The 50,461-nt window shown below is 70.6% G+C and carries 37 protein-coding genes and 1 pseudogene (1 of these 38 running past the window's edge); 13 read left to right on the top strand and 25 right to left on the bottom strand.

Annotated features, from left to right (window positions below; genetic code table 11):
* Positions 1-315: 315 nt before the first annotated feature.
* From HW837_RS28430 to thyX, 3 genes are all read right to left on the bottom strand, one after another.
* Positions 316-2,001, bottom strand: coding sequence for a ribonuclease J (locus HW837_RS28430; protein WP_045561361.1), 1,686 nt, complete (start codon positions 1,999-2,001; stop codon positions 316-318).
* Between the two features lie 150 nt (positions 2,002-2,151).
* The gene (gene dapA / locus HW837_RS28425; protein WP_045561362.1) at positions 2,152-3,051 is read right to left on the bottom strand and encodes a 4-hydroxy-tetrahydrodipicolinate synthase; all 900 of its coding nucleotides are present in this window, start codon (positions 3,049-3,051) and stop codon (positions 2,152-2,154) included.
* Positions 3,052-3,262: 211 nt separating this feature from the next.
* On the bottom strand, positions 3,263-4,003 hold the full coding sequence (gene thyX, locus HW837_RS28420) for an FAD-dependent thymidylate synthase (RefSeq protein WP_193382138.1): 741 nt from the start codon (positions 4,001-4,003) through the stop codon (positions 3,263-3,265).
* A gap of 190 nt (positions 4,004-4,193) precedes the next feature.
* On the opposite strand from thyX, the gene HW837_RS28415 reads away from it, so the two are divergent.
* Positions 4,194-4,751: a hypothetical protein gene (locus HW837_RS28415; RefSeq protein WP_045561364.1), complete on the top strand. Its 558-nt coding sequence runs from the start codon at positions 4,194-4,196 to the stop codon at positions 4,749-4,751.
* A 96-nt stretch (positions 4,752-4,847) separates the two neighbouring features.
* On the opposite strand, the gene HW837_RS28410 is transcribed toward HW837_RS28415, so the two are convergent.
* The 6 genes from HW837_RS28410 to eccD form a co-directional block, all read right to left on the bottom strand.
* The gene (locus HW837_RS28410; protein ID WP_045561365.1) at positions 4,848-5,303 is read right to left on the bottom strand and encodes a tetratricopeptide repeat protein; all 456 of its coding nucleotides are present in this window, start codon (positions 5,301-5,303) and stop codon (positions 4,848-4,850) included.
* Positions 5,304-5,320: 17 nt separating this feature from the next.
* Positions 5,321-6,073, bottom strand: coding sequence for a 4-hydroxy-tetrahydrodipicolinate reductase (gene dapB, locus HW837_RS28405; RefSeq protein WP_045561366.1), 753 nt, complete (start codon positions 6,071-6,073; stop codon positions 5,321-5,323).
* Between the two features lie 21 nt (positions 6,074-6,094).
* Entirely contained in the window at positions 6,095-7,474 is a 1,380-nt protein-coding gene (locus tag HW837_RS28400) for a M16 family metallopeptidase (RefSeq protein WP_045561367.1), read from the bottom strand.
* On the bottom strand, positions 7,471-9,690 hold the full coding sequence (locus HW837_RS28395) for a polyribonucleotide nucleotidyltransferase (protein WP_045561368.1): 2,220 nt from the start codon (positions 9,688-9,690) through the stop codon (positions 7,471-7,473). The genes HW837_RS28400 and HW837_RS28395 overlap by 4 nt, the downstream gene beginning before the upstream one ends.
* A 411-nt stretch (positions 9,691-10,101) precedes the next feature.
* Positions 10,102-10,389: a 30S ribosomal protein S15 gene (gene rpsO / locus HW837_RS28390; RefSeq protein ID WP_033529274.1), complete on the bottom strand. Its 288-nt coding sequence runs from the start codon at positions 10,387-10,389 to the stop codon at positions 10,102-10,104.
* 195 nt (positions 10,390-10,584) lie between these two features.
* A complete protein-coding gene (gene eccD / locus HW837_RS28385) occupies positions 10,585-12,054 on the bottom strand; it encodes a type VII secretion integral membrane protein EccD (protein WP_193382137.1) in 1,470 nt (489 codons plus the stop codon).
* A 163-nt stretch (positions 12,055-12,217) separates the two neighbouring features.
* Here eccD and eccCa point away from each other — a divergent pair, with 163 nt between their 5' ends.
* The 4 genes from eccCa (at position 12,218) to mycP (HW837_RS28365) (ending at position 19,738) form a co-directional block, all read left to right on the top strand.
* Positions 12,218-16,177 (top strand): type VII secretion protein EccCa, encoded by a 3,960-nt coding sequence (eccCa, locus tag HW837_RS28380; protein ID WP_193382136.1) that lies wholly within the window; start codon positions 12,218-12,220, stop codon positions 16,175-16,177.
* Positions 16,178-16,265: 88 nt separating this feature from the next.
* Positions 16,266-16,787: a hypothetical protein gene (locus tag HW837_RS28375; RefSeq protein WP_045561504.1), complete on the top strand. Its 522-nt coding sequence runs from the start codon at positions 16,266-16,268 to the stop codon at positions 16,785-16,787.
* Positions 16,787-18,310, top strand: coding sequence for a hypothetical protein (locus HW837_RS28370; RefSeq protein WP_193382135.1), 1,524 nt, complete (start codon positions 16,787-16,789; stop codon positions 18,308-18,310). The genes HW837_RS28375 and HW837_RS28370 overlap by 1 nt, the downstream gene beginning before the upstream one ends.
* 27 nt (positions 18,311-18,337) lie before the next feature.
* Complete coding sequence (gene mycP, locus HW837_RS28365) at positions 18,338-19,738, top strand: type VII secretion-associated serine protease mycosin (protein ID WP_193382134.1); 1,401 nt, start codon at positions 18,338-18,340, stop codon at positions 19,736-19,738.
* 587 nt (positions 19,739-20,325) lie between these two features.
* On the opposite strand, the gene HW837_RS28360 is transcribed toward mycP (HW837_RS28365), so the two are convergent.
* The 5 genes from HW837_RS28360 to HW837_RS28340 all read right to left on the bottom strand — a co-directional run bounded on the left by HW837_RS28360 (position 20,326) and on the right by HW837_RS28340 (position 24,658).
* Positions 20,326-21,003, bottom strand: coding sequence for a hypothetical protein (locus HW837_RS28360; RefSeq protein WP_177261915.1), 678 nt, complete (start codon positions 21,001-21,003; stop codon positions 20,326-20,328).
* Positions 21,004-21,042: 39 nt separating this feature from the next.
* The gene (locus tag HW837_RS28355) at positions 21,043-23,388 is read right to left on the bottom strand and encodes a hypothetical protein (protein WP_193382133.1); all 2,346 of its coding nucleotides are present in this window, start codon (positions 23,386-23,388) and stop codon (positions 21,043-21,045) included.
* Between the two features lie 20 nt (positions 23,389-23,408).
* Positions 23,409-23,837, bottom strand: coding sequence for a hypothetical protein (locus HW837_RS28350; RefSeq protein ID WP_193382132.1), 429 nt, complete (start codon positions 23,835-23,837; stop codon positions 23,409-23,411).
* A 103-nt stretch (positions 23,838-23,940) separates the two neighbouring features.
* Positions 23,941-24,252 carry a WXG100 family type VII secretion target gene (locus HW837_RS28345; RefSeq protein ID WP_060887157.1) on the bottom strand — a complete coding sequence of 104 codons (312 nt, stop codon included), beginning with the start codon at positions 24,250-24,252 and terminating at the stop codon, positions 23,941-23,943.
* 19 nt (positions 24,253-24,271) lie between these two features.
* The gene (locus tag HW837_RS28340; protein ID WP_086785004.1) at positions 24,272-24,658 is read right to left on the bottom strand and encodes a WXG100 family type VII secretion target; all 387 of its coding nucleotides are present in this window, start codon (positions 24,656-24,658) and stop codon (positions 24,272-24,274) included.
* Positions 24,659-25,031: 373 nt separating this feature from the next.
* On the opposite strand from HW837_RS28340, the gene HW837_RS28335 reads away from it, so the two are divergent.
* Positions 25,032-25,358, top strand: coding sequence for a DUF397 domain-containing protein (locus tag HW837_RS28335; protein WP_193382131.1), 327 nt, complete (start codon positions 25,032-25,034; stop codon positions 25,356-25,358).
* A gap of 43 nt (positions 25,359-25,401) precedes the next feature.
* Here the strand turns inward: HW837_RS28335 and mycP (HW837_RS28330) are convergent, their stop codons facing one another.
* Positions 25,402-26,685, bottom strand: coding sequence for a type VII secretion-associated serine protease mycosin (gene mycP / locus HW837_RS28330; RefSeq protein WP_193382130.1), 1,284 nt, complete (start codon positions 26,683-26,685; stop codon positions 25,402-25,404).
* 77 nt (positions 26,686-26,762) lie between these two features.
* Positions 26,763-28,301, bottom strand: coding sequence for a type VII secretion protein EccB (gene eccB / locus HW837_RS28325; RefSeq protein ID WP_193382129.1), 1,539 nt, complete (start codon positions 28,299-28,301; stop codon positions 26,763-26,765).
* 385 nt (positions 28,302-28,686) lie between these two features.
* Here eccB and eccE point away from each other — a divergent pair, with 385 nt between their 5' ends.
* From eccE to HW837_RS48940, 4 genes and pseudogenes are all read left to right on the top strand, one after another.
* Complete coding sequence (gene eccE, locus HW837_RS28320) at positions 28,687-29,928, top strand: type VII secretion protein EccE (RefSeq protein WP_313895674.1); 1,242 nt, start codon at positions 28,687-28,689, stop codon at positions 29,926-29,928.
* Between the two features lie 130 nt (positions 29,929-30,058).
* Complete coding sequence (locus HW837_RS28315) at positions 30,059-30,769, top strand: hypothetical protein (RefSeq protein ID WP_313895673.1); 711 nt, start codon at positions 30,059-30,061, stop codon at positions 30,767-30,769.
* 297 nt (positions 30,770-31,066) lie between these two features.
* Positions 31,067-31,195 (top strand): annotated as a pseudogene (locus HW837_RS50430) (SCO5717 family growth-regulating ATPase); the annotation flags it as partial.
* A 420-nt stretch (positions 31,196-31,615) separates the two neighbouring features.
* Complete coding sequence (locus tag HW837_RS48940) at positions 31,616-34,693, top strand: nucleotide-binding protein (RefSeq protein WP_390623621.1); 3,078 nt, start codon at positions 31,616-31,618, stop codon at positions 34,691-34,693.
* A gap of 93 nt (positions 34,694-34,786) precedes the next feature.
* Here the strand turns inward: HW837_RS48940 and HW837_RS28305 are convergent, their stop codons facing one another.
* The 9 genes from HW837_RS28305 to rimP all read right to left on the bottom strand — a co-directional run bounded on the left by HW837_RS28305 (position 34,787) and on the right by rimP (position 48,391).
* A complete protein-coding gene (locus tag HW837_RS28305) occupies positions 34,787-35,749 on the bottom strand; it encodes a bifunctional riboflavin kinase/FAD synthetase (protein ID WP_045561379.1) in 963 nt (320 codons plus the stop codon).
* A 152-nt stretch (positions 35,750-35,901) separates the two neighbouring features.
* Complete coding sequence (locus HW837_RS48935; protein ID WP_237270403.1) at positions 35,902-40,809, bottom strand: trypsin-like peptidase domain-containing protein; 4,908 nt, start codon at positions 40,807-40,809, stop codon at positions 35,902-35,904.
* Positions 40,810-41,254: 445 nt separating this feature from the next.
* The gene (truB, locus tag HW837_RS28285; protein ID WP_045561381.1) at positions 41,255-42,169 is read right to left on the bottom strand and encodes a tRNA pseudouridine(55) synthase TruB; all 915 of its coding nucleotides are present in this window, start codon (positions 42,167-42,169) and stop codon (positions 41,255-41,257) included.
* Entirely contained in the window at positions 42,166-42,630 is a 465-nt protein-coding gene (gene rbfA / locus HW837_RS28280; protein ID WP_193382127.1) for a 30S ribosome-binding factor RbfA, read from the bottom strand. The genes truB and rbfA overlap by 4 nt, the downstream gene beginning before the upstream one ends.
* Positions 42,631-42,692: 62 nt before the next feature.
* Complete coding sequence (locus HW837_RS28275; protein ID WP_013000329.1) at positions 42,693-42,986, bottom strand: DUF503 domain-containing protein; 294 nt, start codon at positions 42,984-42,986, stop codon at positions 42,693-42,695.
* A gap of 215 nt (positions 42,987-43,201) precedes the next feature.
* On the bottom strand, positions 43,202-46,312 hold the full coding sequence (gene infB, locus HW837_RS28270; RefSeq protein WP_078853795.1) for a translation initiation factor IF-2: 3,111 nt from the start codon (positions 46,310-46,312) through the stop codon (positions 43,202-43,204).
* 147 nt (positions 46,313-46,459) lie between these two features.
* On the bottom strand, positions 46,460-46,756 hold the full coding sequence (locus HW837_RS28265) for a YlxR family protein (protein ID WP_177261914.1): 297 nt from the start codon (positions 46,754-46,756) through the stop codon (positions 46,460-46,462).
* A gap of 124 nt (positions 46,757-46,880) precedes the next feature.
* Positions 46,881-47,879 carry a transcription termination factor NusA gene (gene nusA, locus HW837_RS28260; protein ID WP_193381593.1) on the bottom strand — a complete coding sequence of 333 codons (999 nt, stop codon included), beginning with the start codon at positions 47,877-47,879 and terminating at the stop codon, positions 46,881-46,883.
* Between the two features lie 2 nt (positions 47,880-47,881).
* Positions 47,882-48,391 carry a ribosome maturation factor RimP gene (gene rimP / locus HW837_RS28255; protein ID WP_045561384.1) on the bottom strand — a complete coding sequence of 170 codons (510 nt, stop codon included), beginning with the start codon at positions 48,389-48,391 and terminating at the stop codon, positions 47,882-47,884.
* A 195-nt stretch (positions 48,392-48,586) separates the two neighbouring features.
* On the opposite strand from rimP, the gene HW837_RS28250 reads away from it, so the two are divergent.
* The 3 genes in view from HW837_RS28250 to HW837_RS28240 are tightly spaced (at most 29 nt apart) and all read left to right on the top strand, a layout consistent with a single transcriptional unit that may run on beyond the window.
* Positions 48,587-49,156 carry a hypothetical protein gene (locus HW837_RS28250; protein WP_237313206.1) on the top strand — a complete coding sequence of 190 codons (570 nt, stop codon included), beginning with the start codon at positions 48,587-48,589 and terminating at the stop codon, positions 49,154-49,156.
* Positions 49,153-49,608: a ferritin-like domain-containing protein gene (locus tag HW837_RS28245; RefSeq protein ID WP_045561386.1), complete on the top strand. Its 456-nt coding sequence runs from the start codon at positions 49,153-49,155 to the stop codon at positions 49,606-49,608. Before HW837_RS28250 ends, HW837_RS28245 begins: the two co-directional genes overlap by 4 nt.
* Positions 49,609-49,637: 29 nt before the next feature.
* A protein-coding gene (locus HW837_RS28240) for an aminoglycoside phosphotransferase family protein (protein WP_045561387.1) crosses the window boundary here: on the top strand, positions 49,638-50,461 show its 5' portion. It continues 109 nt past the right edge of the window; the window shows 824 of its 933 coding nt (coding positions 1-824); the start codon lies at positions 49,638-49,640; its stop codon lies beyond the right edge, outside the window.

Raw genomic sequence — 50,461 nt, 5'->3', positions numbered from 1 at the left:
TACTCACCCGAGCTACTCTCGGGCTTTCCTCCGGGCAGTTTCCCTTCGGTCTTGCTGTCTTGCGTTTCCGACTCTATCAGATCTTTTTCCGATCCGATTTCCTCGGTGCTTTCCAGGTTTCCGCTTCCGCGTTTCCCTTTCCGGCGGTTCCGACTTTATCAGAAGTTCTGAGTCGGAATTTCCACCCGGTCCGGAGTGGCTCCTGGCGCATCAGTTGCGCCGGGTTCCCCCCTGGGCGGAGCCGTAAACGTACTGGAGCGGGGCGCCCCGATGCAAATCGAGGAGCCCCGCTCCGGAGCAGGCGCTGACGGTGGGTCAGACCTCAACCACCACAGGCAGGATCATCGGCCTGCGGCGGTAGGTGTCGGAGACCCACTTGCCGAGGGTGCGGCGGATGAGTTGCTGCAGCTGGTGGGGCTCGACGACCCCGTCCTGTGCCGACCGCTCCAGGACCTCGGTGATCTTCGGCGCGACCGCGCTGAACGCTGAGTCGTCGATGCCGGAGCCGCGGGCCTGGATGTGCGGACCGCCGGTGATCTTGCCGGTGGAGGAGTCCACGACGACGAAGACGGAGATGATGCCCTCGTCCCCCAGGATCCTGCGGTCCTTGAGCGCCGGCTCACCCACGTCACCGACCGAGAGGCCGTCGACGTACACATAGCCGGCCTGGACCTTGCCCGAGATTCTGGCCTTGCCCTCGATGAGGTCGACGACCACGCCGTCCTCGGCGATGACGATGCGGTCGTGCGGGACGCCGGTCAGGGCGCCCAGTTCCGCGTTGGCGCGCAGATGGCGCCATTCGCCGTGCACCGGCATCAGGTTCTTCGGGCGGCAGATGTTGTAGAAGTACAGCAGCTCGCCGGCCGAGGCATGTCCGGAGACGTGGACCTTGGCGTTGCCCTTGTGGACGACGTTGGCGCCCCAGCGGGTCAGGCCGTTGATGACGCGGTAGACCGCGTTCTCGTTGCCGGGGATCAGCGACGAGGCCAGGATCACCGTGTCGCCCTGGACGATGCGGATCTGGTGGTCCCGGTTGGCCATGCGGGACAGAGCCGCCATCGGCTCGCCCTGTGATCCCGTGCAGACGAGGACGATCTCGTGGTCCGGGAGGTCGTCGAGCGTCTTGACGTCCACGACCAAACCCGGCGGGACCTTCAGATAGCCCAGGTCCCTCGCGATGCCCATGTTCCGGACCATCGAGCGGCCGACGAAGGCGACCCGGCGGCCGTACTCGTGGGCGGCGTCGAGGATCTGCTGGATGCGGTGGATGTGGCTGGCGAAGCTGGCCACGATGATCCGCTTGCTGGCGCCCGCGAAGACCTGGCGCAAGACGTTGGAGATGTCGCGCTCGGGCGGAACGAACCCCGGCACCTCCGCGTTCGTGGAGTCCGAGAGAAGAAGATCGATGCCCTCTTCACTCAGTCGTGCGAACGCGTGGAGATCTGTGAGGCGGTTGTCCAGCGGGAGCTGGTCCATCTTGAAGTCGCCCGTGTGGACCACCATGCCCGCGGGGGTGCGGATAGCCACGGCGAGGGCGTCCGGGATGGAGTGGTTGACCGCGACGAACTCGCAGTCGAAGGGGCCGATGCGCTCGCGGTTCCCCTCGGCCACCTCCAGGGTGTACGGGCGGATGCGGTGCTCCTGGAGCTTCGCCTCGATCAGGGCGAGGGTCAGCTTGGAGCCGATCAGCGGGATGTCGGGCTTCTCGCGCAGCAGATACGGGACCGCGCCGATGTGGTCCTCGTGCCCGTGCGTGAGGACGATGCCCTCGATGTCGTCGAGGCGATCCCTGACGGACGAGAAGTCCGGCAGGATCAGGTCGATTCCGGGCTGCTCCTCCTCGGGGAAGAGCACCCCGCAGTCGACGATCAGCAGTCGGCCGCCGTATTCGAAGACGGTCATGTTCCGGCCGATCTCGCCCAGGCCCCCCAGGGGGGTGACCCGGAGGCCACCTTCCGGGAGCGGCGGCGGCGGGCCGAGTTCAGGATGCGGATGACTCAAAAGACTCTCCTCACCACGCACGCCACGTACCTCTGTGGCACGTGGCGCGCATGACGTTCGTGCAAAAGCAGTTGTGGATGTGGATGCAGGCGCTTTCGTCCTGCCTATTCAGTTGTGAAGTCTGGTTGTCGCGCGTGGCGAAGTCCGGTGTTAGAGCTGTACCCCGCCGGCACCAAGATCGATCTTGAGCTGGGCCGTCTCCTCGGGCGAAAGTTCCACCATGGGGGCGCGCAGCGGTCCGGCGGGCAGGCCCTGGAGGGTGAGCGCCGCCTTGGTGGTCATCACGCCCTGGGTGCGGAACATGCCGGTGAAGACCGGGAGCAGCTTCTGGTGGATCTCGGTGGCCTTCTGGACGTCACCGGAGACGTACGCCTCGACGAGGGCGCGAAGTTCGGGGGTGACGACGTGGCCGACGACGGAGACGAAGCCGACCGCGCCGACCGAGAGCAGCGGAAGGTTCAGCATGTCGTCGCCGGAGTACCAGGCGAGGCCGGAGCGGGCGATGGCCCAGCTGGCCCGGCCGAGGTCGCCCTTGGCGTCCTTGTTGGCGACGATGCGCGGGTGCTCGGCGAGCCGGACGATCGTCTCCGTGTCGATCGGGACGCCGCTGCGGCCCGGGATGTCGTAGAGCATGACCGGGAGGTCGGCGGCGTCGGCGATCGCCTTGAAGTGGCGGTACAGGCCCTCTTGCGGGGGCTTGTTGTAGTACGGCGTGACGACGAGGAGGCCGTGGGCGCCGACCTTCTCGGCGGCGCGGGCCAGCTCCATGCTGTGGTGCGTGTCGTTGGTGCCGACGCCGGCGATGATGTGGGCGCGGTCGCCGACGGCTTCGAGGACGGCTCGTACCAGGTCCGATTTCTCCGCGTCACCGGTGGTGGGGGACTCGCCGGTGGTGCCGTTGATCACCAGGCCGTCGTTGCCTGCGTCCACCAGATGGGTGGCGAGCCGCTGCGCGCCGTCGAGGTCGAGTGCGCCGTCCGCCGTGAAGGGCGTGACCATGGCGGTGAGGACCCGCCCGAAGGGGGTCTGCGGAGTCGAGGTCGGAGCCATGGGTAACACGCTACTCGCTGCTCAGGACGCGGTCTGCCCTCGGGGGGCAGGAAAAGTCAGGACAAATGCGGAGCCCGGCACTGCCTGCTCGGGGGTTCAAGCAGTGCCGGGTCCGTTTGATCAGGCTAGATGAACTTCGCGAAATGCCGCAATACGGACACTTCGCTCGACTGACCCGCACATCTGTGCCTGGCCGAAAGTCGACGGCTCGCTACGGCGCGACCCGGCCGTTCGCGTTGAACGCCGCGTGGGTGAGCGGCATGAGCCTCGCCCACTCCGTCTCCATCCGCTCGCCCACCATCTCGATCTCGCGCTGCGGGAAGGACGGGACCTTGGCGAGCTCGTGCTGGGTGCGCAGGCCCAGGAAGTGCATCAGCGAGCGGGCGTTGCACGTGGCGTACATCGAGGAGAAGAGTCCGACCGGGAGGACCGAGCGGGCCACCTCGCGGGCGACCCCGGCGCCCAGCATCTCCTGGTACGCCTCGTACGCGTGGACGTAAGAGTCCTCCATGACCCGCCCGACCAGCTCCTGCTGCGCCTGGGTGCCCTCCACGAAGACGTACTTGCCGGGACGGCCCTCCTGGACGAGCTTGCGGGCCTCGTCCGGGACGTAGAAGACGGGCTCGAGCTCCCGGTACCTCCCGGACTCCTCGTTGTACGACCAGCCCACCCGGTGGCGCATGAATTCGCGGAAGACGAAGATCGGGGCGCTGATGAAGAAGGTCATCGAGTTGTGCTCGAAGGGGCTGCCGTGCCGGTCCCGCATGAGGTAGTTGATGAGGCCCTTGGAGCGCTCGGGGTCCTTCTGCAGCTCCTCCAGGGAATGCTCGCCGGCCGTGGAGACACGGGCGGCCCACAGCACGTCCGAGTCGGCGGCGCTGTGCTTCACCAACTCGACGGTGACATCGCTGCGGAAGCTGGGCTTGAGATCGTCGACGGGGGTGTCGGTCACGGCTCGGAGGGTCCTTCCCATGGCTGCTCTCGGGCGGCGCCCACTCTACGGGCCGACACCGACAGGGGGCCCGGATGCCCCGGGTTGCACCCTCTTGTGCCCCCGTTGGACCCCCGCGAGTGGTGGGGCGGGGTCCGGCTCGGTAGCCTCACCCGGCGATAACTGTGCGTGGATCGAGTGAGGATCAGCCGTGCCCCTGCCCTTCCTGACCGCCGACCGCGCCTTCGACCAGGTGGTGGACGAGGCGCTGCCGTTCGAGGACCGCGACCGCTGGCGGCGTCCCTACCGGCCCGGCCCGTGGCGGGTCGGCGCGGCCGCGCTCCTGCTGCTGCTCGCCTCGTACGTGCTGGTCGCCGCGGTCATCATCGCGGCGGCCGAGACACCGCAGGCGGGCGCGATCTGCTTCGGGGCGGCGCTGCTCATCATCGGCTGCGCCCTGCGGCTGCTGCGGGTCGGCATCTGGGTGAGCGCCCGCGGCGTACGGCAGGTGAGCTTCTTCCGCACCCGTACGGCGTCCTGGGAGGCGAGCGTCTCGGTACGCACCGTGCAGCAGCCGGTGCGCTGGCTCGGACTGCCGCGCTCCGTGCAGGGGCAGGCGCTGCTCCTCGTCCGCAGGGACCGGGTGCAGGAGTACGTGACGCCGCTGATGACCACCCACAACGCCGACTTCCTGGCGCGTACGGAGGCCTTCGAGCGGGCGGCCGACACCATCGAGGCGTGGGCGGCGGAGTACGGGCCCGCCGCGTAGTCGCACGCCGAGGTCATCGAAGGGTCGATGACGGCCGTGAGGGGCCGGTCCGCGGGTGCGGACCGGCCCCTCACCGCTGTGCGGAGGTGCGCCGGGTCAGGCGGTCGGCGCCGGTCTGCCGTCGTGGAGGGCGATGGCGCGCTGCATGGCCTTGCGGGCCCGGGGTGTGTCGCGGGCGTCGTGGTAGGCGACGGCGAGCCGGAACCAGGTGCGCCAGTCGTCGGGCGCGTCCTCGGTCTCGGCCTTGCGCTGCGCGAAGACCTCGTCGGCCGAGTCGCGGTCGATGCGGCCGCTCGGGGTGCGCTTCAACTCGTCGACGGGGAGGCCCCCTTCGGCGTCGAGTTCGGCGGCGAGCTGGTTGGCCCTGCGGACGAACTGGGTGTTCTTCCAGAGGAACCAGAGACCGATCCCGGGCAGGACGAGCACGGCGACGCCGAAGGCGATCGTGACCGGTGTGCCGGTCTCTATGAGCAGGATCCCGCGGCTGCCGACCAGGACGAAGTAGACGACCAGGACGGCTGCCGTGACGGCGTAGGTGATCTTCGCGCGCATGACGTTCCTTGGGCCCGTCAGCCCAGGTCGAGGAAGTGTTCGAGGCCGAAGGTGAGGCCCGGGGTGGTCACCACGCGGCGGGCGCCGAGCAGGATGCCCGGCATGAAGCTGCTGTGGTGCAGGGAGTCGTGACGGACCGTCAGTGTCTCGCCCTCGCCACCGAGCAGGACCTCCTGGTGGGCGAGGAGGCCGCGCAGGCGTACGGCGTGCACCGGGACACCGTCGACGTCGGCGCCCCGCGCGCCGTCCAGGGCCGTGGCCGTGGCGTCCGGCGCCGGGGCGGTACCGGCCGCTCGGCGGGCCTCGGCGATGAGCTGCGCGGTGCGGGTGGCGGTGCCGCTGGGGGCGTCGACCTTGTTCGGGTGGTGCAGTTCGACGACCTCGACGGACTCGAAGTACGGGGCGGCGATCTGCGCGAACTTCATGGTCAGGACGGCGCCGATGGAGAAGTTGGGCGCGATGAGCACACCGGTCTCCGGAGAGCCGGCCAACCAGCCGTTCAGCTGCGCGAGGCGCTCGTCGGTCCAACCCGTCGTACCGACGACCGCGTGGATGCCGTGGCGCACGCAGTAGTCGAGGTTGTCCATGACCGAGGCGGGGGTGGTGAGTTCGACGACCACCTGGGCGCCGGTCTCCGCCAACGTCTCCAGCTTGTCGCCCCGGCTCAGGGCGGCGACCAGCTCCATGTCCTCGGCGGCCTCGACGGCCCGTACGGCCTCGGAGCCGATACGGCCCCGGGCACCGAGGACCGCCACGCGCAGCTTGCTCATTGCTTGGTTCCTTAACTGGGGTTAGGCGACGGCTTCGTGCAGACGGGACGCCTGTTTGTCCTTGAGCGGGCCGATCACCGACAGGGAGGGGCGCCGGCCCAGGATCTCGCGGGCCACGCCACGGATCTCGTCCGGGGTCACCATGGCGATCCGGGTCAGCATCTCGTCGACGGACATCTGCTCGCCCCAGCACAGCTCGCTCTTGCCGATGCGGTTCATGATCGCGCCGGTGTCCTCCAGACCGAGGACCGTGGAGCCGCGGAGCTGTCCTATGGCACGCTCGATCTCCTCGTCGGGCAGCCCGTGCTCGGCGACCTGGTCGAGTTCGTCGCGGCAGATCTTGAGCACGTCGTGGACCTGGGACGGGCGGCAGCCGGCGTACACCCCGAAGAGGCCGCAGTCGGCGAAGCCCGACGTGTACGAGTACACGCTGTAGGCGAGGCCGCGCTTCTCCCGGACCTCCTGGAAGAGGCGGGACGACATGCCGCCGCCCAGTGCCGTGTTGAGGACGCCGAGGGCCCAGCGGCGGTCGTCGGTGCGGGAGAGGCCGGGCATGCCGAGGACGACGTGCGCCTGCTCGGTCTTGCGGCCGATCAGCTCGACACGGCCCGCCGTACGGAGGCTGCGGCTGCCGTAGCGCGGGGCGATCGGGGTGGCGTCGGCTCGGGTGAGGGCGCCGGCGCTCTCGAAGGCGGCGCGAACCTGGCGTACGACCTTGTTGTGGTCGATGTTGCCGGCGCAGGCGACCACCAGGTGGGTGGGGTCGTAGTGCTTCTTGTAGAACCGGCGGATGCGGTCGGCACTGAGGGCGTTGACCGTGTCGACCGTGCCGAGGACCGGGCGGCCGAGCGGGGTGTCGCCGAACATGGTGTGCGCGAACAGGTCGTGCACACAGTCGCCCGGGTCGTCCTCGGTCATCGCGATCTCCTCGAGGATGGCGCCGCGTTCGACGTCGACGTCCTCCTCACGGATGAGCGAGCCGGTGAGCATGTCGCAGACCGTGTCGATGGCCAGCGGCAGGTCGGTGTCGAGCACCCGCGCGTAGTAGCACGTGTACTCCTTGGCCGTGAACGCGTTCATCTCGCCGCCGACCGCGTCGATCGCGGACGATATGTCGAGCGCGCTGCGGCGGGCGGTGCCCTTGAAGAGCAGGTGCTCCAGATAGTGCGTGGCGCCGTTCAGCGCGGGTGTCTCGTCGCGGGAGCCGACGTGCGCCCAGATGCCGAAGGTGGCGGAGCGCACGGACGGCAGGGTCTCGGTGACGATGCGCAGGCCGCCCGGGAGGGTGGTCTTGCGGACCGTGCCGATGCCGTCTCTGCCCTTGATCAGGGTTTGGGTACGGGCGACGGCCCGCGCCTCCGTGGAGGTGCGGGCCGTCGCCTTGGAGCTACGGGACGTCACTTGTCGCCGTCGTCCTTCTTGTCCTCAGAACCTTCCTCGCCCTCGATCACGGGGATCAGGGAGAGCTTGCCGCGCGAGTCGATCTCGGCGATCTCGACCTGGACCTTGGCGCCCACGCCGAGGACGTCCTCGACGTTCTCCACGCGCTTGCCGCCGGCGAGCTTGCGGATCTGCGAGATGTGCAGCAGACCGTCCTTGCCCGGGAGCAGCGACACGAACGCACCGAAGGTGGTCGTCTTCACGACCGTGCCCAGGTAGCGCTCGCCGACCTCCGGCATGGTCGGGTTGGCGATGCCGTTGATCGTGGCGCGGGCGGCCTCGGCGGACGGTCCGTCGACCGCGCCGATGTAGATCGTGCCGTCGTCCTCGATCGTGATGTCGGCGCCGGTGTCCTCCTGGATCTGGTTGATCATCTTGCCCTTGGGGCCGATGACCTCGCCGATCTTGTCCACGGGGATCTTGACGGTGATGATCCGCGGGGCGTTCGGGGACATCTCGTCCGGCGTGTCGATCGCTTCCATCATCACGTCGAGGATGTGGAGGCGGGCGTCACGGGCCTGCTTGAGGGCGGCGGCCAGGACGGAGGCCGGGATGCCGTCCAGCTTGGTGTCGAGCTGGAGGGCGGTGACGAACTCCTTGGTGCCGGCGACCTTGAAGTCCATGTCGCCGAAGGCGTCCTCCGCACCGAGGATGTCGGTGAGGGCGACGTAGTGCGTCTCGCCGTTGATCTCCTGGGAGATCAGGCCCATGGCGATACCGGCGACGGGGGCCTTCAGCGGCACACCGGCGTTCAGCAGCGACATGGTGGAGGCGCAGACCGAACCCATGGACGTCGAGCCGTTGGAGCCGAGGGCCTCGGACACCTGGCGGATCGCGTAGGGGAACTCCTCGCGCGTCGGCAGGACCGGCACGATCGCGCGCTCGGCGAGCGCGCCGTGGCCGATCTCGCGGCGCTTCGGGGAGCCGACGCGGCCGGTCTCGCCGACGGAGTACGGCGGGAAGTTGTAGTTGTGCATGTAGCGCTTGCGCGTCACCGGGGAGAGGGTGTCGAGCTGCTGCTCCATGCGGAGCATGTTGAGGGTGGTGACGCCCAGGATCTGGGTCTCGCCACGCTCGAACAGCGCCGAGCCGTGCACGCGCGGGATGGCCTCGACCTCGGCGGCGAGCGTACGGATGTCCGTGACGCCGCGGCCGTCGATGCGCTTCTTCTCCTTGATGACGCGCTCACGGACCAGGGACTTGGTCAGCGAGCGGTACGCGGCGGAGATCTCCTTCTCGCGGCCCTCGAACTGCGGGAGCAGCTTCTCGGCGGCCAGACCCTTGACGCGGTCCAGCTCCGTCTCGCGCTCCTGCTTGCCCGCGATGGTGAGGGCCTGGGAGAGCTCGTCCTTGACGGCGGCGGTGAGCGCCTCGAGGACGTCGTCCTGGTAGTCGAGGAAGACCGGGAACTCGCCGGTGGGCTTGGCGGCCTTCGAGGCGAGGTCGGCCTGGGCCTTGCAGAGCACCTTGATGAAGGGCTTCGCGGCGTCCAGACCGGCGGCGACGACCTCCTCGGTCGGCGCCTCGGCGCCGCCCTTGACCAGCTGGATGGTCTTCTCGGTGGCCTCGGCCTCGACCATCATGATCGCGACGTCGCCGTCCTCCAGGACGCGGCCCGCGACGACCATGTCGAAGACGGCGTCCTCGAGCTCGGAGTGCGTCGGGAAGGCCACCCACTGGCCGTTGATCAGCGCGACGCGGACGCCGCCGATCGGGCCGGAGAAGGGCAGACCGGCCAGCTGCGTGGACGCGGAGGCGGCGTTGATCGCCACGACGTCGTACAGGTGGTCGGGGTTGAGCGCCATGATCGTGGCGACGACCTGGATCTCGTTGCGCAGGCCCTTCTTGAAGGACGGGCGCAGCGGGCGGTCGATGAGGCGGCAGGTGAGGATGGCGTCCTCGGAGGGACGGCCCTCACGGCGGAAGAAGCTGCCGGGGATCTTGCCGGCGGCGTACATCCGCTCCTCGACGTCCACCGTGAGGGGGAAGAAGTCGAGCTGGTCCTTGGGGTTCTTGGAGGCGGTGGTGGCCGACAGCACCATGGTGTCGTCGTCCAGGTACGCGACGGCGGAGCCGGCGGCCTGCTTGGCCAGACGGCCCGTCTCGAAGCGGATGGTGCGGGTGCCGAAGGAACCGTTGTCGATGACGGCCTCGGCGTAGTGGGTCTCGTTCTCCACTAGCAAATTCTCCTCGTCTTCGTCCCTGGTCCCGCCCGTGTGGCAGGGGGACGGTGGCGGAGAAGCGCGCCGTCTGGTGCGGGCCGGTCTTCGATCGAAGCCCTCGGGGTCGCAATTCCCCGGGGGCCACTACCGAGGACCGGCGGCGGCGAGGTGCGCTTCTCCTCGTTCGGTGTGCGTGGAACGCCCGTGCCCGGGCGTCCTCACGCTGTGTCGTGCCTCTTGCGTTGTGCTACCACACTACAAAGGGGTGGTGACACTCCGCACGTTTCCGCCCGTACGTCCCGCGTACGGCGGGGCCGCGCGCCCCCTTCCGGCGTGATCGCGCCGGGGGCCGGCGGTGCCGTGCGGATGCGTACAGCAAAGGGAGCGGTCCCCATTCTCCCGGGAACCGCTCCCCTGCACGGCGTCCTACTTGGCGCCCGCCGCACCGCGGCGGATGCCGAGGCGGTCGACCAGCGTACGGAAGCGCTGGATGTCCTTCTTGGCGAGGTACTGCAGCAGACGGCGGCGCTGACCGACCAGGATCAGCAGACCACGGCGGGAGTGGTGGTCGTGCTTGTGGGTCTTGAGGTGCTCGGTCAGGTCCGAGATACGGCGGGAGAGCATCGCGACCTGGACCTCGGGGGAGCCGGTGTCGCCCTCCTTGGTACCGAACTCGCTGATGATCTGCTTCTTCGTAGCGGCGTCGAGCGACACGCGATACTCCTCATGAGTCTCGTTGATGCCACCGAGTGCCCCTGGTCTGCTTCTCAGGGGGGCTTACGTGACTCTGGTGGCGGGATCCGTCGGCGCGGTCTCCGAGCCCCTGAAGGGAGTCCGGGTGCGAACACAGACGGCCGCAGCAAGGGTACCAGGCTGGTGGGACGCTCCCGGCCGTGCGGTCGGGCTCCCTCAGCCGGTCAGCGACCGGACCGTCGTGAGGACGCCCAGGACCGCCAGGCACAGCGGGACCAGGGTGAGCAGGACGAACGCCTCGGCGACGTCGAGGAGGCGGCCCCAGAAGGGGGAGAGTCCCTTCTGGGGGATGATCAGGCCGATCGCGGTGAGCAGCGCGGCTCCCGCGACGACGGCGGCCGTGAGCCAGATCGTGCGGAGGTCCAGGGCCCCCCGGTCGTCGTGGAGCACGAACTCGGTGAGGGCCTTGGCCGGCGGGTTCAGCGCGAGCCCGGCCAGCAGGAGCGCGAGGGCCGCGACACCGGCGACGAGAGCGCAGACGACCTGCGAGGTGTAGCGGAACAGACGGGCCCGGATCAGCATGGCGAGACCGGCGGCGAGGCCCAGGAGCTGACCCCACAGGTCGTTCGAGAAACCGAGCACGGCGGTGGAGGCGACCACCACCGCGGATGTGCCGCCGACGAGGCCCAGCAGCATCTCGTGTCCGCGCCGGGCCTGTGCGGCGATGCGCTCGGCGTCGAGGGGCTCGGTGTCCGGGCCCTGGGCGGGGTCCGCGTCGAAGTCCTCGTACGCGGCGGAGCGCGGCGAGGCGTAACCGATCGGCAGCCGCGCGAAGCGGGCGGAGAGGCCAGGGAGGAAGGCGACCAGGCCGATGGCGAGCGGGGCGCACACCGCGGCGATGTCAGTGGCGGAACCCCCCGTGACGATCGCGACGAAGGTGGCCAAGGCGCCGACCGCCGCGGCGAAGGTGCCGGCGACGAAGGCGGCGTCGCCGCCGGGGGCGAGTGCGACGAGCACGACGGACGCGACCAGCACCGCCACGCAGCCGAGCATGAACTGGAGCCTGCCCGGCCCGTGTCCGTCCGCCGGGCCGACGATTCCAGAGCCCGCGAGGAGGAGCAGGGGCAGAGCCGCGAGTCCCATGGCCGCCGCGGCGACGCGATCGCCGTACACCCGAGTGCGTACGGCGGCGAACGCGGTCAGGAGCACGCCGAGGACGCCCGCGACGATGCCGGGCGTGCCGCTCATGTCGTGGCGGACCGGGTCCGCCTGCCGGAGCAGGAAGGCGACGAGCAGCAGGAGCAGGGCGCCGCCGATCAGCCCGGCGACGCGCAGCAGGTCGTCGCTCCACAGACGGCGGTCGCGGACGACCGCGGAGGCGACCGCGTCGGAGACGTCGTCGTGGACGGTCGGTGGCAGCGACTCGGCGAAGGGGCGCAGGCTCAGGACCTCGCCGTCGAGCACCCGTTCGTCGGCCAGTGAGCGGGCGCCGTCGAGAGCGGTGCCGTCACGGCGCACGAGGTGGTACCCGGTGGGGGTGCCGACCGGCTGGGTCTGGCCCGTCAGCCGCAGGATCTCCGGGTAGATGTCGGCGATGGTGATGTCCACCGGGAGAGCGACGTCGATACGGCTGTCGGGTGCCACGACAGTGACTCGGCAGAACCCGGTCGTCGCGGTCGTACTCACCTTCACTGACCCCCTGCTTCGCGGATGCGTACGCTGCGGGCGTCACCCTACCGGGAGGCTCCGTCAGTGGTGACAAGTAGGATCGCCGGCTAGCGGAGGGCGACCGTCACCACGGGGGTGCCGGTACGAAACTGCTCGTCCGTACAGGGGGATTGATGCACCGGTGAGCCAGATCGTCATCAAGCGCCCGCCTCGTTCCCTGCCCCCCGAGGTCCCCTCCGACGAGCTGCGCCTCGAGCCTCCTCCGGAGCTGCCGCGGGGTCAGCAGGAGGGCATGCTGATGCAGATCCTGCCGACCCTCGGCATGGGCTCGTCGGTGGTGTTCTACTTCGCTTCCCCGAACGCCCATCCGTTCATGCGGATCATGGGTGTGGTGATGCTCGTGTCGACGGCCGCCATGGTGATCGCGCAGATCGTCCGACACCGCCGGGGTACGCAGGGGCAAATGGCCGATGTGCGCCGGGACTACCTCAAATATCTCGCGCAGACCCGGCGTACGGTCCGCAGGACCGGCTTGAGGCAGCGCGACGCGCAGTTGTATCTGCACCCCTCCCCCGAGCAGTTGTGGTCGGTGGTCGCCGAGGGCAGCCGCGTGTGGGAGCGCCGTGTCGGGGACGCGGACTTCGGGCAGGCGCGGATCGGCCTGGGCCCCCAGCAGTTGGCCTCTCCCCTGGTGGCTCCCGAGACCGCACCTGTGGACGAGCTGGAACCCCTGTGCGCCGGCGCCATGCAGCGCTTCCTCGCCGTGCACGGGCAGCTGGACGGGCTGCCGGTCGCCGTGTCGATGCGCGCCTTCTACCACGTGACCGTGTCCGGGGAGCCGCAGAGCGTCCAGGCCTCGGCGCGCGCCCTGGTCGCCCAGCTCACCACGCTCCACTCCCCCGACGATCTGCTGCTGGCCGTGGTCGCCGCGCCGAACGCGGTCGGCCGCTGGGACTGGACCAAGTGGCTGCCGCACAGCCAGTTGACGGGGCAGTTCGACGGCGCCGGCACCCGGCGGCTGTTCGGTGACGACCTCGGCGAACTGGAGCAGTTGCTGTCGGCCCGCCTCGAAGGCCGCCCCCGCTTCAGCCGGGACGGCCAGCCGGTGCTGGACCAGCCGCACATCGTGGTGGTGCTCGACGGTGGCATCGTGCCTCCGACCTCGGCCTTCGCGGCAGCCGAGGGCCTGCAGGGCGTGACTATCGTCGAGGTGGTCCCGGGCGAGCTCGACCAGCCCCGCGGCGGCCTCTCCATCGTCGTACGACCGGACCGGCTGTCGCTGGACGCCGGTGCCGGCGTCGTCTACGAAGGCACGCCCGACGGACTGTCCCTGCCCGCGGCCGAGGCCCTCGCCCGGCAGCTGGCCCCCCTGCGCATGGGCGGCGGGAACGACGACGAACCGCTGCTCGCCAACCTGGACTTCACCGATCTGCTGGGCCTCGGCGACGCCGCCTCCGTGGAGGTCACCCGCACCTGGCGGCCGCGGTCGACGCCGGAGCGGCTGCGGGTGCCCATCGGGGTCGGCGAGGACGGCCGGCCCGTGATGCTGGACCTCAAGGAGGCCGCGCAGGACGGTATGGGCCCACACGGCCTGTGCGTCGGCGCGACCGGGTCCGGCAAGTCGGAGCTGCTGCGCACCCTGGTGCTCGGTCTCGCGGTCACCCACTCCTCCGAGACACTGAACTTCGTCCTCGCGGACTTCAAGGGCGGCGCCACCTTCGCCGGCATGTCCCAGATGCCGCACGTCGCCGCCGTCATCACCAACCTCTCCGACGACCTGACCCTCGTCGACCGCATGGGCGACGCGATCCGCGGCGAACTCCAGCGCCGTCAGGAACTGCTGCGCTCGGCGGGCAACTACGCGGGCATCCACGACTACGAGAAGGCGCGGGCGGCCGGCGCGCCGCTGGAGCCGCTGGCCTCGCTCGTCCTCGTGATCGACGAGTTCAGTGAACTCCTCACGGCCAAGCCCGACTTCATCGACATGTTCATCCAGATCGGCCGCATCGGCCGCTCCCTGGGTGTGCATCTGCTGCTCGCCTCGCAGCGCCTGGAGGAGGGCCGGCTGCGTGGGCTGGACACGTATCTGTCGTACCGCATCGGCCTGCGGACCTTCTCCGCCGCGGAGTCGCGGGCCGCGCTGGGGGTTCCGGACGCCTACCACCTGCCGTCCGTGCCCGGTTCCGGGTATCTGAAGTTCGGTACGGACGAGATGACCCGCTTCAAGGCGGCGTACGTGTCCGGTGCGTACCGAGCCGCCGGCCCGGAGGTCTCACGGGACCGGATGCCGATCGAGCGGCGGCCCGCGCTGTTCACGGCCGCGCCGGTGCCGGTGGTGTACGCGGCCCCGGACCCGGCCCGGCCACCGGCCGCCCGCCGCCAGGAGGACGACGCGCTCGCGGACACCGTCCTCGACGTGATCGTGCAGCGGCTGGAGGGGCAAGGGGTACCCGCCCACCAGGTGTGGCTGCCGCCGCTGGACCGGGCACCGACGCTGGACCAGCTGCTGCCGGCGCTCGCCTCGACGCCCGACCGGGGGCTGCAGGCCGCCCAGTACACCCGGCTCGGCGGGCTGACGGTCCCCCTCGGTCTCATCGACAAACCGTTCGAACAGAAGCGCGAGGTCCTCTACCGGGACTTCTCCGGGGCGGCGGGCCACATGATGGTCGTCGGCGGTCCGCAGTCCGGCAAGTCCACCCTGCTGCGCACACTGATCGGTTCGTTCGCGGTGACCCACACGCCGCACGAGGTGCAGTTCTACTGCCTCGACTTCGGCGGTGGCGGTCTGTCCTCCCTGTCGGACCTGCCGCACGTCGGCGGGGTCGCGTCCCGGCTGGACCCCGAGCGGGTCCGCCGTACGGTCGCGGAGGTGGCGGGCATCCTCAACCGCCGCGAGCAGTTGTTCCGCACGAACGGCATCGACTCCATCGGCACGTACCGTCGCAGGCGCGCGGCGGGCGAACTGCCCGGCGAGGCCTGGGGCGACGTCTTCCTGGTCATCGACGGCTGGGGCCACTTCAAGGGCGACTACGAGGGTCTCGAAGGCATCGTCCACGACATCGCGGGGCGCGGACTCGGCTACGGCATCCATGTCGTCCTCTCCGCCTCGCGCTACATGGAGGTGCGGTCCGCGCTCAAGGACCAGATCCTGGGCCGGCTGGAGCTGCGCCTCGGCGATGTCATGGACTCGGAGTTCGACCGCAGGGTGGCGGCGAACGTCCCGGCGGGTGTGCCGGGACGTGGTCAGGTGGCGGAGAAGCTGCACTTCATGACGGCGCTGCCGCGTATCGACTCCTCGTCGGACGCGGAAGGCCTGTCGGACGCCACGGCCCAGCTGGTGCAGGCGGTCAAGGGCAACTGGCAGGGCCCCGCGGCCCCGACGGTCCGTCTGCTGCCCCGCAGGCTGCCGGCCGACCAGCTGCCCAAGGGCTTCGAGTTCCCGCAGCACGGCATCGCGATCGGTATCGACGAGGCCAACCTCGAACCGGTGTTCATCGACTTCGACACGGACCCCTTCTTCCTGGTCTTCGGGGAGAGCGAGTCCGGCAAGACGAACCTGCTGCGGCTGATCGCGAAGCAGATCGCCGAGCGGTACACGCCCTCGGAGGCCCGGATCGTCGTCGGTGACTACCGCAGGACGATGCTGGAGGCGGTCTCCGAGGACCATTTGCTGGAGTACGCGCCGATGGCGTCCGCGATGGACGTCCACATGGATGCCATTCGGCAGTTCATGCAGATGCGCGCGCCCAAGCCCGACATCACTCCGCAGCAGTTGCGCGACCGCAGCTGGTGGAGCGGTCCGCAGCTGTTCGTCATCGTCGACGACTACGAACTGGTCGCCACGAACTCCGGGAACCCGCTGTCGGGCCTCGTGGAGCATCTGCCCTTCGCCCGTGACGTGGGCGTCAAGTTCATCATCGCCCGCAATGCGGCGGGGGCCTCGCGTTCCATGTACGAGTCGTTCATGCAGCGGGTGAAGGAGCTCGGCGCGCAGGGGCTCGTCCTGTCCGGCGATCCGATGGAGGGCGACATCCTCGGCAACGTCCGCGCCCGGCCCATGCCACCGGGGCGGGGCACGTTCGTGTCACGGAAGCGTGGCGCCCCGCTGGTGCAGGTGGGCTTGCTTCCGCAACGCGATTAGAGTGATGAGCAGTGGTGAACTGTGCTGAATCGAGCCTTGGTTGACGCGGGTGAACGGGGAGAGCGGGGCGAACGGGGAGGTGGCTGAGGTGAGTTCGGACGGGGGCGGCAACGGAGGCGCGGGCGGCGGGGGCGGCGGCGACGCGCCGGACACCGGGAAGTCCTTCGACAGCCTGTACGGCGTGAACCCCCAGATGGCGCTGGACATCCAGCACGACGCCATGAAGGACTTCAAGAAGCGCGTCGACAACCTGCTGATCGAGCTGGGCAGGTCCGAAGCCTCTCCCGACAAGGTCGGCCAGGACCGCCTCGCCCGTGCCCAGCTGGGGTCCGCCGACTTCAAGGAAGCACAGTTCCTCTACGAGTCGTACGCCATCGTCCACGACGAGTTGGAGAACCTCTCGAAGGCGCTCAGCGCGCAGATCGAGGGAGTGGGACTGGCCGTGCACGCGTCCCGGGTGGGTTTCGAGAACCTGGACGAGGACATCAAGGCGCGGATGCGGGAGGTCAACGCGGAGGTGGACAAGCACTACGACGTGGACCGGGATCCGTATGCGCGACGCCAGGACAAGCCGGTCGCTGAGATCTCCGAAGAGGAGAAGGGCCTGTAATGAGCGAGCAGCCCGCGCGCAAGCAACCTGTGCCCCAGCACACCGACTTCGAGTCGATGACCCACGCCCAGCTGGTGGCCATGCTCAACTCGGCGAACTCCGAGAGCGCCTACGACCTCGCCGCCAAGCTCTCCAAGGCCGCTTCGACGATCACCAAGATCGGCGACGACCTGATGACGTACGTCAAGGCCCTGGAGTGGCAGGGCGAGGCCGGCGACACCTTCCGCGAGTGGGGCGGGCAGACGGCCAGCGCCACCTTGCATCTGGGTGAGTACGCCGAGGTGGCTTCCCGGTGGATGGGCATCGTGTCCCAGGCGATCGCGGAGGCGAAGGCGGTCATGCCGGACACCTCCGAGACCACGGCCGCGCAGGCGGACCTGCGGACCGCGGAGAAGTCCCTCGCGGCGACGAAGGAGCCGGGCGCCCGCAACGACCCCGACTCCCGGAAACTGGCCCAGACCGCCCAGTCCGACGCGACAGCGGCACAGGGCCGCATCGACGCGGCGCGGTACGAGGCGGCCCAGCAGATGCGGAAGCTGGCGCAGACTTATCAGCAGTCGGCTTCGCAGGTTAATTCTGTGGAGCCGCCTACGTTTGTGCCGCCGTCAGAGCGTCTGGATCCCGAAGGGTGGCGCAGGAGCGAGTATGTATCCGCTGTCGGCCCCCGAGGCGCATCCGGCAGCAGCACAGTCGCTTTCACGCAAACCGGGCACGGAAGCGGCACCGGTCTCCATTCCACCACCCAAGTGGCCCCGCAAAGGCACACTCAAGGCCCCGTCGATCGCTCTGAGCCTGTCTCCATGGGAATCGACGGCCTGTCCACACTCCCCGATTCATCAACGCCCAGCCTTCCCGTACCGCCTACGAACGGACCCCCCCAGCGCCCTGAGGCCCCACCTCTCACGCAGCCAAGTCCGACTGCTCACTCCTTCAACGGCGGCGGAAGAGGATCGGGGCAGCCCACTCCCGGGCGTGCTCCCTCAACCACGCGGCCTCCGCTCCTGTCTGGGCAGGGATCTACTATCAGCAGTGGGGCCCGTATTCCGCGCGAGACTGGAATCATGGGGGGCCGTCCGGTGCCCCCTGCTTCCGGCCGTACCGTCGGCCTTCCGCGCGGGACCGTCATCGGTGGCGGCGGCACACAGGGCGGTACGCCGATGGGACGCGGTGCGACACCCGGAATGTCAGGTGTTGGCAACGCCAATGCCCAGCAGAGCGGCGTAGTCGGAAGTCGACGTCTCGCCTCTGAAGGCGGCGGAGTCGTCGGCGGTCGCCCAGCCCAAACTGGTCGCTCCGTCACTCGCCCATTCACACCAGGTGGAGCCGGTCTGATCCGTGCCGCCAACGCCCCCGATCCGGCGCACGGTACGACGGTCGGCCGCCAAGGAGTACCTCTCCAACAGGGCCACACCTCAGAGACCCGTCGAAATCAGTCACAGGGCGAACGTCCCGACTACCTCATCGAAGACGAAGAGACATGGAAGCGTGGCAATCGCCACGCACTTCCACCTGTTGTCGACTGAGGCCATAACAACTCCCCAGGAAGGCACATGCTCTCCAGCAGTAAGCGAACACTGTGGCCGGTATCGGCCCTGTCGGCTGTTCTTGGCCTACTGCTGGTAGGCATCACCGCAACTGCCGCCCAGGCAGAGTCGATCCGTGCCCGGCAATGGCACCTCGATGCCATGCATGCCGAAGAAATGTGGAAGGTCAGCACCGGTCGAGGTATCACGGTCGCCGTCATCGACACCGGCGTCGACAATTCCTTGGCCGACCTCAAAGGACAGGTACTGGACGGCCAGGACTATTCAGGCCTGAAGGGCGACGAACATACCGATGCTGACGGCCACGGCACCAACATGGCTGCCCTCATCGCTGCGACTGGTGGGCGAGGAAGCCTGAATGGCTCATATGGTCTTGCACCAGGCGCCAAAATCCTCCCCGTCCGTTTGGCACTCAGCAACGGCGAGAGCTTCGAAAACATCAAGTCCGGATCCGCATATGCCGCGCAAATGTCTACGGCAATTCGATACGCGGCGAAATCCGAGGCTCAAATCATCAACATCTCCGGAGGAAGTTTCAAAGAAGACGCCAATACCCCTGAACTCGCCTCATCCGTCAAATACGCCCTTCAAAAGGGTAAGTTGATTTTCGCTGCGGCCGGAAACGAAGGCGACAGGGCCAATCTACCCGGTTACCCGGCAGCGATACCCGGAGTGGTCGCTGTGGCATCGATCAATGAAAAGATCGAACGAAGCTCTTTCTCCCAGTCGGGGCCACAGATTGATATCGCCGCTCCTGGAGAAGACATGCTCAGCGCCTGCGGGGGTGGTACGCAGATCTGCATGTCCGATGGAACCAGTAGCTCCACGGCGATTGCTTCCGCCTCCGCCGCCCTCATCTGGTCGAAGCACCCGACCTGGACGGGCAACCAGGTCCTGCGTGTCTTGATCAACACGATGAAGGGCAACGAGAAGAAGTGGACCTGGAACAACGCCATCGGTTACGGCATTGTCCGTCCGCGCGTCGCGCTGCAGAGCCCGGGCGACCCCGGGCCCGCCGACAAGTATCCCCTGCCCGACCTCGCTGCGGTCGCTTCGGCTTCTCCCTCGCCTGAAGCACCGAAGCCTGGGGGTTCACCTGACGACAGCAAGGCAACGGATAGAGCAGATGACACTCACTCGGCTGCGTCTACCTCGGGCGATGGCAACACCGCCCTATGGGTCGGTCTAGGAATTGGATTCGCAGGTCTACTGGGGACAGCAATTACCGTCGCCATGATCCGCACCCGTAGCCAACGCTCATCGGCACTCGCCGCCCCAGCAGTGGCACCCGAGTACACGCAACAACCGGCCGAGTACCCCCACCAGAATTACGGAACGTACGGTCCGCCCCAGGGAGTCTCAGAGTCGCCCTACGGACAATCACCCGGACCAGGTCCGTCTTCCTGAACTCGTCTGCCCTGAGCATCACCCGTATCGTCCGATGCGAATGGCGGGGTGTGGCCACGCCTGGCCAGGTACAGGTCGTCAGCGGCGTCATCGAGAAGCCGGACTCGTCCACGAAGAGGATCCACGCTTCGAGCGCGCCGCGGTCCTTCCACCCGTTGGCCGGGGCTCCCTCACCCAGCTGCGGACCGCCCTCCCAGCACGTTCGACGGCTCTCCTCCCCGGGATCTGGCCAGGCTTGCCCACCCCTTGCAGGGTGTAGCTCTTGTGGCAGGCCTTGGGCCAACTCTGCTTTCAACTGAGCGAACGAGCAGATCGCGATCTGCGTAGTCACGAACCAGATGGCGGCCGAGATCGCCTACGCACTCACGCAGAACGGCGTTGACTAGGTGCAGATCCGTTCCGAAGGCATGCACATCGGCTCGGCATTCCGGTTCTGAGGCCCGGAGCACCAGTGAATGACCATCGCAGGTGTGGCGGACGGCCTCGTGCCACGCGAGGCCGTCCGCTGGCAGTGCGGCAGAACGCCCTGGAATACAGCCGGGCAGCAAGTGCCATCTGATCACGGTCGTTTCCGCGTACGCCAGGGACTACGCGGGATCCAGCACGGGCTTCGTGGGGAGCCCGCCGTTGTTCTTGCAGCGCAGTTCCTTGGCCATGGCCAGCGAGACGGAGTGGGCCACGGTCGCGTAGGCGTCCTTCAACGCCTTGGTGTCACCCTCGGGTTCATGAAACGGATCCCGGTGCTCCACGCCGATGACAATGTGAGTCGCCGCCGTCGGAGAGAAGAGCTTGTCGCTCTGGCACGCGAAGTAGATGTATGCCTGGTCCACTGCTGCCAGGGTTTCCTCCCCCATCTTCAGCACGGTGAACTTCGAGGCCGCCGGGTCGTCCGTGGGGGCGCTGTCGTCAAGCCTCCAGGTGATTCTGAGCTCAAAATCCGGCATGTCGCGGGGCGTGTAGACACGACAGGCATCCTCGGTCGTGGTGGGAGCGAACGCCTCGACGAGGTCCGTCGCAGCCTGCCCGATGGTGTACCTCTCTGCCGACGCCTCGAACCGCGACGACCCCGTAATCACCTTCAGCGCCTTGGCCGCGTCGGCAGATATGGCATCGCCACCGCAGAGTTGCGTCCCCGCTACGACCTTGTAGTCGTCCGGAACCCCGTCCTCATCCCCGTCCCCTCCACAACCCGTGGCACCGACAAACAACGAGCCGGCCACGGCTGCGGAGAGGAGCGTCCCGCGTACTGACCTACGACTGATCACTGTCCGTAATCCTTACGTGTCCTAGGCCGTCCACTGGCCTCAGCCCGTCTCCGGGGCGTTGCCCTGCTGGTTCTCCCGATCGTTGCCGACCCCATAGCCGATCACCATCGATTCGTACAGGTCCTGCGCGAACACCTCCTTGCCGGGGTCTATACCGTGATGGACCAGGAAGTCCTCCATCGGGGCCTCGGCCATGCTCTCACCGGCGGAGTAGATCGCCTTCTTCTCCGTGTCGGTGAGGTCCTCCATCTTCTCCTTGTGCTCATCCACAGATTTCTCGGACATGTCGCCAACCATCTGACCGACAACCTGTGACGCAGCGCCGGCGGCGGTATCCGTCGCCAGCGGGATGAGCACTGCGGCCGTGCCCACGGCCGCGGTCGCGGGAAGAAAGGCGACGCCCGCCGCGATGCCCGCCGCAGCCCCGAACTGGACCCAGCCCGCCCGCTTGGCCACCGCCTTCTCGTAGTCCTCGTGGGTCTTGAGATTCGTCGCCTCCACCTGGTCCGCCCGGGACTGGTCGAGCATCCCCTGCACCTCGGCGCCCGTACGCACGGTCGCCCTGGCAGCGCCCTCGTTGATCTTTCCGTCAGGGCCCACTGTCCCTTCCAGCGCACTGCGGGTATAGACCTGCTCCGCGGCCGAGACCGTCGCATAGGCGTCCGGGTGCTGACCCAGGGTGCTGAGGAAACCGCGGACGATGCTCCGCCCGTTCCCGTCGCCGGTGTCCGCGAAATCGATGTGGCCTTCCGGGTTCTTGCCCGGCGCGAACACACTCTCCGGGTGGTTCTTGTCCAACGCCCAGTTGATGTCGTCGATGTAGCCCCCGCCCATGACGCCCAGGCTGTCGGCCAACGCCTCGTGGTGCTCCTTCAGCAGGCCGGGGTCCGCACCGTACTTCTCCATGACCTTCTGCATGACCGCGGCGTTGTCCGCGTCCCGCACCACGCCGGCGTCCGGGTGTCCGGCCGGGTAGCCGAGGGTCGCTGCCTCCAAGGCGTGGCCAAGAGCGTCAGGCATCTGGTTTAGGGCTGCCTCGTGCTCGTCGACCGAGTTGACGTCGGGGAAGGACTCCCACTTCTCGTTGCCGAAGAAGTCGAAGTAGTTGTCGATCGCCTGGCCGTCCTTGTCCTTCCCGAGGTCGGCCGTGGCACCGCGGTCGACCGTGCCGTCCTCGTTGTACGCGGTCGGCGGGTCGGTGAAGAACTTTTTCGCCGCGTCCGGACTGTTGCCGAGCGCTTCCAGCATGGCGGTGGCCGGGTCATAGCCGGCCCCGTTCACGCCGGAGGGGTTGTACGGGTTCTTGAACGGACTGTTCACCGTCTTGCTCTCGGCGAACATGTCCGGGTCCTTCGCGTGCAGCTGCGCCACGTGTTCGGCGATCGGGTTGAGGAACTTCGCGTCGTAGTTCCCGTACCGCATGATCCCGCCGAGCAGCTGGTATCCGAACGAACCGCCGTAGTCGTGCTTGAACAGCGGAATGCGCTCGGTACCCAACTTGCGGAGCTCCGGACCCCACTTGTCGGTGAATTCCTTGTCGTGAGAGGCGGTGGCCAGGTTGAGGCCGAGGTTCTCCTGGAGCTGCTGGACGTCCTTGAGGCGCTGCGAGTCGACCTTGCCCAACTCGTACGTGTCCGCGGAGAGCTGGCCGAAGAACGCCAGCGACTTCTCGGGGCCGAGCTTCTCGTAGAAGCCCTTGGAGAATTCCAGCGACTTACTGTTGTCCTTCAGTAGTTCGTTGAGCTGCTGAAGTTCGGAGTGTGTGAGGTCCTTGCCCTTGCCCGCCAGAGCGGCGGCGCGGGCGGCTTCCTCCTGGTCCAGCTTCGTGTACGTCGGAGCGCTGAAGTCCTTGCGGTCGGTGACATTGGCCTGAAGGGCGTTTTTGAGGGCGACGTCGGTGTCGTTGCAGTTGTCGACGATCAGGTCGATCCTCTTCTGCCACGACTCGATGTTCCGCGCCTCCTGCTGCAGGGGCTCTTTGTAGTCGGGGTCGCGCAGCGCCCCGGGGACGTCGGACAGCGGGTTTTTCGCCGTGACCTTGCCCTTGCCGTCCACCCGGATGCCGGCCGCGGGCCCCTCGTGGTCCCGGATGTTGAGCAGGTCGTCCTTGGCCTTCTTGATGGCCGCGTGACCCTCTTCCAGGATCTGTTTCACGCCCTTGGCCTCGGCCGCGGCGTCCGCGAACTCCTTGGCCGCCTTACCGATGAACGCCTTGGTGACCCCGGCGTTGACGCCCGCCCAAGAGGCTTTGTCCGCCTTTGCCTTCATCCCGTCGTTGGCGTCCGTGGCGAGGGTGTCCAGCTTCTTCGCCATCTCCGACCAGTCGTCGACGGCGGCCTTCAGCTTCGCCACCGGGGCGTCGATGATGTCCTCGTACTTCAGCAAAGTGTGCGCTCCCCCGAGCCCTATTTCATGTATTCCGTGAGCGCGGATACCCGGGTCAGATCTCCCACGATCTTCACCTCGTCCTTGGCGTGCTGGGCCTTGCTGTAATCGAGGTGATTCGAAATCTGAGCGCAGGCGTCCAGCAGGGTCCTCAGGTGGGTCTGCCAGTAGTCATGCACCTTCAGCACGGCCGAACCGCTCACGAAGTTCCCGTTGGTCAGCGCTATCGCCGCGTCGAACGTGGTGGGGCGGGCGATGTCGCCCTCCTTCGCCAGCCGACCCAACAGGTCATACGCGTCATTGCCGATAGCGCCGAGGTCGTCCCGATTGACCTCCAGGTCTTTCCCGCCACCACCTCCGCCGCCTTCGGCAGGAACGCTGTTGATCTGCATGGCAGTCCGCTCGGCCGCCGCCGCGCGCAGCTCGGCCCAGTCTTGCTCGAACGTCATGAATTCCCCAAGTTCCTACAGGCAGGCCACCGCAGCGTACGTGCGGCCAGCAACACGGGGGAGGCAGCGAATGCCGCTGTCTCCCCCGTCCCTCAGTCGTATGTCAGCCCATCAGCATGCGGATGCGCTTCGCGCCGTCCAGGTCGGTGCCCTGGTAGCCGACGACGGACCTGTCCAGGAGGGTGGCGATGAAGTTGAGTTTCTCGGTCATCGCCTGCATCTCGGTGGTGTTCTTGCGCTGGATGTCCCCGTACGCCGTCTTCGCCTCCCCCTCCCAGGTCTCGGCGACGCGCTTGACCTCCTGCATGAGGGCTTCGAGCTCCTGCGTGAGGTCCGTGGCGGTCTTGCGGACGTCGCTCGCGGCCTGGGTGACTGTGGCGTAGTTGATCGCTGTGCGGTCGTAGCTGGTGCTCATCGTGGGTCTCCTCCGGGACTCAGGCGAGGCTGGTGATGCGGTCGGTGGTGTACGTCTGGCCCCTCATGCCCGCGTCGGCCTGGGCCTGGGACTCCGAGGAGTTGTCCACCTTCCGGATCTCCGCGATGCGCTCCTGCTCGTGCTCGTCGAACCCGTTGACGGCCATGCGCATGACGTCTTCCAGGTCGACGAGGTTGTCCTGGAGCTTTTTGAGGTGAACGTTCACCTCTCGCTGCACCCTGTCGTACTCCTGGCTCGCCGCGCCCTGCCAGCCGCCCTGGATCATGTCCACCACGGTGTTGAGCGACGTCACACGACGGCTCACCTCGACGTGGAAGTTCTGGATCTTGTTGGCCAGCGCGATGAGTTGGTCGTTCTCGCGTTTCTGGTCCGCAGCCCCACTCACAGGTTCCACCCTCCTCTTGATGTGGCCCAGATGGCCAAGGCGGGCAAGATTCACCGCGATCACCGCGCGACGCGCGGCCACAGTGCAACACCGCCCCCGTGCGGTACCACCCACGTGATACCGCGAGCCACTCTAGTCACCTGACATGACGCTTCCAACTGCAAAGGCGTAATGGGGCAGTTCACGGGCGGCAGGAGGGACGAGCCGTTCACGGGACCGGAGCCGTACGGGAGACTCAGGTCGCCGACACGGAGTGACATGTGGATCGCGGGCTGTGACACGGCGCAGTTCCGTTTGTCGGTCACGGGTGTGGCACCGCGCAAGTACTGTGAGTCCGTAGCTCGTTCGTACGTCGGGAAGGGGCCTCGCCGTCATGGCCGATGGGCTGGACAAGGATGCCGAGAAGGCACTCAAGGAACGCAAAGAGCGCGAGAAGGACGAGCTGTACGCGCTCGACATCTCGGGGGTGGAGTGGCACAGCGCACCGGGTACCGAGGAGCACGAGGAGCGCGTGGAGATCGCTTATCTGCCCGAGGGCGCCGTGGCCATGAGGTCGTCGCTCGACCCTGCCACCGTGCTGCGGTACACCGAGGGCGAATGGCGGGCCTTCGTGCTCGGGGCGCGGGACGGGGAGTTCGACCTGGAGCCGGCGCCGCACGACGGCGGGCTCGATCAGCAAGGCGCCGACGCGCCACACTGAGACGCGGCGCCACACTGAGACGCGTCGCCCAGGGCCCCCGGCCTCATACGTTCCCTCCGCGACGCCTGCGGCGCAGATCGCGCAGGACGACCGCCGTGCCGGCGATGACCGTGACCACTGCCCCGGCGAGGCCGAGGGCGTAGGTGGCGTAGCGCTCGTCGCGTTCCTGGGAGGTCTCGGCGAGCGAGAAGCGGGCGGTGTCGGGGGCCGGGGCCCTGGACATACCGGGGTCCGGCGTCGGGGACGAGGGTGGGTCGGCCACGTCCGACTGCTGGACGGCGCGGACCGGGTCGACGACTCCCCAGCCGACGAAGTTGTCGTGGCCGTTGACGGAGCGTTCGGCCGTCTGCTCGATCCGGGTCACGATCTGGGCGGTCGACCAGTCCCGGTGCTTCTCCTTGAGGAGCGCGGCGACCCCGGCGACGAACGGCGCGGAGAAACTGGTGCCGTTGTCCGTGCACTGGCCGCCGCCCGGGACCGTGGACACGATGTCGACGCCCGGGGCCGCCACGCCGACGAACGCGCCCGCCTGGGAGAAGGACGCGCGCTCGTTGTTGCGGTCGGAGGACGCCACCGCGAGGACGCCGGGGAAGGCGGCCGGGTAGGTGTTCTTGTAGGTGCCGTCGAGGCCGTCGTTGCCCGCGGAGGCGACCACGACGACGTCCTGCTCGATGGCGGCGCGAACGGCCTGCGCGAGCCTGGACGTGCCGGACAGGGGCTTGGTCGTGTCCTGGGAGATGTTGATGACGTCGGCGCCCCGGGAGACGGCGTAGGTGATCGCCTCCGCCATGGAGTCCGAGTCACCGCTGTTCTCGGCGTCGTTCTGGCGGATCGGGATGATCGTGGCGTTCGGGGCCAGACCCACGAAGCCCGTGCCGTCGTGCGGCCGCGCCGCGATGATGCCCGCGACCTTCGTCCCGTGTCCCTCCCGGTCGTTCGTGGGGTCGGCGCCCTTGCCCTCGGCGAGGAAGTCACGGCCGGCCGCCTTGTCGACAGCCCCCTTCAACTGTGGGTTCCGGTCGTCGACCCCGGTGTCGATGACCGCCACCCGGATGCCCTTGCCCTTGTCGGTGCCCTGCCAGAGTTCGTCGAGGAGCACGCGTTGCAGCGCCCAGGGCGTGCCCTTGATCTGCTTGGCCGGGAACGTGCACGCACCGCTGCCGTCGAGCCGCATGCCCGCGTCGGACGTACGGCTCGACCGCACGCCCGCGTCGGACGTGCCTCGCGTCTCAGGGCCGGTCGCCTCCGCTCCGGCCCCGGGCGCGGCGGTGCTCAGCACCGTCAGTATTGCGGCCACGGCCAGCAGAGTGATCTTCTTCGGCGACACCTGTACGTCGCTCCCGTCCTTGTGTGCTGTGGAGCCGCTACGGGGGTGGTGCGGGGGTGCTGCGCAGGCGCTCGCGTTCACGAACCCTGCGGCTGGCGTGCGCTGTTGGTGTCCAGGCGGGGGCCCTTGGCCAAAAACTCCGACCAGACCAGGGGGACCTTCGCCGGCCGGACGTTCTCATAGCCGAGCTTCACCTGGGCCTCGCTCGGCTCCGGTGTCCCGTCCGACGTCCCCTTCTTGCCGTCCGCACCGACACCGGACCGCTCGCTGTCGCTGTCGCCGTTCGCCTGGACTGCGTACCTGAGCCCGGTGTCCGTCACCAGGAAGAGCGATCCCGAGTCGCTGTCGGTGCCCTGGATCTGGGTGTAGAGCAGCCCCGTACCCGGGGTGACGTACGTGCTCGTGCCGCCCGCGGCGATCTCGGCGGGGTACTCGGTGCCCGCCCAGGTCCGGAGCGTGGTGCCGTTGTCGTCGTCGACGCCGCTCAGGACGTTGCACACGGTGTCGCGACCCGAGTTCGCGGAAGCCGAGTTGACCATGGAGGCGCGCCGGGTCGGCCAGTCCGACGGCTGACCGGCGAAGGGGGTTCCGTCGGCGGTGAAGTCCTGGAGGCCCACCTTGGACGCCTCGCCGTTCATGTCGAGGACGGCGGACTGCGGCGAGTTGATGAGCAGCCAGGCCGTGAACGCGCTGACGGGCTTCACCTCACCCGGCAGCACGACGTAGTACTTCTCGCCCTCGCCCGTCTCCGTCACCAGGATCATGCCGACCCTGTTCTCCTCGTCGGAGAGCTGCCCCGGCACCCGGGCGGGAGAACCGACTCCGGCCGGGAGCCGGGGGAACGAGATCGGGTCGCCCCGGTGCAGGGTCCCGATCCACTCCTTGGTGACGAGCTGGGGCTGCTTGGAGCCGACGAGCGTCTCCGTCAGCTTCTGGTTCTCCACGTCCGTCGCCTCGCCCGCGACGGGATACGCCTTCCCGGAGGCGTCCACCAGATAGCGCTCCCCTGCGCGGGTCCTGACGTACAGCACCTCGCCGCCGGAGAGACGTTCGGAACCGTCCGTCCTGCGCACATCCCGGTCGGCGAGAACGAACATCGCCTCCTGAACCGTGGTGCCCTTGCCGCCGGGCTGCTCGCAGACCGCCCAACGCTTGGCCGTGCCCGCCTCGTCGGGGGTCGGCAGCCGGTCCGGCGCGTAGGGGATGCCGAGGATCGGGCCGCGGGGCGGCTTGCCCGAGTCGAGGATCTTGTCACTGATCTGGACGACCTGGTAGTCGGCGCCGTTCATCAGCAGCCGGGCGGAGGCCAGGTTGAGGACCGGGTGGAGGCGGGTGGTCCCGTCCGTCTTGAGGACGACATAGCGCGTCGTGGACTGCTTGCCCACGATGACCCGGGTGCCCGGGGTGTTCCAGTCCTTGGGCGCGGCCGGCTGGAACATGCCCCAGGCGCCGAACACTCCCAGCACGAGGGCACCGGCGATCAGACTGGGCACGACCGCCCGCAGCGGTCTGGGGGCGCCCTCCTCCGAACCCCACGGCGACGGCTGGAGAAAGGCCGCGAGAGTGCGTCGCTTCGCGAACGTGTAGGCGTTGAGCTCATCCCGCCGTGATGCCATGAGTGCCTGTGTCTCCCCGTACCGCGCCCGGGGGCCGTCGCCCCCGCCCTCCGCTGTCAGACCGGCCCCTACTATGCCCGTTGGGCCGTCGCGCGCGTGGGGCGGGTAGGGTGCCTTCCACATCGAGGCCGCTGTCGAGTGGGTCGTTTCAGGTGACTACGGGGGGTTTGCAGCAATGGCTTCCGCAAGCCGGGCGCGATCACGATCGCGTGCACCAGCGGCCGATGCGCGTGCCGCTGCCACCGGCTCCTCCCCGTCGCCGTCCGTGCTCTCGCCTTCGCCGTCCGCCCACCCGTCCGTGTCCGCCCACCCGTCCGTGTCCTCCCACCCGTCCGCGTCCGCGCCTTCTCCGCTCTCCTCGCCTCAGCCTCCGTCCTCGTCCTCGGTGACGACGCCGGCGCCCGGTGCGTTCGCGCCGCATCTCAAGTCCGGTTCCGGGCACTTCGGGGCACTCCGGTTGCGGCAGATGTTCCTCATCGAGGCTGCGGCCGCCGTGTTGCTCGTCGGCTGGGCCGTGCACCCGATCGCTCTCGTGCCCGCGGCCGTGGTCGCCGTCCTGCTCGTGCTGCTCGCCGTGGTACGCCGCCGGGGACGCTCTCTGCCCGTGTGGCTGGCCACCGTACGGGGGTTGAAGGCGCGGCAGCGCAGGGCGGCGGCCGCGGTGATACCACCCGGGACCGAACCGGGACTCGCGCCCGCGGTGGAGTGCGACCCCACGTTGCGGACCTACGCGTACGGCGGACGGGACCGGCGGAGCGTCGGGATCATCGGGGACGGGACGTTCGTCAGCGCGGTGTTGCAGGTGGAGGCGGACGCGACGGCGCTGCGCGCCGATCGGAGCCGCCAGCCGTTGCCGCTGGGCCTGGTACGGGACGCGCTGGAGGTGGACGGGATCCGGTTGGAGGGGGCGCAGATCGTGCTGCACACCCAGCCGGCCCCCGCGATCCACCTGCCCCAGCAGTCGGTGGCCGTCAGCAACTACGCGCCGCTGCAAGCCCGGACGGGTACGCCGGCGATACGGATCACCTGGATCGCGCTGAAGCTCGACCCCGAACTCTGCCCGGAGGCCGTGGCGGCGCGCGGAGGCGGCCTGGCGGGGGCACAGAAGTGTGTGGTGCGGGTCGCGGACCATCTGGCCAGTCGGCTGACCGGTGCCGGGTTCCGCACGACCGTGCTCGACGAGCAGGAACTGATCTCCGCCGTCGCCACCTCCGCCTGCGCCAACCCTCTGGTGACGGCCGAGGCGGGGCGGACGGAGACCCCGCAGCGGCGCACCGAGGAGTCCAGTCGCAACTGGCGGTGCGACAACCGCCGGCACACGACGTACTGGGTGCGCCGATGGCCGCAGTTGGGTGGTCGAGGGCCATCGCTGCCGCAGCTCGTGGGGCAGTTGACGGCGCTGCCGGCGCTCGCCACCACCTTCAGTCTGACCCTGGCGCGCGGAGTGCGGCAGGAGATGGCGGTCACCGGACACGTACGGGTGACGGGACGCAGCGACGACGAACTCGTCGCCGCCCGGCGGGCGTTGGAGCAGGCCGCACGACAGGCCGGAGCCGGGCTCGCACGGCTCGACCGTGAACAGCTGCCGGGGGTCCTCGCCACACTGCCCCTCGGAGGTGCCCGCTGATGAGCACGATCGGAGATGTCCGCTGTTGAGCACGAGCGGTACGGGCCCGTACGCACCCGACTCCGGCTCGGCGGCCCCCGGTTCGGGTGCCCCTGGGCCCGCTTCCCCTGCACCCTCCGCGGGTGAGCGGGTGCGCGAACGGCTGCGTGCCGGGTTCGGGCTGATCGGTCCCCGGCACGGACGGCACGCCCTGTCGGTCGAGCAGTTCGACTCGCTCGCGCTGCCCGTCGGGGACGACGGCGTCGTCATCGGCGTCGATTCCGAGAACCGGCCCGCCGTCCTCGGGATCAACCGGCCCACTCCCTACGACGTCGTCCTGATCGGCGGACTGTGGACCGCCCAGGTGCTCGCGCTGCGCGCGGCGGCCACGGGGGCACGGGTCGCCGTGGAGACCGGCAGGGCGCAGGCCTGGATGCAGCTGGTGCACGCCATGGGCGGCGGACAGAACGGCCTGGCCGTGTACGACGTCGGGCGGGTTCCGCCGCAGGGTGCGTCGGCCGGCGGTCCCGTGCTCGTCGTGCGCGACTGCGGTATGCGTCCGCCGCGCGGCCGGGTCGTCGCCGGTCCCTGGCAGGCCGTGCTGACCCTGCTGCCGTACCTCTCCCCCGTCGCCCCACGGCTCATCCGGCAGGCCCGGCTCGTCGGTGTGCAGCGGGTCTCGCCCGACGAGGCGGCGGAACTGGGGCGCACCATGGCTCTTCCCCGGACGGACGTCGAGGCGCTGCCGACGCTCGCCGACGGTGTCACCCTCTGGTGCGCCGACCGCGACCGGCAGTATGTGATGACCCAGCCGACCGACGCCGAGACGGGCCTGCTGGGCACGCCTCGCCGAATGGACTGACGGCCCCGGCAACGGTACGGGGACGGACTGTTGTCGGTTTGGTCTCCCTCCCCTTTCGCGCCGTTCACCTTCAATGCCCCTTTCGTGCGCACTCGTTGGGGATGTGGCGCCATCTCAGGGCAGGGTGTGACGGAGCGGGCGGGCGCGGAGGGGTGGACGGGCCTGCCGTCGTCGCGCTCGTGGTGATTAGGCTGGGACCGGGGGCGCGCATCACGACGTCACGACGACACGGCTCGAACGACCAGAACGGTCGGCCCCGGCACGCTTTGAGGGCGCTCGACCACACCAGGAGGAATTGTGAACAGCGATCGGGACGGGATCCGCGGGGGCTGGGCCACACCCGGCGATGACCAGTCCGACGCGGAGTCCGCCGTCGAGGCGACGGGCGAGTTCACCATCGACTACGCGCCGCCCGCCTGGTACACGCAGAACGCCTCGCCGTCGGGAGGGCCGGCTTCAGGACCGGGTACGGGTACGGATCCCCATACCGGGGCGGGTACGGAACCCGGGGCCCCGCCGGCCGCCGGGGGCGTTCCGGGTGGTGCGCATCCGGCCCCGCCCTGGCCGCCGGTGGCTGCCGCGCCCGAGGCCGGTGCGGAGGGCGGGGACATCGAGAGTGGCGCGACCATGCGGATCTCCGCCGCCGCGTTGAAGCGGGAGATCTCGGGCGCAGGTGCGGTCGAGGGTGGCTCGGCCGAGTCTGCGGGTGCGAGTGCTGGTGCTGGTGCGGGTGCCCCCGTGCAGTCTGCGGATGCTTCTGCCGCCGAGGCGGGGCAGGGTGCGCAGGGCGGCGCTGCTCAGGACGGCGACGGTGGCGGTGCTGCCGCTGCGGACGGTACGGCTGCCGTGGCTGCGTCCGGCGAACCCGGACCCGGGGCCGAAGCCGCTGGGGCCGAACCGTCAGTCGTCGACAGCATCCCGGGCTCCGCTTCCGTGGGGACCGAGCCGACGGGAGCGATCCCTCAGGACGCCGCGTCGCAGCAGGACTCCGTCCCGCAGGAAGCCGCCGAGCCTGGCCCCGCTTCCCAGGGCGCCACCCCGCAGGGCGCCGCGCCCCAGGGTGATGACGCACCTCAGAACGCCGCAGCGCAGGACGCTTCTCCCCAGAGCGCGACGACCGACGACGTCCACAGCAATGCGGCCGCCCCCTCGGCCGAGGCCGCCGCAGTGCCTGAGCCGGGTACGCCTCAGCCCGCGCCTCAGACCGGTGCGCCCCAGGACACCCCGCCCGCTCCGGACGCCCCCGGTGGCGCGCCTCAAGGGGCCTCCGCCTGGACTCCCCCACCGGTGCCGCACACTGCGATCCCGCCGTTGCCGCCCGAGTTCCAGCTCGCGGCGCCTGTCGCGCCCGCGCCGGCGGCGCAGTGGCCGCCGTCCGTGCCGGCGGCCGACGCGGCGCAGGGGGTTCCCTGGACGCCGGAACAGCAGGCCGCGCCCGCACAGGGGGGACAACCGCCTGTACCTCCGCAGCAGCCGGCCCACCCGCAGGTTCCGCCGGGTGCCCCTGCGGCTCAGGGTGCCCCTGCGGCTTGGGGCACACCGATCGACGCCGCGCCCGGCGCCCCCGTCGGGCCGCCCCCCGCGGCTGCCGTTTCTGCGCCCGGCGAGCCCGCCGCCCCTGGCGTGGCCGGTGCGCCGGAGGTGCCCGCCGCCGCCCACGCACCCGACGCCCCGGGAACACCCGGAACTCCCGGCACCGACAGCGCTCCGAGCGAGCCCGTCACAACGGGCACCCCCGACGCCACGGGCGCCCCCAGTTTCTCCGCTGCGCCACCGGCACCCACGGCACCCCCAGCTCCCAACATGCCCGCCTCTCCCGACGCACCCCACGCCTCGGCCGCCCCGGTCACCCCGGGCCCGACGCCTCCGCAGGGGCAACCGGTAGCGCCCCCACAGGACTCCGGCCTCCCCTCCCCGGCCGGTTACGGCTTCCCGCCCGCGGGCGCACCCGTCCCCCCGCAGGCACCCATCCCCCAGCAGAGCGGCTACGGCTTCCCCCAACCCCCCGCACAGCCCGGCCACCCGGCCCAGCCTGTCGCCCCCCAGCCCACCGCGCCGCAGCCCCCGCAGCCCACCCCCGGTTACGGCTTCCCGCCCGCCGGCGCACCCGTCCCCCCGCAGGCACCCATCCCCCAGCAGAGCGGCTACGGCTTCCCCCAGCCCCCGGCCCAGCCCGGCCACCCGGGACAGGCGGGACAACCGGGACAGGCGGAGCAGCAGGGGGCTCCCGGCGCCCCCGTGCCTCAGCAGCAGGGCTACGGCTTTCCTCAAGGGGCGCCCCAGCCCGGCCCCCAGCACCCCCCGGCCCCCCAGCCCGGCTACGGGTTCCCGCCCACAGGAGTCCCGGGCGCTCCGGCACCGACCCCGCCCGGGCAACCCAACTCCCCCGCCCCGCAAGGCGGTTACGGGTTCCCCCAGCCCCCGGCCCAGCCGGGACAACCCGGTCAGCCGGGGCAGCCTGCACACCCCGGTCAGCCCCACGCCCCCTTCCCCGGGCAGCCCGGAGGCCCTGGGCAGCCCGCCCACTCCGGCCAGCCGGAACACCCCGGTCACCCGGAGTACACCGGTCACGCCGGCCAGCCCGGCCAGCCCGGCCAGCCCGTTGGGCAGCCTCATCCCTCCGCCCCCGTCGACCCCCGCACCGGTGCCGCCTGGCCTCAGGCCGTGCAGCACGATCAGCGGCAGCCGACCAACCCGGGTGTGGCACCGCTCGGTTACACGGCCGCCGTGGAGTTGTCGTCCGACCGGCTGCTGAACAGCAAGAAGCAGAAGGCGAAGAGCAGCCGTCCGGCCTCGGGCGGCGGGCTGTTCAAGCTGGGCGGCAAGAAGGAGGAGGCCGAGCGGCAGCGGAAACTGGAGCTGATCAGGACGCCGGTGCTGTCCTGCTACCGCATCGCGGTCATCAGCCTCAAGGGCGGCGTCGGCAAGACGACGACCACCACGGCCCTCGGCTCGACCCTCGCCACCGAGCGGCAGGACAAGATCCTCGCGATCGACGCCAACCCGGACGCCGGCACGCTCGGCCGTCGTGTGCGGCGCGAGACCGGGGCGACCATCCGCGACCTCGTCCAGGCGATCCCGTACCTCAACTCGTACATGGACATCCGGCGGTTCACCTCGCAGGCGGCCTCCGGACTGGAGATCATCGCCAACGACGTGGATCCCGCCGTCTCCACGACGTTCAACGACGAGGACTACCGGCGCGCGATCGACATTCTCGGCAAGCAGTACCCGATCATCCTCACCGACTCGGGCACCGGTCTGCTCTACAGCGCGATGCGCGGCGTGCTCGACCTCGCCGATCAGCTGATCATCATCTCGACCCCGTCCGTGGACGGCGCGAGCAGCGCCAGTACGACGCTGGACTGGCTCTCCGCGCACGGCTACCAGGACCTGGTGGCCCGTTCCCTCACGGTCATCTCGGGGGTGCGTGAGACCGGCAAGATGATCAAGGTGGACGACATCGTCTCCCACTTCGAGACGCGCTGCCGGGGTGTCGTCGTCGTGCCGTTCGACGAACACCTCTCCGCGGGCGCCGAGTTGGACCTCGACATGATGCGGCCGAAGGTGCGGGAGGCGTACTTCACGCTCGCCGCGATGGTCGCCGAGGACATCGCCCGTCATCAGCAGTCGCACGGCCTGTGGACCTCGGACGGCAACCCGCCGCCGGTCGTCGCCCCGCCGATGCCGGGTCAGCAAACTCCCGGACAGCAGGTACCCGGTCAGCAGCCGTACCAGCCGCACTATCCGCAACAGCAGAATCCGCAACATCCGCAGCAGGGGCAGCAGCCGTACCCCGGTCAGCCCTACCCGGGGCAGCCGACCCCCGGCCAGGCCCCGCAGCCCTACGGCCACCCCGGTCAGCCCGGCCAGCCCGCACCCGGGCAGCCGTACCCGCCGCAGCAGGGTCCGCCGCAGCAGTAGCCCGCACGGCAGCCGACGGTACGACCGAGGCCCGTGTCCGTTCACGGATCGTGAACGGACACGGGCCTCGGTCCGGCAGAGCTACCGGGGCTGCTACCCCTCGTCGCCACCGTCGTACGCGCCGATCAGCTCGCGGCACCTCTTCACGTCCTCGGCCATCGCCACGAGGAGCGCGTCCAGCGAGTCGAACTTCGCCTGGCCGCGCACGAAGGCGAGGAAGTCGACGGCGACATGGAGGCCGTAGAGGTCGAGGCCGACGCGGTCGATGGCGTACGCCTCGACCGTGCGCTCGGTGCCGTCGAACTGCGGGTTCGTGCCGACGGAGATCGCGGCGGGCATGGCCTCGCCCTCGACGTGCAGCCAGCCGGCGTAGACGCCGTCGGCGGGGATCGCGGTGTGCGGGAGGGTCTCGACGTTGGCCGTCGGGAAGCCCAGTTCGCGGCCGCGTTGGGCGCCGCGCACGACGACGCCCTCGACGCGGTGGGGGCGGCCGAGGATCTCGCGCGCACCCTCGACATCGCCCTCGCCTACCAGCCGCCGGGTCAGGGTCGAGGAGAACGGCTGACCGCCGCCCGCCTCGCCGGTGACGAACAGGTCGACGACCTCGACCTCGAAGTCGTACGTCTTGCCCTGCTCGGCCAGGAACGCCACGTCCCCGGCGGCCTTGTGCCCGAAGCGGAAGTTGGGGCCCTCGACGACGGCCTTGGCGTGCAGCTTGTCCACCAGCACCTTGACGACGAAGTCGGCCGGGGAGAGCCGCGAGAACTCCGTCGTGAAGGGCAGGATCAGGACGGCGTCCACACCCAGCTCGGCCATCAGTTCGGCGCGGCGGTGGTGCGGGGCGAGCAGCGGGGGGTGCGTGCCGGGGCGCACGACCTCGCTGGGGTGCGGGTCGAACGTGACGGCGACGGTGGGAACGCCCAGCTCACGCGCGCGTTCCACGGCGTGGCTGAGGATCAGCTGGTGCCCGCGGTGCACCCCGTCGTAGGAACCGATGGTGACGACGCTGCGCCCCCAGTCCTCGGGGATGTCCTCCAAGCCACGCCAGCGCTGCACTGTGACCGCTCCTCGTCGAACCCGTGTCCGTATTGACGCCTTACCTTGCGCAGGTCTAAGGGTGCCATGCCCGATGCTCTCCGCCCGCATCGGCATCCGGGCTGTGACCCGGAGCACGGATCCCGGGCCGCGACCGGTACGCGCCTCCCTCCTCACGCGGGCACCCGCACACCCGGCACCCCCGCCAGGTTCTCGATCATCCGGCGGGTGCTGGGACCGACCACCGCTGCCCACTCCTGGGGCGTACCGGTGAGCCAGTCGGCCACCAGCTCCGCGAAACCGGGCACGTGGCGGGCCAGGTCGACGAGCGCCCAGTCGAACCGGGTGGCCCCTTCGGGCGTACGGACGAGCAGCAGACCGATGCGGTGGACAAGCACCCGGACGGCCGTGCCCGCGCCCTCGCTCGAACCCGCCGTACGCGCCGTGCCCGCCCCGTCCGCCCTCCCCGCCCCATCCGCCCTACCCGCCGTGCCCGCCGTGCCCGCGACGACCGCTCGCAGCAGCGCGTCGAGGACGGACGGGTCCCGCTCGGTCGCCATCAGCAGGTCGAGCAGTTCGCGCCGCAGCGGACCGGAGACGGGGGTGCCGGGCTCGGCGAAGACCGCCGCGAGGGCCGCGCGCACCTGGACGGGGCCGTCGACGATCAGGCCGCTGACCAGCGGGAACAGTACGACGCGGGTGCCTGGGCCATGTTCCAGTCGGCGGTCGACGTACACGGCGACGTGCCCGGCCACCTCGGGGCGCAGGGCGACGACCTCCCGTACGAGGGCGGTGACGCGGCGCGCGAGGCCGGGGGTGGTGACCTCGGCGAGCGTACGCAGGGCCTCCCCGTCCGAGCATTCGGCACCCTCCGCGCCTTCCGCGCCCGGCGAGCGCAGCCGCGCCCGGAAGGCGTCCAGGACCGGATCGGGGTGGGTGGCGAGAGCCGTGACGACGGCGCTCGCGGGCAACTGCGGGTCACCGGCCGCGAACCGTTCCAGCGCCTGCGGCAGATACCGCGACCTGGTCAGCGGATCCCGTACGAGCAGGGCGAGGGCGCCGCTGTGCAGGGTGACGTCGGAGGGGCGGCCCAACAGGGCGAACGCCGCGTAGCGCAGGAGCTCGCGGTCGGCCTCCGTGCGTACGTGCGGAGCGGTCCGCAGCCCGTACGCGAGCCCCGCGACGCGCCGGGCCGGACGCTCGTCGTGCGCCCACCTGTCGACGGCCCGGCACACCGCCGAGGGTTCCTCCTCGGACAGCACCGCGAGGAGTTCGTCGCCGCGGCGGTGCGCGCTGTCGACGAGCGCCTCGGTCAGGTCGTCCAGGGCGCACCGGCGATGGGTGTGCAGCAGGGCCTGCGCGGCCGTCGCCACGGTGGCGTCCGGGGTCGCGACCAGCGGGGTGTCGTCCAGGAACCAGCGGGTGAGCAGCGGTTGTACGGCGACGGGGGCGGCCGCCAGCAGCCGGGAGACCGCGTCCAGATAGCGGGGTCCCTCGTCGGTGGCCGGGTCGGCGACGACCAGGCGTCGCAGCAGGTCGAACCGTTCCGCCTCGGGCAGGGGCAGCGCGGCCCAGAAGTCCGGGCCGAACTCGGGCGGCACACCCCGGCCCTGCGCACGCCAGGCGCCGATCCGCTCGGTGAGGAACCGCAGCACCCTGGTGTACGGCGTCGCGTCGGGCACCTGGAGCAGGACCTCGGCCAGGAGGCGGGTGGCCCACCAGGTGGGGTCGTCCGGGGCGGGGGCGCCCGGGGGCAGCAGGGCGTCCAGCGCGTCGAGCAACTCCTCCAGGCGTCCGGCGAGTTCGGTGGGGCCCTGCTGCCGGCCGAGGAGGAGCAGGGCGTGGACGACGGGGCCGATGCGGTGGCGGGGCACGGGGAGGTTGCGGGTGGCGCGGCGGGCCTGCCTGCGGACGCGGGCCTCCGAGGGCATGGTGCCCCAGCCGCGCCGTGACTCGGCCTGGGCGACCCAGCCGCGGTGCACGAGGGCGTGCAGGGCTGCGTCGAGGTCCAGGTGCGCGCCCTGGATCCAGTCGGCGAGTTCCTCGTGGGCGAAGCGGTAGCCGTCGCCGGCCGGGACGAGCAGGCCCTCGGTGAGTACAGCCGAGGCCCAGCCGGTGGTGCCGCCGAGCCGCCGCCCCGGCACGGGTCCCCACGGGAACACGGCCTCGAACGCCGCCCGGTCCAGCTCTCCCTGCCCGGGGCCGAGACAGCGCCGGGCCGCCTCGTGCACCTGCCCGGCCACCTGCGCCGCCAGCCGCCGCACGCCGGCCCCTCGCACCCCGTTCACAGCGGCGAGCCGCACGGCGACGCGCAGACACATGAGATCCAGATAGGCGGCCAGTACCTCGTCCCTGCCGGGGCGGGGGGAGGGAGTAGGGGGTGGGGTGGGGCCGGAAGGGTGCCAGGTCGGGCCGGTGGGTGGTGGGGTCGTGCCGGGGGTGCAGGAGCGGAAAAAGGGTCCGGCCGGGTCGGTGGAGTACGGCTCGGGCCCGGTGGGCGGCGCCGTCCGACCGGACGGGTGGCTACCGGCGCCGGGTCCCCCGGGAACGTACGGAGCGAACGGAGCGGAGGCACCGCCCGCCGTGGGGTCGGCCGTGGCGGTGTGCCCGGCCGAAGGGCCCCCGGCGCCCGCGTGCGCGGTACGGAGCCAGTGATAGCCGGGCTCGCCACCCGGGCCCTGGGCGTCCTCCCAGCCCGGTACTACCGGGCCGTACAGCCCCTGCCCGTGCCCCTGCCCCTGGCCCTGCCCCTGGCCCTGCCCCTGCCCCTGCCCCTGGCCCTGCTGCTCCGGCCGCCCCCAACCGTCCGGCCACTCCGCCTGCGGCGTCCAGCCGTCCCGACCCGGACGCTCAGGTCCCGAGCCGTGCCGCCTCTGCTCCTCCCAACCCCCGCGATCGCCCGAGACCCCGCCCTCCGGCCCCGGACCGCACCAGCCCTGCCCCTCCGGCCCCCGATCACCCCAGCCCGGCTCCTCCTGTCCACCACGATCGCCCGAGGCCCCGCATTCCGGTCCCGGACCGCGCCAACCCGGGCCTTCCGTCTTCCGTTCGCTACGACGCTGATTCCCGGCCCCGGGGCCACCCGGCGCCCGGTTCTCCGGCTCTGTCTCGGGTCGGCTTGACCGAGCGGTCCCTGCCGCTTGCTCGTCGGGTGGGCCGGCGGGGGCGCCATCCTCGCCGGGGCGGCCGTTCGAGGGGGACGGCAGGGCCGCTCGGATCTCGGACAGGAGGCGCAGGGTGAGGGGGTGGCGGGCGTCCGCGGCGGTGAGCGCGTCCTCCGGGATCCCGTACCGCAGGCGAGCCCGCCGGGCCTCGCTCTCCGTCAGGTCGCCCAGGCGCACACACGCCGGCAGCAACTGCCCCTCCGCGCCGGGAGCCTCCCCGTACAGCAGCTCCGCAGGAAAGTGCGCCCCGGCCCGCTCCCAGTACTCGGCACGGCAGGCCACCACGAGTCGCGCCCCGTGCGCCCGCAACCACTCGGCCGTCCCCGCGGTCCACTCGGCCAGCCGGTGCGCGAGCGTCGGCGGCATCTCCTCGGGCCCGTCGAGCAGCAACAGCAGTGGCCGCCCCGCCTCCTCCGCGAGCCGCGCGAGCCGCTCCGGCCGGATGTCGCCCAACTCTCCCTGATAGCGACCGGGCAGCCACGGCCGCCCGACCCCGGCCGCCGAATGGCCCTGCGCCTGGGCATCGCCCGAGGAGTCGTCGCCGCAAGCGCCTGCGGAAGCGGCGAAGGCGGCCGAGAAGTCCGACGCGGCCCACCCACCCGACGCGACGCCCCCGCCCGCCGCCCCGGCTCCAGCTCCGGCCCCGGTCGTGGACCCGACAGACCCCGGCGACCCGACCGCCCCGGCGGCCCAGCTCGCGCCGGCGGAACCTGCGGCGCGTCCGGCTGCCCGGTCGCCCCCTCCCCCCTCACCGGCCTCCTGCGAGTCCGGCGAAGCGGCCCCGTTCCTGCACGAGTTCGACGCAGCAGAGGCTTCGCCCGCGGCAGCGCCGACGCCGCCCCCGGCTCCACCCGCCCCCGCCCCGTACCCCCACTCCTCCGCCGCCCACTCCGGCACGTCCGACGCCGCCACGATGCGTCCCGCCCGTTCCAGCGCGCGGCAGGCCGCGTCGGCCACGGAGGTGTCGGCGGAGAGGAGGTCGGCGCCCCGGAGCCAGAGAGTCGGGGCGGGGGCCGGACCCCTGCCCCGGCGGGCGGCGAGGGCGGCCAGTTCCGTCGTACGGCCGCTGCCGGGCGGGCCGACGAGGCCGAGAACGGTGGCGGGGCCCTCGGAGAAGGCAGTGAACTCCCGGACGACATCGACTCGTTCGACGGGCTCGGCACCGGCCGCCGCCACTGCCCCCGCACCCGCCCCCGGCCCCGGCCCGTCCGAGCCGACCGTCGTGGCCGTGAGCTCCAGCACCCCCGCCAGGTTCAGATCCGTCCCGTACGCCGGTACGGTCGCCGCGTTGCGTGCGAGCAGCTCGGCCAGCGGCCGCTCGACGCGCCATCCGCGCAGGGGCACGGCGAAGCCGGTCGCCCGGTGCTGTGCCTCCAGGGCCGTGCCGAGGACGCCCACGACGGCGCCCGTGGTCATGTCGAGCACGGGTCCCCCGGCCGCGCCGCCGCCCAGCCTCAGCGCCTCGCTGCCGGCGGTGCCGATCGCCAACTCCAGGGCGCCGCGCAGCAGATGGAAGCCGTCGGTCGCGGTGTACGTGACGTCCGCCGTGCCCAGCACCCGTGCCTCACGCCAGCCGCCGGCAGCGATACGGACGTACGCGCCCGTCGCGACCTCCTCCCGCAGGGCGAAGGGCAGCGGGTCCACGCACAGCCCCTGGGTGCGGATGAGCGCGAGATCGAGGGCGGGCAGCGGGGTGACCTCGTCGGACGTCACCACGCAGACCTGGTCGCCGGTGGCGCGCACCACGATGCGGGCCAGCCCGTCCACCGCCTCGTGGCTGGTGACGACCGTGCCGTGGTGGTCGGCGACGAAGCCCGTGCCACGTGGTCGTCCCGCCAGATCGCCGACCCGCACCAGGACTTCGTCCCGCGCCGCCCGGCGGCCGTCGTCGGTTGCCCGACGGCCCCGTACCGCCATGTCCTGACCTCCCCCGTCGTACCTGTGTTCCGACGGTAGGCACGTGAAGATCAGCGGAACAGATCTCGCGGCGAACGCGCCCCCTTCCGCTCCCTCGGTTCACTCCGAGCGCCTGCACGAAGGGGTGAATAGGCCCGGGCGGATGGATACACCTCTGGGTGGGGGAACCGAGGGGGGACCGTGGAGCGGCGGGAACAGTGACCCCGTGACCGCCGCTCCACACTCCGCTGGGTGGGGCCGTGGGGTGCCGGGTGCCTGCGGCACCGGCCCGGCCAGGGGCTGCGCCCCTGACCCCCGCCTGACAGCTCGGGTGGTTGCGCTGGGTTCTGCGGGTGCGGGTCGTGCGTAGCTGATCGCACAGTTCCCCGCGCCCCTGAAAAGCCCGCAGAGCCCCGCGCGCACAAATGCCCGCAGAGCCCTGGGGCCCCGGGGCCCCAGCCGGAAGTCAGCCGAAGACGGCCAGGCTCTTCGCCTTGCCCTTGTGGCTCTCCACCAGGGCCAGGAAGCGGCCCGTGGGGTCGAAGACCGCTGTCGCGCCGCGGGCCGTGTACTCCTCGGGCATGTCCAGGCGGACGCCGTTCAGCAGCAGTCGGGCGCGCTTGTCGTCCACGTCCCAGCGGGGGAACGCGGCCGCGGCGGCCTCGGCGACCGGCATGACGGTCAGCTCCTGCTGGAGCTGGTCGAGGGTCCGCGCGGAGTCCAGCTTGTACGGGCCCACACGCGTCCGGCGCAGCGCGGTCAGGTGGCCGCCGACGCCCAGGCCGGCGCCCAGATCGCGGGCGAGGGCGCGGATGTAGGTCCCGGAGGAGCACACCACCGACACCACCAGGTCGAGGACGGGGGTGCCGTCCTCGGCGACGGCCTCGCGGACGTCGTACACGGCGAAGGAGGAGACGGTGACGGGCCGGGCGGGGATCTCGAAGTCCTCGCCGTCACGGGCCCGTTTGTACGACCGCACGCCGTCGATCTTGATGGCGCTGACCTTGGACGGCACCTGCATGATCTGGCCGGTCAGCTCGGCCACACCGGCGTCGACCGCGTCCCGGGTGACCTTCGACGCGTCGACCGACGCCGTGATCTCGCCCTCGGCGTCGTCGGTGACCGTCGTCTGTCCGAGCCGGACGGTGCCGAGGTACTCCTTCTCCGTGAGCGCGAGGTGACCGAGCAGCTTGGTCGCCTTCTCCACCCCCAGGACGAGCACTCCGGTGGCCATCGGGTCGAGCGTCCCCGCGTGCCCGACCCGTCGGGTCCGGGCGATGCCCCGCATCTTGGCGACGACATCGTGCGAAGTGAAGCCCGACGGCTTGTCGACGATGACAAGGCCGTCGGGCGTGGTGTTCTTCTGGCGCTGCTGGGTCATTCGGCGGCGGCATCCTCGTCGGCGTCGTCCTCGGCGTCGTCGCCCGGCTTGCGGTAGGGGTCGGCCTCACCGGCGTACTTGGCGCCCGAGGCGCTCTCACGCACGGCGGCGTCCGAGGCCCGCGCCTTGTCGAGGAGGTCGTCGATGGTCTTGGCGGTGTCCGGGAGGGCGTCGGCCACGAAGGTGAGGGTCGGTGTGAACTTCACCCCGGCGGCCCGGCCGACCTCGGAGCGGAGGATGCCCTTGGCGCTCTCCAGCCCCGCGGCGGCGGCCGCCCGCTCCTCGTCGTCCCCGTACACCGTGTAGAAGACGGTCGCCTCCCGCAGGTCCCCGGTCACCCGGGTGTCCGTGACGGTGACGTGTGAGCCGAGCCGCGGGTCCTTGATCCCGCGCAGCAGCTTCTGGGCCACCACCTCTCGGATGAGGTCCGCCAGCCTCTTGGCACGCGCGTTGTCGGCCACTGGTCCGTCTCCTAGCTCGTTCTGCGTGACTACTGCTTTTCAACTGTCCCCGGGCCGCCGGTTCAGTCGTCGTCGCCGTGCAGGCGGCGTCGTACCGACAGCAGCTCCACCTCGGGACGTCCGGCGACCAGCCGCTCGCAGCGGTCCAGTACGTCGGTCAGGTGCCCCGTGTCACCGGACACCACCGCGAGGCCGATCACGGCCCTGCGGTGCAGATCCATGTGGTCGACCTCCGCCACGCTCACCGCGAACTTGCGGTGCAGCTCGGCCACGATCGGGCGGACGACGGAGCGCTTCTCCTTCAGCGACCGTACGTCGCCGAGCAGGAGATCGAAGGACAGAGTCCCCACGTACATGTGTGTATCCGGTTCACCCGCCGGTACGGGATCGATGGCCCGCCCGTAGACCGGGCGGGAACATCAGAACCGTACATCGAACCCGGTGGGGGCTCGATCGCTTTTAGGGGCGCGGGGAACTGTGCGAAGGGGGGCCCGGGGGCAGAACCCCCAGGAACGGCCACACCGGCCGGGGGTACCGAATGGCACCCCCGGCCGGCATGAACCAGCGGCTGCTACGACCGCGGCTTCTCGCGCATCTCGTACGTCGCGATGACGTCGTCGACCTTGATGTCGTTGAAGTTTCCGAGGTTGATACCACCCTCGAAGCCTTCGCGGATCTCGGTGACGTCGTCCTTGAAGCGACGCAGACCGGAGATGGTGAGGTTCTCCGCGATGACCTTGCCGTCGCGGACGAGGCGCGCCTTGGTGTTGCGCTTGACCTCGCCCGAGCGGACCAGGACACCGGCGATGTTGCCCAGCTTGGACGACTTGAAGACCTCGCGGATCTCCGCCGTGCCGAGCTCGACCTCCTCGTACTCCGGCTTGAGCATGCCCTTGAGGGCCGCCTCGATCTCCTCGATGGCCTGGTAGATCACCGAGTAGTACCGGACGTCCACGCCCTCGCGCTCAGCCATCTGCGCGGCACGACCGGCCGCGCGGACGTTGAAGCCGATCACGATGGCGTCGGAGCCCATCGCCAGGTCGATGTCGGACTCCGTGACCGCACCGACGCCGCGGTGCAGGACGCGGATGTCGACCTCTTCGCCGACGTCGAGCTGGAGCAGCGAGGACTCGAGAGCCTCCACCGAACCGGACGCGTCGCCCTTGATGATGAGGTTGAGTTCCTGCACCAGACCGGCCTTGAGCGCCTCGTCCAGGTTCTCCAGGGAGAACCGGACTCCACGCCGGGCGAAGTTGGCGTTGCGCTCGCGCGCCGCCCGCTTCTCGGCGATCTGACGGGCCGTACGGTCCTCGTCGACGACCAGGAAGTTGTCGCCGGCGCCCGGGACGTTGGTGAGACCCAGGACCAGGACGGGGGTCGACGGACCCGCTTCCTCGACGTTGTTGCCGTTGTCGTCGAGCATCGCCCGGACTCGGCCGTACGCGTCGCCGACCACCATCGTGTCGCCGATGCGCAGCGTGCCGCGCTGGACCAGGACCGTCGAGACGGCACCGCGGCCGCGGTCGAGGTGGGACTCGATCGCGATGCCCTGCGCGTCCTGCTCCGGGTTGGCCCGCAGGTCGAGCGAGGCGTCCGCGGTCAGGACCACGGCCTCCAGCAGGGAGTCGATGTTCAGCCCCTGCTTGGCGGAGATGTCGACGAACATCGTGTCGCCGCCGTACTCCTCGGCCACCAGGCCGTACTCGGTCAGCTGACCGCGCACCTTGGTCGGGTCCGCGCCCTCGACGTCGATCTTGTTGACCGCGACGACGATCGGGACGTCGGCCGCCTTGGCGTGGTTGAGCGCCTCGACCGTCTGCGGCATGACGCCGTCGTTGGCCGCGACGACCAGGATCGCGATGTCGGTCGACTTCGCACCACGGGCACGCATGGCGGTGAACGCCTCGTGACCCGGGGTGTCGATGAAGGTGATCCTGCGCTCTTCGTCGTTGACCTGGGTGGCGACCTGGTACGCACCGATGTGCTGCGTGATACCGCCGGCCTCGCCCGCGACGACGTTCGTCTTGCGGATGGTGTCCAGCAGTCGGGTCTTACCGTGGTCGACGTGACCCATGACGGTCACGACCGGCGGACGCGCGACGAGGAACTCCTCGCCACCCTCGTCCTCGCCGAACTCGATGTCGAAGGACTCGAGCAGCTCGCGGTCCTCCTCCTCCGGGCTGACGATCTCGACGACGTAGTTCATCTCGCCGGCGAGCAGCTGGAGGGTCTCGTCGGAGACGGACTGCGTGGCGGTGACCATCTCGCCGAGGTTCATCATCACGGCGACGAGCGACGCCGGGTTGGCGTTGATCTTCTCCGCGAAGTCGGTGAGGGACGCACCGCGCGACAGGCGGACGGACTGTCCGTTGCCGCGAGGCAGCATCACGCCGCCGACCGACGGGGCCTGCATGGCCTCGTACTCCTGGCGCCTCTGCCGCTTCGACTTGCGACCGCGACGCGCGGGACCGCCGGGACGGCCGAAGGCGCCCTGCGTGCCACCACGGGCACCCGGACCGCCGGGACGGCCACCGAAGCCGGGACGGCCACCGCCGCCGGCACCCGGACCGCCGGGACGACCGGCGAAGCCGCCACCGCCACCGGGAGCACCGGGACGACCGGCGAAGCCGCCGCCACCGCCGCCACCCGGACGACCGGCGAAGCCGCCGCCACCCGGGCGACCGCCGCCGCCACCACCGGGACGACCGCCGCCACCGGGACCGCGGCCACCGGGGCCACCGCCACCGGGACGCGGGCCGGCCGCCGGACGCTGCGGCATCATGCCGGGGTTCGGACGGGGACCGCCGGGGCCGCCGCCGGGACGGGGACCGCCGCCCTGCGGGCGAGGCATGCCGCCCGGGGTCGGACGGGCGCCGCCCGGAGCCTGCGGACGGGGACCGCCGCCGGCACCCTGCGGACGGGGCGCCTGGCCGGGAGCCGCGGGACGCGGACCGCCCTGGGCACCGCCGGGACCGCCCTGGCCGCCGGGACGCGGGGCGCCGCCGGGACGGGGGCCCTGCGGGCGACCCATGCCGGTGGAGCCACCGGAGGTGAAGGGGTTGTTACCGGGACGCGGACCCGCGGGACGGGCACCGCCCGGCTTGGGCGAACCGGGACCACCGGGACGCTGACCACCGGGACGCGGCGCCTGGCCACGGTCCGGACGGTCCTGGCGGTCCTGACCGGGACGCTGCTGGCCACCGGGGCGCGGCGCACCCGGGCCGGGACGGGCGCCCGGACGCGGGGACGACGGCGGAGCGGACGCGGCGGCCGGAGCCGACGGGGGCGCCTGGAACTCGGGCACGCTCGGGGCCGGGGAGGCCGGAGCGGGCTTCGGCGTCGGCGGCTTGGGACCGGGCGTCGGGCGCGGACCCGGGGCCGGAGCGGCGGGCCGCTCGGCGGCGGGCGGCTTCGGCGCGGCCGGGCCGGGACGAGGCGCGGCCGGACGTGCGGCCTGCGTGGGAGAGGGGGCCGCCGGACGAGCCGGGGCGGCCTTGCGCGGGGCGGGCTTGCCGCCGCCGCTGCCCTGCTGGAGGGCGTCTGTCAGTTTACGGACAACGGGCGCCTCGATCGTCGAGGACGCCGAACGGACGAATTCACCGAGCTCCTGGAGCTTGGCCATGACGACCTTGCTCTCAACCCCGAACTCCTTGGCGAGTTCGTATACCCGGACCTTAGCCACTTCGCTCCTTTTTAGGTCCGGGTGCGTCCGGACCGTCGCTACTTCATGGGCGTACTCATCGCGTGCTCATCGAGTGCTCATCGCAATCTCGACCTACTTCCAACTCGCGGGGTACCAGGGCCGCACGGAGGCTCCGTGCGACACGTCTTACGGTGTTGCCTGCTCGGCAACTGTTGTCTGCTCCACGTATCGGCGCAACGCCTTTGTGTCGAGCGCTCCCGGGGCGCGCAGCGCCCGCGTGAACGCCCGGCGGCGTACGCCCAGGTCGAGACAGACCTGAACGGGGTGTACGTACGCACCCCGGCCGGGCAGCGTACCGCGAGGATCGGGGACGCATTCGTCCTCGATCGCCACGACGCGCAGCAGTTCGGTCTTGGCCGCTCGCTGCCTGCACCCCACACAGGTGCGTTCAGGGCATGCGCGGGCACGCGTCCGGCCAGACACTGCTAAGTCTACCTCCCCGCGGCGACCTCACCCCTTTGGGGCAAGAATCGAACAGTTGCCGCGCATATAACTGACGTGATCTGAGCGACCTGCGGCCTGGATCTATTCCCTGCCACCACGACGCCTACTGCGGCGCCTGCTCCGACGGCTGTTCGGTGTCCGGGCGGATGTCGATCCGCCAGCCGGTGAGACGGGCGGCGAGGCGGGCGTTCTGGCCCTCCTTGCCGATCGCCAGCGACAGCTGGTAGTCGGGCACCGTCACCCGCGCGGAGCGGGCCGCGAGGTCCACCACGTCGACCTTGGAGACCCGGGCCGGGGAGAGCGCGTTCGCCACCATCTCCGCCGGGTCGTCCGACCAGTCGACGATGTCGATCTTCTCACCGTTCAGCTCGCCCATGACGTTGCGCACCCGGCCGCCCATCGGGCCGATGCAGGCACCCTTGGCGTTCAGGCCGCTGCGGGTGGAGCGGACGGCGATCTTCGTGCGGTGCCCCGCCTCGCGCGCGATGGCGGCGATCTCGACGGACCCGTCGGCGATCTCCGGCACTTCGAGGGCGAAGAGCTTCTTCACCAGATTGGGGTGGGTGCGGGAGAGCGTCACGGACGGACCGCGCACACCCTTCGCCACCCGTACGACGTACGACCTGAGCCGCATGCCGTGCTGGTACGTCTCGCCGGGGACCTGCTCCTGCACCGGCAGGATGGCCTCCAGCTTGCCGATGTCGACGAGCACGTTCTTCGGGTCGCGGCCCTGCTGGACCACACCGGTGACGATGTCGCCCTCGCGTCCGGCGTACTCGCCGAGCGTGGCGTCGTCCTCGGCGTCCCGCAGTCGCTGCAGGATCACCTGTTTGGCGGTGGTGGCGGCGATGCGCCCGAAGTCCGACGGGGTGTCGTCGAACGCGCGCGCCTGCTGCCCCTCCTCCAGGTCCTCGGGGTCCTCCTTCGCCCACACGGTCACATGGCCGGTCTCCCGGTTGAGCTCCACGCGCGCGTGACGGCGGCTTCCCTCGGTGCGGTGGTAGGCGATGAGGAGGGCCGCCTCGATCGCCTCGACGAGCAGGTCGAAGGAGATCTCCTTCTCCCGTACCAAGCCCCGCAGGGCGCTCATGTCGATGTCCACGGCTACGCCTCCTCCTCTTCCTTCATGTCCTTCTTGTCCTTGCGGTTGAATTCGACCTGGACGCGGGCCCTGTCGATCTCCGCGAAGGCGAGCCGGCGGGTGGTGGCCTTGCGGCCCTTCACCCCGGGCACTTCGAGGTCGAGGCCGTCGTCGTCCACGGTCAGGATTCTGGCGATGAGTTCCCCGTCCTCGCGGAGCGCGAACTTCACCAGACGGTCCACGGCACGGCGGTAGTGACGGTGCTCGGTGAGGGCGCGCTCGGCGCCCGGCGTACCGACTTCCAGGGTGTACTCCGCCTGGCCCATCGCGTCCGTCTCGTCCAGCTTGGCCGAGACGGCGCGGCTGACGTCGGCGACGGTGTCCAGATCCGCGCCCTCGTCCGAGTCGACGACCACCCGCAGCACCCGCTTGCGTCCGACCGAGTCCACTGCGATCTCTTCGAGATCCAGGCCCTGGGAGCGTACGAGCGGTTCCAGCAGTTCTCGCAGCCTCTCGCTCTGGGTGGTGCTCATCCGGGTGACTCCTCGGCCGCGTGTGCTGTTGTGGGTAGGGCGCGTGTCAGGTCAAAGGGTAGCCGCTCCGCTGGGGTGTTGCCGTCCACGAGTTCCCCGCGCCCCTGGGGCAGGTCCTAGCGGGGTACAGCGCGTTTCACGGGTACGGTGATCGCACCGCTTCTTTGTTCGTACGACCCCCCGAGGACGTCTGCTGTGTCGTTCAGCCTGTCGTCGCGTGCCCTGTCGGGGCCGCGCAGAAGGAGTTTGCTCGTCGGGGCCGCCGGTGCGGGGCTGCTCGCGGGGTGCTCGTCCGGGGGCGGGGTGTCCGACGGCGGGGGCGACGCGTCGCGGGTGGAGCGGACACGCGCGCGGGTGGCACGGGACAGCGAGGGGCTCGTGGAGCGGTACGACCGGGTGATCGCCGCCCATCCGGATCTGGCCGCGCTGCTGACACCGCTGCGGGCGGAGGTCGTACGGCACGCCGAGGTGTTCGGGGGCGCGAAGGGCACGGGCAGGGCGGGCGCGGGTGAGGCGAGCCCTTCCCCCTCCGGTTCGCCCTCCTCCTCCTCTGCTTCCTCCTCCCCCTCCGCATCGGCTTCGCCCGACCCCGTGCCGGAGGACCCCGGGGCGGCCCTCACGGAACTGGCCGCCGCCGAGCGGGCGCTCGCCGACAAGCGGGCCAAGGCGTTGCTGGAGGTGCCGGGCGAGGTGGCACGGCTCATGGCGTCGGTGGCGGCGGCGGGTGCGGGACACGCGTACGTGTTGACGGAGGGTGCGAAGTGAGCAGCGGGGAGCTGAAGGCGGTACAGGCGGCGCTCGGGGCCGAGCACGCCGCCGTGTACGGCTACGGCGTCGTCGGCGGAAAGATCGGCGAGGCACGGCTGCGCGAGGCACGGGAGGCGTACGACGCGCACCGGGCCCGCCGGGACACGCTCACCCGGGCCGTGCGGGACCTGGGCGGCAAGCCCGCCGTGGCGGCCGCCGGGTACGCGTTGCCGTTCCAGGTCGTCGACTCCGATTCCGCCGTGCGGCTCGCGGCGGAGCTGGAGGAACGGGTGGCCGGGGTGTACTCGGATCTCGTGCGGGCCGCCGAGGGCGAACGGCGTGCCACGGCCGCCGAGGCGCTGCGGGAGGCGGCGGTGCGGGCGGTGCGGTGGCGGGGCACGAGCGTAGCCTTCCCTGGTCTCGCCGAGCGGACGGCCGCGGCCGGCCCGTCGGCGACACCGCACACCTGATCAGGCTCCGGAAGGGAAACGACTCGCCCATGGCGCGCATGGCTTTCGAGGACTTCGAACCGCCGCAGCGGCTGGTGCGAGCGCTCGCCGAGACCCGACGGCCGGAGGGCGGTGACGGGGTCGGCGAGTGGCTGGAGAACCTCCCCGAGCTGGCCCGACAAGCTCTGAATCTACGCGAGTTGAGCGTCGAACGGGTGCAGGCTCCGGGTGGCCGGAGCAGTCTGGTGCTCCTTGTCCGGCTCATCGACGGTACGCCCGCCGTGCTCAAGCTGGCACCCGAACGGGCCCGGCCGGAGAGCGAGCGGGCCGCGCTCGCGCACTGGGACGGGCGCGGCGCCGTCCAGTTGCTGAACCCCGGCGACAGTCACGGTGTGCTGCTGCTGGAGCGGCTGCGCCCCGATCTGTCGGTGCGGTCGCTGCCCGAGGCGAAGGCGCTGCTGGAGGCCGCGGCGACCCTGCGACGGCTGTGGATCGAGCCGCCGCAGGCGCATGTCTTCGAGACCGTGGCGGAGCGGACGGGCCGGCAGTCGGAGGCCCTGCGGGCGGGCGCCGAGGCGGACTCCGAGGTGCGGGGGCTGGTCGACGCCGCTCTCGGCGTTCGTGCGGAGCTGCTGGACTCCGGGCCCGAGGAGCGGTTGCTGCACGGGACGTTCCGGCAGAGCAAGGTGCTGGCCGGGGAGCGGCTGCCGTGGCTGGCGGTGGGGCCGGACCCGGTGGTGGGCGAGTGCGCGTTCGACCTGGCCCGGCTGGTGCGGGACCGGGTGGAGGACCTGATCGCCTCGCCCTCGGGGGCGGCGATCACTCGGCGGCGGGTGAAGAAGCTGGCCGAGTCGCTGGATGTGGACCAGGAGCG

This window comes from Streptomyces caniscabiei (genome assembly GCF_014930365.1).
Lineage (GTDB): Bacteria > Actinomycetota > Actinomycetes > Streptomycetales > Streptomycetaceae > Streptomyces > Streptomyces caniscabiei.
This window is presented reverse-complemented; position numbering and strand designations above follow the sequence as displayed.

Coding starts and splice junctions, on each gene's coding strand:
- HW837_RS28345 (WP_060887157.1), bottom strand. CDS start 24,252: ATGAGCACCAGCTACGACCGCACAGCGATCAACTACGCCACAGTCACC.
- dapB (WP_045561366.1), bottom strand. CDS start 6,073: ATGAGCAAGCTGCGCGTGGCGGTCCTCGGTGCCCGGGGCCGTATCGGC.
- truB (WP_045561381.1), bottom strand. CDS start 42,169: ATGACCCAGCAGCGCCAGAAGAACACCACGCCCGACGGCCTTGTCATC.
- HW837_RS48935 (WP_237270403.1), bottom strand. CDS start 40,809: ATGGCGGTACGGGGCCGTCGGGCAACCGACGACGGCCGCCGGGCGGCG.
- dapA (WP_045561362.1), bottom strand. CDS start 3,051: ATGGCTCCGACCTCGACTCCGCAGACCCCCTTCGGGCGGGTCCTCACC.
- eccB (WP_193382129.1), bottom strand. CDS start 28,301: ATGGCATCACGGCGGGATGAGCTCAACGCCTACACGTTCGCGAAGCGA.
- HW837_RS28335 (WP_193382131.1), top strand. CDS start 25,032: ATGGCCGATGGGCTGGACAAGGATGCCGAGAAGGCACTCAAGGAACGC.
- HW837_RS28275 (WP_013000329.1), bottom strand. CDS start 42,986: ATGTACGTGGGGACTCTGTCCTTCGATCTCCTGCTCGGCGACGTACGG.
- HW837_RS28350 (WP_193382132.1), bottom strand. CDS start 23,837: ATGACGTTCGAGCAAGACTGGGCCGAGCTGCGCGCGGCGGCGGCCGAG.
- mycP (WP_193382134.1), top strand. CDS start 18,338: ATGCTCTCCAGCAGTAAGCGAACACTGTGGCCGGTATCGGCCCTGTCG.
- HW837_RS28370 (WP_193382135.1), top strand. CDS start 16,787: ATGAGCGAGCAGCCCGCGCGCAAGCAACCTGTGCCCCAGCACACCGAC.
- rimP (WP_045561384.1), bottom strand. CDS start 48,391: ATGAGCACCACCCAGAGCGAGAGGCTGCGAGAACTGCTGGAACCGCTC.
- HW837_RS28410 (WP_045561365.1), bottom strand. CDS start 5,303: ATGCGCGCGAAGATCACCTACGCCGTCACGGCAGCCGTCCTGGTCGTC.